At 41.8% G+C, this 57,671-nt stretch carries 45 protein-coding genes, 2 rRNA genes and 1 other annotated feature; of the genes, 14 read left to right on the top strand and 33 right to left on the bottom strand.

Going from position 1 to position 57,671, the window contains the following annotated elements; genetic code table 11:
- Positions 1-48 precede the first annotated feature (48 nt).
- The 17 genes from BUB05_RS10295 to BUB05_RS10215 all read right to left on the bottom strand — a co-directional run bounded on the left by BUB05_RS10295 (position 49) and on the right by BUB05_RS10215 (position 24,315).
- A complete protein-coding gene (locus tag BUB05_RS10295; protein ID WP_073049528.1) occupies positions 49-1,062 on the bottom strand; it encodes an electron transfer flavoprotein subunit alpha/FixB family protein in 1,014 nt (337 codons plus the stop codon).
- Between the two features lie 13 nt (positions 1,063-1,075).
- Complete coding sequence (locus BUB05_RS10290; RefSeq protein ID WP_073049527.1) at positions 1,076-1,861, bottom strand: electron transfer flavoprotein subunit beta/FixA family protein; 786 nt, start codon at positions 1,859-1,861, stop codon at positions 1,076-1,078.
- Positions 1,862-1,872: 11 nt separating this feature from the next.
- The gene (locus BUB05_RS10285; protein ID WP_073049526.1) at positions 1,873-3,009 is read right to left on the bottom strand and encodes an acyl-CoA dehydrogenase; all 1,137 of its coding nucleotides are present in this window, start codon (positions 3,007-3,009) and stop codon (positions 1,873-1,875) included.
- 201 nt (positions 3,010-3,210) lie between these two features.
- On the bottom strand, positions 3,211-4,050 hold the full coding sequence (locus tag BUB05_RS10280) for a 3-hydroxybutyryl-CoA dehydrogenase (RefSeq protein WP_073049525.1): 840 nt from the start codon (positions 4,048-4,050) through the stop codon (positions 3,211-3,213).
- Positions 4,051-4,404: 354 nt separating this feature from the next.
- Positions 4,405-6,495: a sigma-54-dependent Fis family transcriptional regulator gene (locus BUB05_RS10275; protein WP_073049524.1), complete on the bottom strand. Its 2,091-nt coding sequence runs from the start codon at positions 6,493-6,495 to the stop codon at positions 4,405-4,407.
- 170 nt (positions 6,496-6,665) lie between these two features.
- A complete protein-coding gene (locus BUB05_RS10270; RefSeq protein ID WP_073049523.1) occupies positions 6,666-7,844 on the bottom strand; it encodes an acetyl-CoA C-acetyltransferase in 1,179 nt (392 codons plus the stop codon).
- A gap of 35 nt (positions 7,845-7,879) precedes the next feature.
- Positions 7,880-8,746, bottom strand: a complete 867-nt coding sequence (locus BUB05_RS10265) for a 3-hydroxybutyryl-CoA dehydrogenase (RefSeq protein ID WP_073049522.1) — start codon at positions 8,744-8,746, stop codon at positions 7,880-7,882.
- Between the two features lie 389 nt (positions 8,747-9,135).
- Entirely contained in the window at positions 9,136-10,683 is a 1,548-nt protein-coding gene (locus tag BUB05_RS10260; RefSeq protein WP_073049521.1) for an acyl CoA:acetate/3-ketoacid CoA transferase, read from the bottom strand.
- Positions 10,684-10,823: 140 nt separating this feature from the next.
- On the bottom strand, positions 10,824-12,203 hold the full coding sequence (locus BUB05_RS10255; RefSeq protein WP_073049520.1) for a GntP family permease: 1,380 nt from the start codon (positions 12,201-12,203) through the stop codon (positions 10,824-10,826).
- Between the two features lie 202 nt (positions 12,204-12,405).
- Positions 12,406-12,891: a hypothetical protein gene (locus tag BUB05_RS10250; protein WP_073049519.1), complete on the bottom strand. Its 486-nt coding sequence runs from the start codon at positions 12,889-12,891 to the stop codon at positions 12,406-12,408.
- 351 nt (positions 12,892-13,242) lie between these two features.
- Complete coding sequence (locus BUB05_RS10245; RefSeq protein WP_073049518.1) at positions 13,243-14,256, bottom strand: electron transfer flavoprotein subunit alpha/FixB family protein; 1,014 nt, start codon at positions 14,254-14,256, stop codon at positions 13,243-13,245.
- A gap of 16 nt (positions 14,257-14,272) precedes the next feature.
- Positions 14,273-15,058, bottom strand: coding sequence for an electron transfer flavoprotein subunit beta/FixA family protein (locus BUB05_RS10240; RefSeq protein ID WP_073049517.1), 786 nt, complete (start codon positions 15,056-15,058; stop codon positions 14,273-14,275).
- 12 nt (positions 15,059-15,070) lie between these two features.
- Positions 15,071-16,207: an acyl-CoA dehydrogenase gene (locus BUB05_RS10235; RefSeq protein ID WP_073049516.1), complete on the bottom strand. Its 1,137-nt coding sequence runs from the start codon at positions 16,205-16,207 to the stop codon at positions 15,071-15,073.
- A 31-nt stretch (positions 16,208-16,238) separates the two neighbouring features.
- Positions 16,239-16,655 (bottom strand): MaoC family dehydratase, encoded by a 417-nt coding sequence (locus BUB05_RS10230; RefSeq protein ID WP_073049515.1) that lies wholly within the window; start codon positions 16,653-16,655, stop codon positions 16,239-16,241.
- A gap of 233 nt (positions 16,656-16,888) precedes the next feature.
- Positions 16,889-18,997, bottom strand: coding sequence for a sigma-54-dependent Fis family transcriptional regulator (locus tag BUB05_RS10225; RefSeq protein ID WP_073049514.1), 2,109 nt, complete (start codon positions 18,995-18,997; stop codon positions 16,889-16,891).
- 324 nt (positions 18,998-19,321) lie between these two features.
- Positions 19,322-22,423: an isoleucine--tRNA ligase gene (gene ileS, locus BUB05_RS10220; RefSeq protein ID WP_073049513.1), complete on the bottom strand. Its 3,102-nt coding sequence runs from the start codon at positions 22,421-22,423 to the stop codon at positions 19,322-19,324.
- A gap of 347 nt (positions 22,424-22,770) precedes the next feature.
- Positions 22,771-22,978, bottom strand: a binding site (T-box leader).
- 170 nt (positions 22,979-23,148) lie between these two features.
- Positions 23,149-24,315 carry a PucR family transcriptional regulator gene (locus BUB05_RS10215; RefSeq protein ID WP_073049512.1) on the bottom strand — a complete coding sequence of 389 codons (1,167 nt, stop codon included), beginning with the start codon at positions 24,313-24,315 and terminating at the stop codon, positions 23,149-23,151.
- A 195-nt stretch (positions 24,316-24,510) separates the two neighbouring features.
- On the opposite strand from BUB05_RS10215, the gene BUB05_RS10210 reads away from it, so the two are divergent.
- From BUB05_RS10210 to BUB05_RS10160, 11 genes are all read left to right on the top strand, one after another.
- Positions 24,511-25,584, top strand: coding sequence for an S-methyl thiohydantoin desulfurase family protein (locus BUB05_RS10210; RefSeq protein WP_073049511.1), 1,074 nt, complete (start codon positions 24,511-24,513; stop codon positions 25,582-25,584).
- A gap of 177 nt (positions 25,585-25,761) precedes the next feature.
- Positions 25,762-27,348 (top strand): ABC transporter substrate-binding protein, encoded by a 1,587-nt coding sequence (locus BUB05_RS10205; RefSeq protein WP_073049510.1) that lies wholly within the window; start codon positions 25,762-25,764, stop codon positions 27,346-27,348.
- A gap of 173 nt (positions 27,349-27,521) precedes the next feature.
- On the top strand, positions 27,522-28,532 hold the full coding sequence (locus BUB05_RS10200; RefSeq protein WP_073049509.1) for an ABC transporter permease: 1,011 nt from the start codon (positions 27,522-27,524) through the stop codon (positions 28,530-28,532).
- Between the two features lie 11 nt (positions 28,533-28,543).
- On the top strand, positions 28,544-29,452 hold the full coding sequence (gene nikC / locus BUB05_RS10195) for a nickel transporter permease (RefSeq protein WP_245819849.1): 909 nt from the start codon (positions 28,544-28,546) through the stop codon (positions 29,450-29,452).
- A gap of 9 nt (positions 29,453-29,461) precedes the next feature.
- Entirely contained in the window at positions 29,462-30,445 is a 984-nt protein-coding gene (locus tag BUB05_RS10190) for an ABC transporter ATP-binding protein (RefSeq protein ID WP_073049508.1), read from the top strand.
- Complete coding sequence (locus BUB05_RS10185) at positions 30,438-31,451, top strand: ABC transporter ATP-binding protein (protein WP_073049507.1); 1,014 nt, start codon at positions 30,438-30,440, stop codon at positions 31,449-31,451. The genes BUB05_RS10190 and BUB05_RS10185 overlap by 8 nt, the downstream gene beginning before the upstream one ends.
- Positions 31,452-31,484: 33 nt before the next feature.
- Positions 31,485-32,216 (top strand): aspartate/glutamate racemase family protein, encoded by a 732-nt coding sequence (locus tag BUB05_RS10180; protein WP_073049506.1) that lies wholly within the window; start codon positions 31,485-31,487, stop codon positions 32,214-32,216.
- A gap of 23 nt (positions 32,217-32,239) precedes the next feature.
- Positions 32,240-33,283 carry an aminopeptidase gene (locus BUB05_RS10175; RefSeq protein WP_073049505.1) on the top strand — a complete coding sequence of 348 codons (1,044 nt, stop codon included), beginning with the start codon at positions 32,240-32,242 and terminating at the stop codon, positions 33,281-33,283.
- A gap of 7 nt (positions 33,284-33,290) precedes the next feature.
- A complete protein-coding gene (locus tag BUB05_RS10170; protein WP_073049504.1) occupies positions 33,291-34,421 on the top strand; it encodes an S-methyl thiohydantoin desulfurase family protein in 1,131 nt (376 codons plus the stop codon).
- A 72-nt stretch (positions 34,422-34,493) separates the two neighbouring features.
- Positions 34,494-35,327 carry a nitroreductase family protein gene (locus BUB05_RS10165; protein ID WP_073049503.1) on the top strand — a complete coding sequence of 278 codons (834 nt, stop codon included), beginning with the start codon at positions 34,494-34,496 and terminating at the stop codon, positions 35,325-35,327.
- 146 nt (positions 35,328-35,473) lie between these two features.
- Entirely contained in the window at positions 35,474-36,517 is a 1,044-nt protein-coding gene (locus BUB05_RS10160) for a 2,5-dihydroxypyridine 5,6-dioxygenase NicX family protein (RefSeq protein WP_073049502.1), read from the top strand.
- Positions 36,518-36,574: 57 nt separating this feature from the next.
- On the opposite strand, the gene BUB05_RS10155 is transcribed toward BUB05_RS10160, so the two are convergent.
- The 4 genes from BUB05_RS10155 to BUB05_RS10140 all read right to left on the bottom strand — a co-directional run bounded on the left by BUB05_RS10155 (position 36,575) and on the right by BUB05_RS10140 (position 40,827).
- Entirely contained in the window at positions 36,575-38,014 is a 1,440-nt protein-coding gene (locus BUB05_RS10155; protein ID WP_073049501.1) for an aminoacyl-histidine dipeptidase, read from the bottom strand.
- 244 nt (positions 38,015-38,258) lie between these two features.
- Positions 38,259-39,512 carry a coproporphyrinogen-III oxidase family protein gene (locus BUB05_RS10150; RefSeq protein WP_073049500.1) on the bottom strand — a complete coding sequence of 418 codons (1,254 nt, stop codon included), beginning with the start codon at positions 39,510-39,512 and terminating at the stop codon, positions 38,259-38,261.
- A gap of 43 nt (positions 39,513-39,555) precedes the next feature.
- Positions 39,556-39,816, bottom strand: coding sequence for an SHOCT domain-containing protein (locus tag BUB05_RS10145; RefSeq protein ID WP_094762841.1), 261 nt, complete (start codon positions 39,814-39,816; stop codon positions 39,556-39,558).
- 99 nt (positions 39,817-39,915) lie between these two features.
- A complete protein-coding gene (locus tag BUB05_RS10140; protein WP_073049498.1) occupies positions 39,916-40,827 on the bottom strand; it encodes a DMT family transporter in 912 nt (303 codons plus the stop codon).
- A gap of 119 nt (positions 40,828-40,946) precedes the next feature.
- On the opposite strand from BUB05_RS10140, the gene BUB05_RS10135 reads away from it, so the two are divergent.
- The gene (locus BUB05_RS10135; protein ID WP_073049497.1) at positions 40,947-42,110 is read left to right on the top strand and encodes a PucR family transcriptional regulator; all 1,164 of its coding nucleotides are present in this window, start codon (positions 40,947-40,949) and stop codon (positions 42,108-42,110) included.
- 98 nt (positions 42,111-42,208) lie between these two features.
- On the opposite strand, the gene BUB05_RS10130 is transcribed toward BUB05_RS10135, so the two are convergent.
- The 10 genes from BUB05_RS10130 to BUB05_RS10085 form a co-directional block, all read right to left on the bottom strand.
- Positions 42,209-44,353: a type IA DNA topoisomerase gene (locus BUB05_RS10130; protein ID WP_073049496.1), complete on the bottom strand. Its 2,145-nt coding sequence runs from the start codon at positions 44,351-44,353 to the stop codon at positions 42,209-42,211.
- Between the two features lie 10 nt (positions 44,354-44,363).
- Complete coding sequence (locus BUB05_RS10125; RefSeq protein WP_073049495.1) at positions 44,364-44,768, bottom strand: molybdenum cofactor biosynthesis protein MoaE; 405 nt, start codon at positions 44,766-44,768, stop codon at positions 44,364-44,366.
- A gap of 180 nt (positions 44,769-44,948) precedes the next feature.
- A complete protein-coding gene (nrdJ, locus tag BUB05_RS10120; RefSeq protein ID WP_073049494.1) occupies positions 44,949-47,303 on the bottom strand; it encodes a ribonucleoside-triphosphate reductase, adenosylcobalamin-dependent in 2,355 nt (784 codons plus the stop codon).
- Between the two features lie 240 nt (positions 47,304-47,543).
- Positions 47,544-48,254 carry a uracil-DNA glycosylase gene (locus BUB05_RS10115; protein WP_073049493.1) on the bottom strand — a complete coding sequence of 237 codons (711 nt, stop codon included), beginning with the start codon at positions 48,252-48,254 and terminating at the stop codon, positions 47,544-47,546.
- 46 nt (positions 48,255-48,300) lie between these two features.
- Positions 48,301-49,095: a M55 family metallopeptidase gene (locus BUB05_RS10110; RefSeq protein ID WP_073049492.1), complete on the bottom strand. Its 795-nt coding sequence runs from the start codon at positions 49,093-49,095 to the stop codon at positions 48,301-48,303.
- A 47-nt stretch (positions 49,096-49,142) separates the two neighbouring features.
- Complete coding sequence (dapF, locus tag BUB05_RS10105) at positions 49,143-49,991, bottom strand: diaminopimelate epimerase (protein WP_073049491.1); 849 nt, start codon at positions 49,989-49,991, stop codon at positions 49,143-49,145.
- Between the two features lie 100 nt (positions 49,992-50,091).
- A complete protein-coding gene (locus tag BUB05_RS10100) occupies positions 50,092-50,592 on the bottom strand; it encodes a GNAT family N-acetyltransferase (protein WP_073049490.1) in 501 nt (166 codons plus the stop codon).
- Between the two features lie 53 nt (positions 50,593-50,645).
- Positions 50,646-52,064: a Na+/H+ antiporter NhaC gene (gene nhaC, locus BUB05_RS10095; protein WP_073049489.1), complete on the bottom strand. Its 1,419-nt coding sequence runs from the start codon at positions 52,062-52,064 to the stop codon at positions 50,646-50,648.
- A 105-nt stretch (positions 52,065-52,169) separates the two neighbouring features.
- Positions 52,170-53,180 carry a D-cysteine desulfhydrase family protein gene (locus BUB05_RS10090; protein WP_073049488.1) on the bottom strand — a complete coding sequence of 337 codons (1,011 nt, stop codon included), beginning with the start codon at positions 53,178-53,180 and terminating at the stop codon, positions 52,170-52,172.
- 178 nt (positions 53,181-53,358) lie between these two features.
- Entirely contained in the window at positions 53,359-55,233 is a 1,875-nt protein-coding gene (locus BUB05_RS10085) for a sigma 54-interacting transcriptional regulator (RefSeq protein ID WP_073049563.1), read from the bottom strand.
- Positions 55,234-55,378: 145 nt separating this feature from the next.
- On the opposite strand from BUB05_RS10085, the gene lysA reads away from it, so the two are divergent.
- Positions 55,379-56,662 carry a diaminopimelate decarboxylase gene (gene lysA / locus BUB05_RS10080; RefSeq protein WP_094762854.1) on the top strand — a complete coding sequence of 428 codons (1,284 nt, stop codon included), beginning with the start codon at positions 55,379-55,381 and terminating at the stop codon, positions 56,660-56,662.
- A gap of 39 nt (positions 56,663-56,701) precedes the next feature.
- Complete coding sequence (locus tag BUB05_RS10075; RefSeq protein WP_073049486.1) at positions 56,702-57,112, top strand: NUDIX hydrolase; 411 nt, start codon at positions 56,702-56,704, stop codon at positions 57,110-57,112.
- Between the two features lie 230 nt (positions 57,113-57,342).
- Here the strand turns inward: BUB05_RS10075 and rrf are convergent.
- A 5S ribosomal RNA gene (gene rrf / locus BUB05_RS10070) occupies positions 57,343-57,459 on the bottom strand.
- Between the two features lie 49 nt (positions 57,460-57,508).
- Positions 57,509-57,671: ribosomal RNA gene (locus BUB05_RS10065) — 23S ribosomal RNA — on the bottom strand; the annotation flags it as partial.

Raw genomic sequence — 57,671 nt, 5'->3', positions numbered from 1 at the left:
GCAAGATGCCCTACCGCTGCATGTTTTTTATATTTATATATGGCGTCCTTACTCGAACTTGGCCAGCTTTGCAGCCTTAAGCTCTTCAACTACAGCAGGTACGATCTTGTTAAGGTCTCCCACTATGCCAAGGTCTGCAACATCAAATATAGGTGCAGTCTCGTCCTTGTTTACGGCTACTATGAATTCAGACTCCTCCATACCTGCAAGGTGCTGGATGGCTCCGGATATTCCACATGCAAAGTACAGATCAGGCCTTACAGTCTTTCCAGTCTGTCCAACCTGCACTTCCTTAGGCATCACGCCTGAATCAACTGTCGCCCTTGATGAAGATACTATTCCGCCAAGCTCGTCTGCAAGCTTCACAAGCTTGTCGAAGTTTTCAGCGCTTCCTACTCCTCTACCTCCAGATACAAGGATGTTCGCTTCCTGGATGTCCATTTTCTCCGATACTTCGTTTACAACTTCAAGAATCTCATAAGTCTTGTCTGCCGCTGTGATTTCCACTGCAAACTTCTCTATTTCTGCAGTCTTTGTAGTATCAGTCTTTGCTTTTTTCATAACTCCCGGTCTTACAGTAGCCATTTGAGGCCTGTGGTCGGGACATATGATGGTAGCCATGATGTTTCCGCCGAAAGCAGGTCTTGTCATCATGAGGTCATTGTTTTCCTCGTTTATTTCAAGGGATGTACAGTCTGCAGTCAGTCCTGTATGGATTCTTCCCGCCAGTCTTGGAGCTATGTCCCTTCCTATTGCAGTGGCTCCGAAAAGGAATATTTCAGGCTTCTTTGCATTGATCACTTCAGCGAGAACCTTTGTATATGGCTCTGTCATGTAAAGTTCAAGGTCCTCACCCTCGGTATAGATGATATTGTCGGCTCCGCAGTGGGCAAGCTTTTCAACATCCTTCACTTCATTTCCTATCACTACGGCTGTTACTTCCTGCTTAAGCTCTCCAGCAAGTTCCTGAGCTTTTCCAAGAAGCTCCAGGGATACATTTTGTATATCACCGTTTTTCTGCTCTATATAAACAAATACTCCGTTGCATTCTTCTCTCTTCACGATATTACCTCCCTTATATGATGAATTTTTCTTTAAGTTTCTCAACGATTACCTTTGCAGCTTCTTTTTCGTCAAGATCGTCGTACTTGACACCTGCAGCCTTCACACCCTTTGTGAATGACTTCTTAACCTTTGTAGGGGAACCTTTCAGACCGATTTCTTCAGCTTCAATGTCAAGGTCCGCAAATGTCATGGTCTTGATTTCCTTTTCCCTGAAGGCGTCAAATACCATTCCTACGCTCATGTATCTTGGCTTGTTCATTTCAGCAAGGGCCGTAATTAAGCAAGGAGTCTGGATCTTGATCTTGTGGTATCCGTCTTCGAACATCCTCTTAAGGATAAGGCTGTCCCCGTCCTTCTGCATGTCTTCAACATAGCTTACGTGAGGAATCTTAAGGTGCTCTGCCATTTCAGGTCCAACCTGTGCAGTATCTCCGTCGATTGCCTGTCTTCCTGCAACTATCAGGTCATAGTCCATTTTCTCGATAGCCTTTGCAAGAGTAAGTGATGTAGCCCAAGTATCGGCGCCGGCAAAAGCCCTGTCTGTAAGAAGTACGGCTTCGTCCGCTCCCATTGCAAGGGCTTCTCTCAAAGCTCCGTCAGCCTGTGGAGGTCCCATTGTCAGGACAGTTACATGCGCTCCGTGCTGGTCCTTCAGTGCAAGGGCAGCCTCAAGACCGCTTTTATCGTCTGGATTGATTATACTAGGCACTCCGTCCCTGATTAGAGTTCCGGTTTCAGGATTTAGTCTTACTTCGTTTGTGTCAGGAACCTGTTTTATACATACAATTATTTTCATTATTTTTCCTCCTATAGCATGTTTGCAGCAATTACCATTTTCTGCACTTCTGATGTACCTTCATATATCTCGGTTATCTTTGCGTCTCTCATCATTCTTTCAACCGGATACTCCCTAGTGTATCCGTATCCGCCGTGAAGCTGTACAGCCTTTGTAGTCACCCACATTGCAGTCTCTGCAGCGTAAAGCTTGGCCATTGCAGCTTCCTTGCTGTAAGGCATTTTGCTATCCTTAAGGCATGCCGCCCTGTAAACTAGCATTCTTGCTGCATCTGTTCTTGTCTGCATTTCAGCAAGCTCGAACTGGATGTTCTGGAACTTGGAAAGTGACCTTCCGAACTGCTTTCTTTCCTTTACATATTGCACTGATTCGTCAATTGCTCCCTGTGCAAGTCCAAGCGCCTGAGCGGCAATACCTATTCTTCCACCGTCTAGAGTCTTCATTGCTATTCCGAAGCCTTTTCCTTCCTTGCCAAGAAGATTTTCCTTTGGCACCTTTACGTTCTCAAATATAAGCTCGCAAGTAGCGGAACCTCTGATTCCCATTTTAAGCTCTTTCTTTCCTATTGAGAATCCTTCAAATTCCTTCTCAACTATGAATGCACTGATGCCTCTTGTTCCCTTTGACTTGTCGGTCATTGCAAATACTATGAACACCTCTGCCGTAGATGCATTGGTTATGAATATCTTTGATCCGTTGAGGATGTAGTGGTCTCCTTCGAGAACAGCCTTTGTCTGCTGTCCTGCTGCATCAGTACCTGCATTAGGCTCTGTAAGGCCGAATGCTCCCAGCTTTTCACCCTTTGCCAGCGGCACCAGGTACTTTTCCTTCTGCGCCTGAGTTCCGAATTCGTATATAGGAGCACAGCAAAGCGAATTGTGCGCTGAAAGTACAACCCCTGTAGTTCCGCAAGCCTTGGAAAGCTCTTCAACCAGCATTATGTATGCAAGGTTGTCTCCACCCTGTCCTCCGAGTTCCTTGGGGAAAGGGATGCCAAGCATTCCGTATTTCTTCATCTTCTCCACTGTCTCAGCAGGGAATCTTTCCTCTTCATCAACTTCAGCAGCCAAAGGCTTTACTTCATTTTCAGTAAATTCTTTATAAAGCTGCGCAAGCAATTCATGCTCTTTTTTCATGTTAAAATCCATTTCAAACCTCCATAATTTTAGATAATTTATTAACAAATATCCGCCAACAAATAGCCTCCATCAAGCAGAGGCCAGCTGTTTACCGATTTGTACCGACATTTTTAGTGAAATAATTAACACATAATGGTCCTTTTTTGTCCGGTCCACAACAGGCCTTGATCAAAGCCATATCGCAAACCGGACATTTTATTACAAACTATTTTAATACTTGAAGAAACCTTCACCGCTTTTTCTTCCAAGTTTGTTGCCTCTAACCATTTTTCTTAAAAGAGGGTGCGGTCTGTATTTAGGGTCTCCAAATTCATCATGAAGAACCTCCATGATGAAAAGACAAACATCAAGTCCTATCAAGTCTCCAAGAGCCAATGGCCCTATTGGATGGTTGGCGCCAAGCTTCATTGCGTTGTCAATGTCTTCTGCGCCTGCAACGCCATCAGCCAATATTCCTACAGCTTCATTGATCATAGGCACCAGTATCCTGTTTACAACAAATCCTGGAGCTTCTTCAACTTCTACACCTTCCTTGCCCAATGACTCAGTCAGTTCCTTGATTGTTTCAAAGGTTTCATCAGAAGTGGAAAGCCCTCTTATTATTTCAACAAGCTTCATTACAGGTGCAGGATTGAAGAAATGCATTCCTATTACCTTTTCAGGTCTCTTTGTGGCAACTGCAATTTCAGTGATGGAAAGCGACGAAGTGTTGGATGCAAGGATAGTCTTCGCATCGCATACTTGATCAAGTTCAGCGAAAATCTCCTTCTTTATCTTCATGTTCTCAACAGCCGCCTCAACAACCAGGTCACAGTCCGCAGCGTTTTTCAAGTCAACAGTAGCTTTTATATTTCCAAGGATTTCGTCCTTTTTCTCTTCAGTGATTTTTTCCTTTTTCACCATTCTTGCAAGGTTCTTTTCAATAAAGCTATAACCCTTTTCAACAAATTCCTCTTTGATATCTCTCAATACAACTTCATGTCCATTCTGTGCGAATACCTGGGCAATTCCTGCTCCCATGGTTCCGGCACCTAAAATACATACCTTCATTCAAATCCTCCATCTTCATTATGTGTTATTTATTATGCATAAACCATGCCAGTTTTTTCATTTGTGCATTTTTTAACTATCCAAAATTGCCAACCCATCATATTAACCAGCGCATACCCTCCTTGCACAAAACGTCATAATCCCCTAAATATCAACATTTTTAACATTTAAACACTTTTGATTTCCTTGAATTTAGCAAAACCTGCAATTTAAATAATTGCAGGTTTAAACGATATCGCACGCACAAACCTCAAGGTTTTTTGTTAGTATTTTAACAATTTTTAGCGCTGTTTTGTCTGGTTTTCAAGACAATCGCAAAATAACCTGTATCGTTTACCAGACATATCTTCAATTTTAATCGCCAATATGTATGGTTTTGTTGACAACTTTGATTTTGTACTTGTCCAGCTTCTCATAAAATGCAGCCCTGCTGACCCCAAGAAGCCTCGCAGCTCTGGATTTATTAAAACTCACAACCTCAAGACACTGTACAATGGTCCTTATTTCGGTTTCGTTGAGCACATCCTTTAGGGGCTTGACATCCTCGATGTCAAAGACTCCAGACACATCCGAAGGCAGATGCTTTGGCTTGATTACAGTCTCCGTGTCAAGAATGTTTATTGCTCTCTCTACAATATTCTCAAGTTCCCTGACATTGCCCGGCCATGGATACTTTTTCAATTTTGCAATTGCAGACTCGCTTATGGAATCAACCTTCTTGTAGTATCTGACCCTGTATTTCTCGAGAAAATCCCTGCATAAAAGGTCTATATCATCTATCCTTTCCCTAAGGGACGGGATTTCTATGGTTACGACATTTAGTCTGTAATAAAGGTCCATCCTGAACCTCTTTTCCTCTATAAGCCTCTCGATATTTCTGTTTGTGGCCGCTATTATCCTCACATCTATCTTAATGGTCTTGTTGGAACCTATCCTTTCGACTTCCCTTTCCTGGATAACCCTCAAAAGCTTTGCCTGCATATGCATTGGCATGTCTCCAATCTCGTCAAGGAAAATGGTTCCCTGGTCGGCCACTTCAAACTTGCCTATCCTCCCGCCTTTTTTTGCCCCTGTAAAAGCTCCCTGCTCATATCCGAAAAGCTCCGATTCCATAAGGTCATCAGGAATCGCGGCACAATTGACCTTTATGAAGGGCTTGTTTCTTCTTGCACTTGAATTGTGGATGGAATGTGCAAAAAGCTCCTTTCCCGTTCCGCTTTCTCCAAGTATCAGTACATTGGAGTTGGTATAAGCCGCCTTTTTAGCAAGATTCACCGCACGTTTCATTTCGTTGCTTCTTCCCACTATGTCCCCGAAGTTGTACTTTGCCTTGTTTATCTTGGAAAGTTCATCCTTGTAGTTTTCAAGCTGCTGCTCAATCTTGCCTATCTTCTTGTACAGCTTTTCAAATTCATCGATGTTCCTGAACATGATCTTGCCTACAACACTTGCAACCTTGCCATTCTTGAAAACAGGTATCCTGGATGCAACTATGTAGTCGCCTTTGATTTTTTGAAGGTCTGCAACTTCAGGCACCCCTGTTTCCGCCACCTTGTGAAGCCTTGTATTTTCTATTATCTCCGTAACATGCCTTCCCACTACATTTTCATTCTCAACCCCCAGAAAGCTCTTGTATGCGTCGGATATCATGGTAATATAACCCTTTGCATCGACTACAATAAGTCCGTCATAAGCAGTATTGAAGACCGACTTCAGCACTTCCTTTTCAGTCTTCTCCAATGCCAGCTCATCGGTTATTTCATTGTACCTTGTAATATCCCGCAGGGAACATATTGCTCCAATGGCCTTACCGTCGCTCCTGGCTACATACCTGCTGAGAACCAGCCTTCTGCCGTTGAAATCGAAATTCCTGTTGAATTCATCAACTCCAGAGTCTATACCTTCCATAATGTCAACATCGGGTATCAATTCGCCGATGACCATTCCCTCAATTTTGTCCCCGTTTATTCCCAGAAGCTCCCTGGCGAAATTGTTTATGAAAACTATCCTGCCAAGCCTGTTGACGGAAAAAACAGCCGTATCTACACATTCAATAACTCCCCTTAGGTTGGACTCAGTGTATTCCAGCCTTTCAAAATACATTTTCATCACATGTCTTTTCCTCAATATGCTCTTGAACCGTCCCTTTTCATCTACGACAAAAAACATTTCCCCTGCTCTGTTGAAAATTGTATAGGCTTCCTCAAACTCTCTGATGACCTCTTCATCACTGACCCTTCTCATGATATCCTTTACCGTCACATCGGAATCGCCGGATTCCATTTCAAGATATTTCCTCTTCAATATTCCAACAGGCATCTCATCCCTGTCCAGAACGGGAAATCTGGCGAAATTATAGTTCTGCATCCTCTCGGCCACCTGGGTGACGATTTCATCTTCATATATCTTTATGGGATTCTTTAGCATCAATTTACCGACCAGCATACTCTACCTCTTCAACAACATATTGTGTATGGTAAACCATACACTTTAAAAATATTATATAACCTCTTCTATTATATTTCAACAAGAAAAAGAACCCTGCGAAGAGTCCCTTTTCAATGTTTTGCAACTTAAACTGATATTGTATATAACCGCTTGAATTCAAGCAGAGGCTATCTTTTTACAATGAGCGAAGTTCCCATTCCTCCGCCTATGCAAAGGGTGGCAAGTCCCGTCTTTGCTTCCCTTTTAATCATTTCATAGATGAGGGTAATGAGTATCCTTGCACCGGATGCCCCTACTGGATGGCCGAGAGCTATTGCCCCACCGTTTACATTCACCTTTTCCGGGTCTATGCCGAGGTCTCTCACTACGGCTATGGATTGTGCCGCAAAGGCTTCATTTGCTTCTATCAAATCTATGTCGTCAATCGTCATGTTAGCCTTTTCAAGAGCAATCCTTGATGCCGGTACAGGACCGTATCCCATTATGGATGGGTCAACACCGGCGGAACCGTGGGATACTATTGTACACAAGGGTTCAATACCTATTTCATCGGCTTTTTCCCTGCTCATTACTACAAGCATTGCCGCGCCGTCATTTATTCCCGAAGCGTTTCCTGCAGTTACAGTTCCATCCTTCTTGAAAGCAGCTCTGGCCTTTCCAAGCATTTCCATTGTCATTCCATGCTTTGGATGCTCGTCTTCGGTCACGATTACAGGGGCCTTTTTCCTTTGAGGAACTTCAACAGGCACTATCTCATCCTTGAATCTTCCGCTCAACTGAGCCGCTTCCGCCCTGTTTTGAGAAACAAGGGCAAACTCATCTTGTTCATTTCTTCTGATATTCCACCTCTCCGCAATATTTTCCGCCGTTATTCCCATGTGGTAATCATAAAAAACATCAGACAATGCATCCTTTATCAAGGTATCCACAATTTGGCCATCTCCCATCCTCTGTCCCCACCTGTTGCCGGGCAATACATATGGAGAATTACTCATGCTTTCGGTTCCTCCCGCCAGTATGATGTCTGCATCTCCCAGCATGATGAACTGGGCCGCCATGCTTACTGCTCTAAGGCCTGAACCGCACAGCTTGTTAAGTGTCATTGCCGGTCTTTCCACAGGCACTCCTGCTCCAATGGAGATCTGTCTTGCTACATTCTGACCGAGACCGGCCTGCAGAATACAGCCCGCTATTGTATCATCAACATCCTCAGGCTTTATCCCAGCCCTTTTCATCGCTTCCTTCGCCGCTGCAACTCCCAGGTCTACAGCAGACATTTTTGACAATGTACCTCCAAAGGATCCAACTGGCGTTCTTGCCGCACCTGCTATTACTACTTCTCTCATTCCTTATCTCCTCTATTTGTATTATCTGTTAGTTTCTACTTTGCTCCAACAAGGACCTTCTCCCTGTAGTTGAAGAACCCTTCTCCAGTCTTTCTGCCGAGCTTGTTTCCTCTCACCATTTTCCTGAGCAGCGGATGAGGCCTGTACTTCGGATCGCCATATTCGTTGTTCAGAATTTCCATTATGAACAAGCAAACATCAAGTCCTATTAGATCTCCAAGGGCAAGGGGGCCTATCGGATGATTGGCGCCAAGCTTCATTGCATTGTCAATGTCCTCTGCGCTGGCTATTCCGTCTGCAAGTATTCCAACCGCTTCATTTATCATAGGTACCAGTATCCTGTTTACCACAAATCCGGGCGCTTCTTCTACAGCCACGCCTTCCTTGCCCAAGGAACCAGTCAGTTCTTTGACAGCCGCAAATGTTTCATCAGAAGTGGAAAGGCCTTTTATTATCTCCACAAGCTTCATGACAGGTGCAGGATTGAAGAAGTGCATTCCTATAACCTTGTCTGGCCTGTTTGTGGAAACAGCTATGTCGGTGATGGACAGGGATGATGTATTTGTTGCCAGGATGGTTTTTTCACCGCATATCTTGTCAAGCTCGGAAAATATTTCCTTCTTTATCTTCATGTTCTCAACTGCAGCCTCCACTACAAGATCACAGTCGGCAGCTTCCTGTAGTACCGTCGTGGGCTTGATCATATTGAGAATTTCCGCTTTTTCATTTTCAGTGATTTTTTCTTTCTTGACCATTCTTGCCAGGTTCTTCTCAATAAAGGAATAACCCTTCTCTACAAACTCTTCCTTTATGTCCCTCAGTACAACCTCATGACCGTTTTGTGCAAACACCTGGGCTATTCCGGAACCCATGGTTCCCGCTCCTAAAATACAAATCTTCATAAACATCCTCCATATTATTTATTAGTCCCATTCTCCCTTATCCGAGCTTTATCTATATACCTATATAAAGCAATTACCGTGCCAATTTTTTCATACCATTTCATTCTCGTTGATATTTCAACGATTATTGCAAAATTTATATTTTCCCGCGGTTTTTGTTAAGATATTTATACACATTTTACGGGTTTTCGAAGGCAAACGATATCCCTTCTGTAAATGATACATGACACTTCTCCCTCACCAATCATAAATTGTATGGTTTACTATACAACTCGAATATATAAAATAAAATACTGTAATGTTTACCTTACAGCACAACACCCCGAATGATATTCGGGGTGCAGGGTGCATAAGATTATTGAATTTTGGGCATTTTGTCATTCCCTACGCTAGATAGTCAGTCCCATTTTTTCTTCTCTGAAAATTCTTTCATCCATAAGCTTCAGGTTTTCTGAAATTATGGGCTTGAAGGCCATGTTGGCAAGTATGTCTTTTTCGAGGTCAACTCCAGGAGCGATTTCTGTCAATACGATACCTTCCTTGCTCAGTTCAAATACAGCCCTTTCAGTTATATAAAGTACAGGCTGTCCTGTCTCCGCTGCATAGTCTCCACTGAAGGTTACCTGTTCAACAGATTCTACGAATTTCTTCGCCTTTCCTTCATTGTCTATGGACAGTTTTCCATCATCGACCGATATCCTCAGTCCTCCGGCAGTGAATGTTCCCATGTATACAGCTTTCTTTGCATTCTGGGAAATGTTTATGAATCCTCCGCATCCCGGTATTTTAGGACCAAACTTACTTACGTTAACATTACCCATTGCATCCGTCTGCGCAAGGCCAAGGAAAGTAACGTCAAGTCCGCCGCCGTCATAGAAGTCAAACTGATATGGCTGGTCAAGTATGCAGTCGGGGTTTATTGCAGCTCCAAAGCTGTTTCCACCGGCAGGGACTCCGCCTACAGGTCCCGCCTCTATCGTTAGAATCATTTCCTTGCCTATGCCTTCCTCTGCAGCAACCATCGATACCCCTTCAGGCATTCCTATTCCAAGGTTTGTAACAGCCTTTGGCACCAGTTCCATGGCAGCCCTTCTTGCGATTATCTTTCTCTCATTCAACTCAAGTGGTTTTATCGATTCAACAGGCACCCTCACTTCACCGCTGTAGCTCGGATTGTACTGTTCTGCGAAAGTCTGCATGTGGTTTTCCGGTTTTGCAACTACGATTGCATCCACGTATATTCCTGGTATCTTTACCATTCTTGCATCCATGGAACCATTCTCCACGATTCCCTCAACTTGAAGTATAACCTTTCCACCCGAATTCTTGGCAGCCTGGCACATTGACAGAACCTCAAGAGAGTTGCATTCTCTTTCGAATGTTGCGTTTCCGTTCCTGTCAGCATAAGTTGCCCTTACTACTGCAAAGTCAACCGGCTGAGACTCATAGAAAAGATATTCCTTGTCACCGATGCCTATGACCTTCACTATGTCTTCCTTTGTTACATCATTGATTTTTCCACCTTCAACCCTTGGATCTACAAATGTTTTCAATCCTACATGGGTAAGAGTTCCGGGCTTTCCTGCCGCAGTATCCCTGAACATGTGCGAAATGACTCCCTGGGGAAGGTTGTATGCCTGAATCTTGTTTTCAAGTGCAAGCTTTCCAAGCTTTGGAGCCAGCCCCCAGTGTCCGCCTATCACCTTTGATACCAATCCTTCATGTCCAAGATGGTTAAGACCCTTGTCCTTGCCGTCTCCCTGTCCCGCCGCATAAATCAGGGTCAGGTCTTTCGGCTCTCCATGGGCAAGAAATTTTTTCTCTATTTCAATTGATATCTCTTCAGCATGCATGTTTCCTACAAATCCACCCATGCCGACGCTAGATCCGTTTCCTATAAGATCCACGGCTTGAGCCGCTGTCATAATTTTGTTCATTTATAAATCTCCTTTCATATTTTTGACCATTAAGATGAAATCCCATAAATTCAAGGGATTATGCACTTTTGACTTCCAAATACCATTAAAGGCTGCTGCTTTCACAACAGCCCATATTACGGTTTGAATAAGTAAATATATTATACTATTCCTGTAATCAGGTAGAACACTATACAAGCGAGTGTCGCTACAAGAGGTGTCAATACCGTACAGAATCCAAGATCCATGTACGATTCCTTATGGTTCAGGTGGCAAACAGAAAGCAATGTTATTACGGCACCATTGTGCGGCAGTGAATCAAGTCCGCCTGCAGCCATAACCATGATTCTGTGAATAGCTTCAGGGTTGATTCCCATATGCATGAATTCGTCTCCAAGAACCTCAAGGGCAATACCGAGACCACCTGATGCAGAACCTGCAACACCGGCAAGCACTGTAGATGAAATGGCAACCTTCAATATTGCAGGCATTGCAATGCCGATCAAACCAATCTTAAGTGTTGTAAATGCAGCCAGCGACTTGATAACTCCACCGTATCCAACCTCTGATGCAGTATTGAATACAGGAAGCAAAGATCCAACAGCTCCATCAAATACAGTCTTGTTTTTCTGTGCAATAAATTCTCTGAAAGTGAAGAGGCAAAGCACTATGGCCACAGACAAAGCTATTACAACAGACCATGTTCCGTTTACTCCTCCATACTCAGCATATTTCGCCATTACAGCCTCGCTTTTGAAGTAGAAGTTTGTAAGTACAAAGTTGATTATGAAAACCAGGATGATTGGTGCAAAAGATATTCCAAATCCAGGAAGCTTAGCTTCAACAAATTCTTCTGCAGTATCTGTTATGGCAGTTTCAAACCCTTCATCAGGGTGGTCTCCATAGCCTTCACCGGCAGCCATGGCTTTTTTAGCCCTTACATTAATCCATGTAGTTCCCATGAAGAACATAATCAATGATCCCAGGATACCAAGGACAGTACCTGCATAGATGTCTGTTCCGAAATATACAGTAGGCATTGTGTTTATATACTGCGGTGATCCCGGCAGTGCAGTCATGGTGAACGTAAATGCACCAAGGGCTATACATGCAGGAAGGAATCTCTTTGGCATGTCCGCTTCCCTAAGAAGTGTGGCTCCTATTGGATACATCGCAAATACTACGACAAACAGCGAAACTCCACCGTAAGTCAACAACGACGTCGCTATTACTATTGCGTAGATTGCCTTGTCTTTTCCTATTTTTTCAGCTATAAAGTGGGCAATGGTTTTGGCAGCTCCAGACACTCCCATAAGCTTGCCGAATATAGCTCCTGTAAGGAATACAGGGAAATATTTCTGCAGATAACCTGCCGCAGCCGGCATGAACATTCCTGTCCAGGCATAGAGAGCAGGGAACTCTCCCGCCAGAATAGTTGCCAGCATTGCCAGTAACGGTGCAAGTACCAGTACAGTAACCCCTCTGTACGCAAAGTACATGAGCATTACCAAAGTAAGAATAATTGAAATAACTCCTAACATAAATGAAACCTCCTAATAATTTTTCAGATTCCTCTGAATATTTTTCAGCTCAGGAAAGTCAAAATATGCATAGACCCTTGAAGCATTGGTTCTATGCTATTAAGGTTACTTTCCTTCGCGTTTTGAATAATCGCTCTCGCGATTAACGCAGCATAGCTGCTTTCTTATATTAATGCATGCGCATAATATACCAATGATGTTTCTAAACCAAGCAAATAAGATCAAACAGCATGTAAGCAAAAGCGAAAATCATTATGACAATAATCATCATTCCGTAGATTCTCATGAACATTCCGCCGCTTTTGAAAAGCTTTACATTCCTGTCGTTTATGTACTTTTCACCTTCCCTTCCCATGGAAAAGACCTTTACCGTATTGTACACGAACCTTCCGATGAAATACATCGATCCCGCCATGAAGATATAGTACAAAATCCTGAAGTCTAATTCTGTAAATCCGTCTGCAGCTGCAGTTAGGGTGCTGCAACCCAGCAGGAATAAGATCCTGTACTCATTGACATAATCCCTGTAATCGAAATTGTACATGTCAGCATTGATAAGTGTCAGAAACACAAGGGGCAGATGAAAATATTTGTACTCAGCAGGTACATATAGCTGCTGGGCTATGGCGGTGGCAAGAACAAAATAATATGCACCTTTTATCCTTTTTGCCTTTAAAGCGACATTCATAAAATTTCCTCCAGAAAACATTTTCTTTAACCTTTCCAAACTCGGACAAAGCAACCAGGTTGCATCATCACAGTTGTATATAAAGCAATTATTGTGCCAGTTTTCACTCTTGAACTTACATGTGTTGAAATCCTAACGTTTTTTCGTGAAAACAATTTCCTAATTGTACTTTTGTAAATAATTTTGTACAAATTCAGCATTGTTTCAAGTCTGCTGATCAGCAATTTTGTAAACCATTCACTACACTTTTTCCATTTCGACAATTCGGTGTAAATCATTACTAACATTTTCATTTTTCGAACCATCACAGTGTCAGGTTTACTTGACAAAATGGGCAACAGCCCCAGTTGTCTATTGGAACTTCTCTACTTTAGCCATCTTCAGCTCTTCCACCAAAGCAGGCAGAACCTTGTTGACATCTCCTACTATACCAAGGTCTGCAACGTCAAATATCGGCGCAGTCTCATCCTTGTTGATGGCAACTATGAACTCAGACTCTTCCATTCCCGCCAAATGCTGGATTGCTCCCGATATTCCGCATGCGACATAGAGGTCAGGCCTTACAGTCTTTCCGGTCTGCCCAACCTGAACTTCCTTAGGCATGACACCCGAATCAACAGTCGCCCTTGACGACGATACTATTCCACCGAGCTCGTCTGCAAGTCTGGCAAGCTTTTCAAAGTTTTCAGCAGTTCCTACTCCCCTACCACCGGATACAAGTATCTTGGCTTCCTGAATGTCCATTTTTTCCGAAACTTCATTCACCACTTCAAGTATTTCATAAGTCTTGTCCTCAGCCTTGATTTCAACTGCAAAATCCTCAATCTCAACAACCTTGTCCATGTCAGGCACAGCCTTTTTCATAACACCAGGTCTTACAGTAGCCATTTGAGGCCTATGGTCCGGGCATACGATTGTAGCCATGATGTTTCCGCCAAATGCAGGTCTTGTCATCATGAGGTCCTTGTTCTCTTCATTGATTTCCAGCGATGTACAGTCAGCAGTTAGTCCCGTATGAATCCTTCCTGCAAGTCTTGGAGCCAAGTCTCTTCCTATTGCAGTTGCGCCGAAAAGGAATATTTCAGGCTTCTTGTCTTCTATTACCTTTGCAAGTACCTTTGTATAAGGTTCCGTCATGTAAAGTTTAAGGTCGTCATTGTTTGTGTATATGATATTGTCCGCTCCATAATGGGCAAGCTTGTCGACTCCAGCCACGTCACTTCCGACAACAACGGCAGTCACTTCCTGATTCAAGTTTCCAGCAAGCTCCTGAGCCTTGCCGAGGAGTTCCAAAGATACATTCTGAATATTGCCGTTTTTCTGTTCAATATAAACAAATACTCCGTTGCATTCTTCTCTATTCACGATATTTCCTCCAGTCCTATATAATAAATTTCTCTTTTAGCTTTTCAACTATTACTTTTGCAGCTTCCTTTTCATCAAGGTCGTCATATTTTACACCTGCAGCCTTTACGCCTTTCGTGAATGACTTCTTAACCTTTGTAGGTGAACCTTTAAGTCCCAGTTCTTCAGCTTCAACATCAAGGTCTGCAAAAGTCATTGTCTTGATTTCCTTCTCCCTGAAAGCATCGAATACCTTTCCAACGCTCATGTATCTTGGGTCGTTCATTTCAGCAAGAGCGGTTATAAGACAAGGAGTCTGTATCTTGATCCTGTGGTATCCGTCTTCAAACATTCTCTTCAATATGAGGCTGTCTCCGTCCTTCTGCATGTCTTCAACATAGCTTACATGAGGGATATTGAGGTGCTCAGCCATCTCTGGTCCTACCTGGGCGGTATCTCCGTCTATCGCCTGTCTTCCCGCAACAATAAGGTCATAGTCCATTTTTTCCAGTGCTTTTGCCAAAGTCAGTGAAGTGGCCCATGTATCGGCTCCCGCAAATGCTCTGTCCGTAAGAAGCACAGCCTCGTCAGCTCCCATGGCAAGGGCTTCCCTCAATGCGCCCTCAGCCTGGGGAGGTCCCATTGTCAACACTGTAACTTTTGCATCATACTTGTCCTTAAATACCAGAGCAGCCTCAAGACCACTCTTGTCGTCGGGATTGATTATGCTTGGCACACCGTCTCTGATCAAAGTTCCTGTTTTGGGGTCAAGCTTGACTTCGTTGGTATCAGGAACCTGTTTTATACATACAATTATATTCATTTCCGTTTCCTCCTATAGCATGTTGGCAGCAACTACCATTTTCTGCACTTCTGAAGTACCTTCGTATATTTCAGTTATCTTTGCATCTCTCATCATTCTTTCAACAGGATATTCTCTGGTATATCCATATCCGCCGTGAAGCTGTACCGCCTTTGTAGTTACATACATTGCAGTTTCGGCAGCAAAAAGTTTGGCCATGGCAGCCTCGTTGCTGTAAGGAAGTTTGTTGTCCTTGTTGCATGCAGCTCTGTAAACAAGCATTCTTGCAGCATCTGTTCTTGTCTGCATTTCAGCAAGCTCAAACTGAGTATTCTGGAACTTCGCTATTGCTTTTCCGAACTGTTTTCTTTCCTTGACATATTTAACTGTTTCGTCAATTGCTCCCTGCGCAATTCCAAGAGCCTGAGCGGCAATACCTATTCTTCCACCGTCAAGAGTCTTCATTGCTATACCGAAGCCTTTTCCTTCCTTGCCAAGAAGATTTTCCTTTGGCACCTTTACGTTTTCAAATATTAGTTCACATGTTGCAGAACCTCTGATTCCCATCTTAAGCTCTTTCTTTCCTATTGAGAATCCTTCGAATTCCTTCTCAACTATAAATGCGCTTATTCCTCTTGTTCCCTTTGACTTGTCAGTCATTGCAAATATTATGAATACATCGGCATAGGAAGCATTAGTAATGAATATCTTTGATCCATTAAGAATATAGTGGTCACCGTCAAGCACGGCCTTTGTCTGCTGTCCTGCAGCATCAGTTCCCGCATTTGGTTCAGTGAGACCGAAGGCTCCTAGCTTTTCTCCCTTTGCCAGTGGAACCAGATACTTTTCCTTCTGAGCATCAGTACCGAATTCATATATAGGCGCACAGCACAGCGAAGTATGGGCAGACAATACGACACTGGTAGTTGCACAGGCTTTGGCAAGCTCTTCGACAAGCATTATATAAGAAAGGTTGTCTCCACCTTCTCCTCCGTGTTCCTTAGGGATAGGGATTCCCACCATTCCGTACCTCTGCATCTTTTCCACAGTTTCAATGGGGAATCTTTCCTCTTCATCGACTTCAGCAGCCAAAGGCTTCACTTCATTTTCTGTAAAATCTTTATACAGCTGTTGAAGCATCTTCTGTTCCTTTGTGAAATTAAAATCCATTCTTGACCTCCATATTTTTGAGTGTTTTATATTATTTAGGTGGCATTACAGTAGCTTTGCCCTTAAGGACAACGTCACCATTTTGATTTGTACATATTGTCTCAAGTACGACCCTGTTCTTTTCTTTAGTTACTTCCAGAACTTTCGCTTCAGCCTTTATTGTATCCTGGAATCTTACAGGTGCTGTAAATTTAAGATCCTGAGATAGATAAATGGTACCCGGTCCGGGAAGCTGCATCCCCAAAACAGCTGAAACAAAACCTGCAGTCAACATTCCATGGGCTATTCTTCCCTTGAACATCGTATCCTTCGATACTTCCTGATTGACATGGGCAGGATTGATGTCTCCCGTAATTCCTGCATAAAGATAAACGTCGGTTTCTGTTACAGTTTTTTGAAAAAAGGCTACATCTCCTACCTTTATTTCATTGATGGTTTTACCTTTCATAAATACACCTCACTATACGTTAATATTTTCACATTTATATTATGCATATATCGTGCCAACTTCCAATTTGTTTAAAATTTATATGAAAAAAACAGGTGAAAACCTTTGCATCACCTGTTTTTGATGTATTTTTATTTTTCCGGTCGAACCATTTTAGTTAAATTTTTAACAGCTCATGTCTGTATTTTGTTAGCTTTAATTTACACTTGTCTATTTTTTGTGTAACCATTACTTTACATAGCCCTTGTTTCCTCATTTTCTTGTAAGGATTTGTTTACAATCTTCAAGTCATACTTGTCAAGTTTTTCGTATAGTGCTGTTCTGCTTATTCCCAATAATTTCGATGCTCTTGACTTATTGAAGTTTACAGCCTCGAGACATTTGATTATGGTTTTTCGTTCGTAGTCATCCATGGATTCCTTGAGAGGTTTGACGTCTTCGACATCATATCTACCCGATATGTCCACAGGAAGATGTTTAGCCTTTATAACGGTTCCTCCGTCCATAATGTTTATTGCTCTTTCAATGATGTTTTCAAGTTCTCTTATATTGCCCGGCCATCCGTACTTCTTAAGCTTCGCTATGGAACTGTCGTTGATTGCATCCACCCTTTTCAGATATCTTATTCTGAATTTTTCAATGAAAGTTTTGCACAAGGCATCAATATCTTCAGTACGTTCCCTCAGGGGAGGAATATTAAGCGTTACTACATTAAGCCTGTAATAAAGGTCTAACCTGAATTTCTTTTCCTCTATCATCTGCTCTATGTTCCTGTTCGTGGCTGCAATTATCCTTACATCTATTCTCTTCGGATTGTTTGAACCTATTTTTTCTATTTCTCTTTCCTGTATTACCCTGAGAAGCTTTGCCTGCATGTGCATGGGCATGTCTCCTATTTCATCAAGAAAGATCGTTCCCTGGTCTGCCACTTCGAACTTCCCTATCTTGCCGCCCTTTTTTGCTCCCGTAAAGGCTCCCTGTTCATATCCGAAAAGTTCCGATTCAAGTAGTTCATCCGGTATGGCTGCACAGTTGACCTTGACAAAAGCCTTGCTCCTTCTTGCACTTGAATTGTGTATGGAATGGGCAAAAAGTTCCTTACCGGTACCGCTTTCCCCAAGGATCAATACGTTGGAGTTTGTATACGCCGCCTTCTTTGCGATGTTCACCACCTGTTTCATCTCACTGCTTCTCCCTATTATGTCAGAAAAGGTGTACTTGGCCTTGTTGATTTGGGAAAGCTCACGCTTGTAGTTTTCAAGCTGCTCCTCCATCTTGCCTATCTTGCTGTACAGATCGTCAAGCTCGTCAATGTTTCTGAACACAACCTTTCCCACGACACTGGTCAGCACTCCATCCTTGAACACGGGAATCCTCGAGACAATAGTATGGTTGTTGTTGATTTTCTGAAGTTCGGCAATCTCCGCAACCCCTGTTTCGGCAACCTTGTGCATCCTTGTATTTTCAATGATTTCTGTGACATGCATGCCGATGACGTCCCTGTCCTCAACTCCGAGGAATTTCTTGTATGCATTGGAAATCATGGTTATATATCCTTCAGGATCGATGACTATGAGTCCGTCGTAGGCTATTTCAAATATGGTTTCAAGAACCTCCTTCTCGTGCTTCTCAACAACCAATTCGTCCTGAATTTCATTGTATTCCGTAACATCCCTAAAGGAACAAATGGCTCCAATGATTCCATGTTCATTCTCAATGGGATGCCTGTTGACTAAAAGCTTCTTCTCCTTGTATTCAAAACTTCTTTTATACTCGACTTCACCCAGTTCCAGCGTTTCAAGCATCCTTGTATTGGGAATGACACTCTCGATCTTCATCCCGATTACATCATCATCCCCTATCCCAAGAATTATTCCGGCATTTTCATTCATCATGACTATCTGCCCGAGCTTGTTAATGGCAAAAACGGCGGAATCCACACATTTCATTATCCCTACCGCTCTGGCTTCGCAGTAGTTGTACTTTTCGTAATAGGTTTTCATTACATGCCTCTTTCTGAGGATGCCAACAAATCTCCCCTGATCGTCCAACACAAAGAAGAACTCCCTGGGCTTTGCAAATATGGAGTATGCCTCTTCAAATTCCTTGACTATGCTGACATCGTCAGCAACCCTCATTATATCGCCTACTGTTATATTCTTGAAGTTTTCGCCGTTTATATTCATTACATTGCTCATGAATATACCAACAGGCTCCTCATTACTGTTCAACACAGGAAAACTCAGCAGATTGAAATTTCTCAATCTTTCTACAGCCTCTGTCACAAGTTCGTTTTCATAAACCTTTACCGGATTCTTAATCATCACATCTCTTATCAACATAGGATCACCTCAATTATTTACATTGCAATTAATTACATTGCAATTTCCTTGCCAAAACATTTGACCGCCTAAACTTCAAGAAAACAACTGACCGCATCAGCAGTCATCAACGTTGTAATGAAATACTTACACTTTAGAAACATTATATTGTTTTTGCTGATTTATTTCAATTATTCGGCCAAGATTTAATATTTTTGTTAAGTTTTCCTTACACTTTTTTCAAAAAGGCAACTTTTCCGTGTTAAACAAATCAAATAAAAACAGGTCTCACATCCTGAGACATGAAACCTGTTCCTTGTAATTAATATTCTCTTCTAAACTCGTTTAAATTCTTTTAAGCTCTATGCATGCATCATGTCCGTTAAGGTTTTGCACCTCGCAGTCAAGACCATCCTTTGCTTCTATCTTGAGAGCCAGAGTTTCCTTCATTATATAGTCCTTGTGAAGCTCAACCGCCTTGTCGATTTCAGCCGGTCCGTTATAGGAAATCTCTATATTGTCCATCATCTCATATCCGTTGTTCTTTCTCATCTGCTGAACCTTTGATATGAACTCTCTTGCATAACCTTCGTTTACAAGGTCATCGTTAAGGTTCGTATCAAGGATTACAAACAGGTTGTTTTCCATGGATACGTTGAATCCTTCCTTGGAAGTGATTCTTATATCGAGCATGTCTTCAGTTACATTGACAGTGTCTCCGTTGACTTCAACATCGACGCTTCCACCACCCTGAACAGCATTTATTATCTCAAGTGCATCGGACTTTGCAAGTATTCCGGCAAAAGCCTTTACATTCTTTCCAAGCTTCGGTCCTGCAGTCCTGAAGTTTGGCTTTAAGCTGAAGTTCATGAATTCCTGAAGGTTCTTCTCGAATACAACCTCCTTGATGTTGAGCTCTTCCATTATGAGTGGAGCAAGGTCAGCCATAAGCTCTTCGTATTTTCCGTCTATATGTATCTTTTGAAGAGGCTGTCTTACCTTGATTCTTTCAGTCTCCCTTGCAGCCCTTCCAAGAGCAACAAGATTTCTTACAAGGTCCATTCTCTCCTCAGTGTTTTCATCTATCTTGTCTTCTTCAACCTCAGGAAGATAGCTCAAGTGTACCGATTTTCCGTCTGTCAGATTCCTGTAGATTTCCTCTGCAAGGTACGGAGAGAAAGGTGCTACAAGCTTTGATATTCCAATGAGGATTTCCAGTGTAGTGTTGTATACGGATTTCTTGTCTTCTGTAAGCTCTGTAACCCAGAATCTTCTTCTTGACCTTCTTATGTACCAGTTTGACAGGTCTTCGTTTACGAATTCCTGGATAGCCCTTACAGCCTTTGTCTGGTCATACTGGTTCATGCTTTCCCTTACATACTTGTCAAGATTGTTGAATTTCGACAGTATCCACCTGTCAAGCTCAGGTCTGTCCTTGTATTCAACATGGAAATCATTTGGGTTGATTCCATCGGTGTTGGCATAAAGTACAAAGAAGTTGTAGACATTCTTCACGGTACCGAAGAACTTGCTCATCACTTCCTTGAGACCTTCCTCGTCAAACTTGGTCGGAGTCCATGCAGGAGATACATGCAGAAGATACCATCTCAGTGCGTCTGCACCGTACTGGTCAAACATTTCAAACGGATTGACAGTATTTCCCTTTGACTTCGACATCTTCTTTCCATGCTTGTCAAGAATCAGGTCGTTTACAAGAACTCTCTTGTAAGGAGACTTGCCCATTACAAAGGTTGATATTGCAATAAGCGAGTAGAACCATCCTCTCGTCTGGTCAATACCTTCGCATATGAAGTCCGCAGGGAACATTTCCTCGAAGTTTTCCTTGTTCTCAAATGGATAGTGCTGCTGAGCATAAGGCATTGCCCCGCTGTCAAACCAGCAGTCGATTACATCCTTGACCCTCTCCATTGTTCCGCCGCAGTGCGGACATTTGAAATGGATGTCGTCAACATAAGGTCTGTGAAGCTCTATTGTTTCATCTATATCTTCTATTGCCCTTTCGACAAGTTCTTTTCTTGATCCAACACTTTCAATATGACCGCATTCGCATGTCCAGAGAGGAAGTGGCGTTCCCCAGTACCTGCTTCTTGAAATTGCCCAGTCGTTTAGGTTTTCAAGCCAGTTACCGAATCTCTTCTCTCCAACGAAAGGAGGATACCATTCAACGGAATTGTTGTTTTCAATAAGCTGATCCTTGAGTTTGGTCATTGCAATATACCAGCTTGGCTTTGCATAGTAAAGAAGAGGTGTCTTGCATCTCCAGCAGTGAGGATAGTTGTGGTCCATTGTCACTTTCTTGTAAAGCTTTCCTTCTTCCCTGAGCCACTTGATGATTTCAGGATCCGCGTCCATAACGAACATGTCCTTCCAAGGTGTCTCAGTATATTTACCTGATTCATCAACAGGCTGAAGTACAGGAAGGTCGTATCTCAAACCTGTCTGGTAGTCGTCTTCACCGAAGGCGGGAGCTGTATGTACAATACCAGTACCGTCTTCAGTAGTTACATAGTCTGCGCATGTAACGAAGAAAGCCTTCTTGTCCGCCTTGACAAAAGGCATGAGCTGCTCATATTCAACATGCTCAAGGTCTTTTCCCTTCATTTCCTCAAGCACTTCATACTCTTCCTTAAGTACAGATCCGGCAAGGTTCTTTTCTATTATATATACTTCACCCTCTGATTTCACCTTGACATAGGTTTCCTCAGGATGAACTGTAAGACATACGTTTGATGCAAGCGTCCATGGAGTAGTTGTCCATACGAGGAAGTACTCGTCCGCATCCTTTCTCTTGAACTTCACATATACGGTGCTTGTCTTTATTTCTTCATAGCCCTGGGCAACCTCATGGGAGGCAAGTCCCGTTCCGCACCTTGCGCAGTATGGAAGAATCTTGTGACCCTCGTATATGTATCCTTCCTTGTTGAACTTGTCAAGAATCCACCATACGGATTCCACATAGTCATTCTCAAGAGTTATATATGGATTGTCGAGGTCTATGAGGTATGCCATCCTTTCGGTCATTTCCCTCCACTTGTTTTCGTAAGTGAAGACCGAGTTCCTGCACTGGTCGTTGAACTTGTCTATCCCGTAGTTTTCAATATCCTGCTTGTTGTTGAGACCAAGCTGCTTTTCAACTTCGATTTCAACCGGAAGTCCGTGGGTATCCCATCCTGCCTTTCTCTTTACCTGGTATCCTTCCATTGTCTTGAATCTGCATACTGAATCCTTGAGGGTCCTTGCAATGACGTGATGGATTCCAGGGTTTCCGTTTGCAGTTGGAGGTCCCTCGTAGAAGATGAAGCTTTCCTTGTCAGCACGAGTTTCCACACTTTCGTGCAATAGATCTATCTTTTCCCAATACTCCCTTATGTCCTTTTCATATTCGCTGTACGGTGCAGTCGAAATGTTATTAAATATTTTTTTCATGATTCCTCCTAAATTTATCTATACACTTGTTGACAAATTTTCGGCAAAATCCAATCCAGTTATCGGACTCTCCAGAAAATTTGTCATTATTCTTAAATTATTTACTTGGATTTTTGTACCTTAGATTCAACTGCAATACGCTGATTTATTTAATCTTGCAGATGTACTATATTGACTTATGCCTAAAGAAATAATTATATATTACAGTGAGGTCTCGACTTCGAGGACCTTGAATCAACATTATTAATACAGATTCATGGGACGAGGGAGTAGGGAACTATAATATAGAATTATTTCACCCAGCTGAAGCAGTCTCCAGACATAAATAAATCCCTCGTATATAAAATACAAGGGACGAAAATTCTCCGCGGTACCACCCAGGTTGCAGACTTGCTCTGCCGCTCTTAACAATTAACGCTTGCAACGTGATTCCCTACTCTATTCAAGAATCAAACTCATGGATGATCTTCACATTGTATCCCTTCATAATCTTCCAGCCATGGATTATGTCTCTGAAAATTTCAACAAGGCTACTCTTCCAGTCAAAGTCAATAAAAACGCTTTATTTTTTGTACGCCAAGGGTGCACAATTCGATGTGTTACTGCAATATAATACATTAAATAGGTTTACTTGTCAATATGTTTAGACATTCAAGTTTCCTTTGTACAGTATTTTCAAACTCCTGTCCAGTTTTGTTTCACACCTTGAATAACCACTTACGTGGCTAACTCGACAAAATCGATTTCTTGTCCATATTCATGATTTTATCCATCTTCAGGGCTAGAGATACCTGCTCTATAAATTTCAAATGGTCATTTTCCAGGTTCAAAAGCTTCTTCGCCTTCAGAATCCTGTATCTTACAGTATTTTCATGCTGATGGAGCATTTGTGCAGTCTTCTTATATTCTCCATTGTTTTCAAGATAAACCTCTACTGTATTTACAATATCCGAATTATAGTATTCATCATATTCCTTGAGGGGCATGAATATCTCCCTGTAGAACTCAGCAAGATGTCTGCTGTTTCTCATGGGATACAACACCTTGTAAACGTTCAAATCCTTGTAGTGAACAACCCTGTCCTCTGTTACAAAGGACAGCTCGTAAGATGAAAGAGATTGTTTAACGCAGTGGTTGAATTCATCCTTGCTGGTGAATGAATTACTGACTCCTATTATATAATCCTCTGTATATTTCTTTACCAGATTTTCCACATAATCAATATGGGTCTTCAGCATAACCTGCTTGTTGAAGTTTAAGATCATCAGTATGTTGTTCCTGTATTTCAATGCCTCAAAATCATAGTTGGAGTTAAGTTCCTTCCTTAAATAATTGAACCTGTCTGCTTGAATACTTTCTACATTAATGTACAGGCAGTTATAAAACTTCTTGAAACTTCCATTTATCCTGGTTGCAATTGCAGCAACCTCCTGACTGTTTATGTCCCCATCAAGAAGCCTGTCTATCCTCATCTCGGAAATAGTATCCGCCTGCTCCAGAAGTATCATTTCTGTAATTGTAATAACTATCTCGGCATATGGAACCATAGTATCAATGAATATCACCGGAAAGGATTTTTCATCACAGAACCTTTTTATATCATCAGGAATATCATCAAGGAACTCATCTATTATACATACTCCAGCACTGCTGGAATTTATGTACAGATCAAAGATCTTCCTCATTTCTTCCTTGTCATCCTTGGCTATATATAAACTATTAACATAAAAATCGCCTGCCATGACAAGTTCCATATCCACTACGTCATCAAGCACTGGACAGTCGGAAAAATTAATTCTCTTTATTTCATTTTCAAGACCGTTCTTTCCTGCCACCAGCCTTGCCGATTCAAATAGCTTAAGGTCAAACAAATCCTTAACCTTTACAGACATAAATTAACCTTCCCTCATCCAGAATCATTCAATCTTCAGAAAATTATACAACAATATTGTATATTTTACAACGCCAACACCTCGTTTTGAATGGTTGATAGTAAAATCACAAAATTATTGTTAATAAATTGTAAAATCTACAAAATAATTAAAATGAATCGGTAATATAATATTTATCAGGAGGTGCTTATATTTATGAAAAAACTAGCTTATCAAGAAACAGTAGATATCCTTGTAGGATGTACCATCCTTGGAACAGGTGGAGGAGGTTCACTTGCCGAAGGATTGGATGCAGTAAAGAAAGCCTTCGGGGAAGGCTGCGAATTCAACATGATCGATTTCGATGAGATAAAGGATGATGCATACTATGTCAACCCTTATTTTTGCGGTTCAATCTCTCCCGATGAAGAGGAAGAAGAAGAGCACAAGGAGCTTGAATATGCAATCAGGTCTCTAGAAGAATATATGGACGTGGAATTCGATGGTGTTGTATCCATTGAATATGGAGGAGGCAATACAGGCCAGGCAATGGCTGCAGGTGCCAGGGCTGGCAAGTTCATAGTCGATGCAGACGCTGCCGGGCGTGCAGTTCCGGAACTGCAATTTTCAACTTATTTTGTAACCGGCAGGCCTATTTATCCATTTTCTGTGGCTACAAAACACAAAGATACTGTAATTTTCACAAAGGTAGCTTCAGATGCAAGAGCCGAGGTGCTTTCAAGGATGATGGCTGTAGCGACAGACAATACAGTTGGAATGGCCGATCATCCAATAATTGGAAAAGATCTTAAAACATCTGTAATCCCAAACGCATTGAGCTATGCCGGCAAGGTTGGAAGAATACAAAGAGAAGCATTGGAAAAGGGACTGAATCCAATTGCTGAACTGACAGACAAATGTGAAGGAACACTTTTATTCGAAGGAATAGTCACCGAGAAAGATACGGAATGGAATATTCAGGACGGCTTTACTGTAGGATCCATAGGCATAAAAGGCTGCGAATCCTTTGAAAATTCAGCCTTCAAGGTGTGGTACAAAAATGAGAACATGGTTGCCTGGAGAGACGGCGAGGTTGCACTTACCTGTCCTGACCTTATATGTGTAGTGAATGGTGAAACGGGATATCCCATCACAAATCCAAACTGCAACCCAGGGAATAAAGTTGCAGTTCTGGGATTCAAGGCACATGATTTCTGGAAGACAGAAAAGGGTCTGTCTATATTGAATCCAAGATTTTTCGGCTTCGATATTGATGTAAAATATCTATAAAAATTCATTTCATTATAATTGTTACTAAATTTTAATAATCGTTTTTGTGATTTTTACAAATACTTATTGCGGCGACAACTGTATAATTACAATATACAAAATCGATGTTAAAAAAATGTGTACAACATCGGAATGCAGGTAGTAAAATATTGCATGCATAAATCAAGGGAGGAACTTATGAGAAAAAGATTATCATTATTTTTGGCAGTCATCATGATGCTCAGCGTACTTGCAGGATGCGGTGGTGGAGGCCAGCAAACTGGAGATGAAATTCCGGTAAGCGAAATCGATATAGCTTACTACGCTTACAATTCTGAACCGATTCTAAACTGGGATCCAAGCGCAATGTTTTCAAATGGTATCATCGTTCTGAACAACGTATATGAAACACTGTTGAAATTCGATCCTACTACGTCCGAATTTGAAAATGTACTGGCTGAAAGCTATGAAGTATCGGAAGACGGTATGACATGGACATTCAAGCTGAGACAGGGAATCAAGTTCCATGACGGCACGGACTTCACCGCAGAGGATGTAAAATTCTCAATAGAAAGGACACTTGAACTGGGTCAGGGCGCTTCTTACATATGGGATGCAGTAAGTGAAATCAATATAATAGACAATTACACTGTTGAATTCAAGACTTCATATCCAGCACCTATAGATCTTGTTGCAAGTTCGCCTTATGCTTCATTTATCATGTCAAAAGATGCTGTTGAAGGAAACTCAGATACATGGTTCGAGGAAGGAAATGAAGCAGGTACAGGACCATATGCACTTGAAGGATACACCATGGGAGACGAGGTAATCCTTTCACAATTTGCAGACTACTGGAAGGGCTGGGATGGAGAGCACTTCGAGAAGATCCTCATAAAGAAGGTAGCGGAAACTTCATCGAGAAGACAGATGATAGAAAAAGGCGATGCAACAATCACAATGGAACTTCCTTCGGAAGATGTCGACATACTTAAGGACAGCGACGGAGTACAGGTATTTATAGAATCATCATTCACAAACATGATAGGTTTCTTTAACACTCAAAAAGCTCCTTTCGACAATGAAAATATCAGAAAGGCACTTTCATATGCATTCCCCTATGAAGATGTTGTAAAATATGCAGCCGGAGGTTATGCCGAGCAGTCTACAGGACCTGTTCCAAACAACCACTGGGGACACAGCGACGACTTGTTCCAGTACTCATATGACCTTGACATGGCGAAACAGCTTCTTGAGGCAGAAGGTATAAAGGAAGGAGACCTGAACATTCTTCTTACCTACATGAGCGGAGACGAAGCAGAGAAAAAAGCATCCGAACTCTACAAGGCCGAACTGTCAAAAATAGGCGTAAATCTTGAAATAAGGGCAATGCCTTGGGAAACTCAATGGGAAATGGCGATGAGCGAAAATCCGGAAGACAGGCAGGACATATTCATCATGTACTGGTGGCCTGATATCTCAAACCCATACTCATGGCTGTATCCACTTTACAGATCTGAAGAAAGCCCGCTCTTCAACCTTGCATACTACTCGAATCCTGAATTCGACAACATGATAGACTCGGCATACGAAAAGAGCTCAACAGACATAAACCAAGCTACAGAAGAGTTTATATCAGCTCAGGAAGTGCTTATAGATGATGCTCCATCATTCTATATCTATGACAAGCAGGTTGCATGGATTACAGACAAGAACCTGAGAGGATTTGAAAGCAATCCTTCATATCCCTGGGTTGTATTCTTCTATGATATTTACCTGGAGAAATAAACGGCAGTAAAATTGTCATAAGAACGAAACAAAATCAATTGGCACTAGACATACCAGTATAAAAGAGGAATGGGACTTTTGTCCCCTCCTCTTTTTAAAAAAAGATTTTAGTTAATAATCAAGAAGGCAGCTATGCTGCGTCTGAATCAAAATCAACCACGGAGGTGTGGAATTTGAAAAACTATATCATAAAAAGACTTCTCCTTGGAGTAATGGTCCTTCTGGGAGTCATAGTCGTAACATTCTTCCTGGCCAGGGTTATCCCTTCCAATCCTGCAGCACAATGGGTGGGTCCAAGAGCCACTCAGGAACAAATAGATGCAGCAACTATAGAACTAGGGCTTGACAAGCCCCTTGTAGTGCAATTTGGGAAATACCTGCAGGGCGTTTCACAAGGAGACCTGGGAAAATCACTTAGAACCAAGCTGCCTGTAGCAAAGGAACTGGCATCGTACCTTCCCCCTACAGTAGAACTCATTATATTTTCAACCTTTCTCGCAATCATAATAGGAATTCCACTGGGTCTTAACTCAGCCAAAAAGAAGGACCAGGCACTGGACCATTTCTGTAGATTCTTCTCAGTGGGAGCCGTATCACTTCCTACCTTCTGGGTTGCCCTGTTCCTTCAGCTCATATTCTACAGATGGCTGGGATGGCTTCCCCTTGGAGGTCAGATGGAAACAAAACTCAAGTTACTGTACTCAATACCTTCAAGGACAGGATTCCTTCTTCTTGACAGTATAATAAGCGGCAACTGGGTCGTTGCACAGGATGTATTCAAGCATATGATACTTCCATCAGTTACAATAGCCCTCTATCCCATTGGCTTGGTTGCAAGGATGACAAGGTCTGCCCTCCTTGAGATACTAAGCGAGGACTATATAAAGGCTGCAAGGTCATACGGCATCAAGGAAAGGATAGTCCTCTGGAATTATGCACTTAAAAACTCTCTAGGAACCACAATGACTGTTCTTGCACTTTCAATAGGATACACACTTGTAAACACATTCCTGGTCGAGGCAATATTCAGCTGGCCTGGTCTTGGATCATATACTGCAGCTGCAGTCGTAGCACTGGACTATCCGGCAATAATTGGTGTAACTCTAGTGTCTGCATTTTCATATATAATGCTTAACCTTACTGCAGACATAATAATAGCTCTCGATCCGAGAGTAAGGGTATAGGTGGTGAAATCATGAGTACAAATACAATGAATAGAAAAGACAGGATGATAAAGGTATTGACCCCAAGGATAAAATCAACAAAGGAATCCTTCTTCCTTCTGAAGAAAAACTGGCTTACAAACCTGGCTATGTACGGAGTACTCCTTCTGATACTCATAGCAATAATAGTGCCTATAGTTCTCCCTGCTGATATACATGTGGCTCAGGATACCCATCCTGAATTCAAGTTGCAGCCTCCTTCAGCCAGCCATCCTTTCGGAACAGATTATTTAGGCAGAGATATATTCAAAAGAGTTCTCCTGGGTACGCGCATATCGTTGACAACTGCACTTCTTGCCGTTGGACTTGCACTCCTCATAGGTATTCCCCTTGGAGCAGTTGCAGGATTCTACGGAGGTAGAATAGATGAACTGATAATGAGAATAACAGATATTTTTCTTGGATTTCCTCCCCTTTTGCTGGCAATCGCTATAGCGGCATTTCTGGGGCCAAACCTCAGAAATGCCATGATTGCCATAGCAGCAGCATGGTGGCCATGGTATACAAGGGTTGTAAGAGGACAGGCAATATCAATGAAGGAAAGACAGTTCGTTAAGGCTGCCAAAGCCATAGGGACTCCTTCAAGAAAGATTATCTTCAAGCATATACTGCCAAACTGCATATCACCAATCATTGTACAGGCTTCAATGGACATAGGAGGAGTAATCCTTACCATTGCATCCCTGAGTTTCCTGGGCCTGGGAGCTCAGTCCCCGACTCCCGAATGGGGTCTCATGGTTAGTACAAGCAGAAACTATTTCCTGAATGCGTGGTGGTACAGCATATTCCCGGGACTTGCAATCTTCTTTACAGTACTGGTCTTCAACCTTCTTGGAGACGGACTAAGAGAGGTTCTTGATCCGAAAACAAGAAAGAATTAGGAGGCAGCCATGGAAAGACCATATCTTCATATAAAAGATTTAAAGATAAACTTCCATACTTTCGAGGGTGTAAAAACCGTATTGAATGTGGATGAAATAAAGATCAAAAAAGGCGAAGCCTTCGGAATCATAGGAGAAAGCGGTACAGGAAAGACAGTACTTGCTCTTTCAATAATGAAACTGCTGGAAATGCCTCCGGGAGAAATAGAATCGGGTGAAATACTTCTTGACGGTGACGACCTTCTTAAAAAATCCATCAAGGAAATGGAACGGGAAATACGAGGCAAGAAAGTCTCCATGATCTTCCAGGATCCAATGTCCACCCTTAACCCAGTATACACAATAGGACAGCAGCTCATAAATGTAATAAGAGAATCAAAGAAATGTGATAAGAACACTGCTTATACCGAAGCCGTGGACATGCTGAATACCGTAAAGCTTCCGGATGCCGAAAGGGCTATGGACAAATACCCCCATGAGCTAAGCGGCGGACAGAGACAGAGGGTCATCATAGCACTGGCTCTCAGTTGCGGTGCAGAATTCCTCATAGCAGACGAACCAACCAGGAATCTTGACGTTACAATACAAGCAGGGATATTGAAGCTCATAAAGGAACTTCAGACGAACCTTAAGGTAACAGTATTGTTCATAGCAAACAATCCCGGACTCATATCCGCGACATGCAACGATGCAGCCGTACTGTACAAGGGGGAAATCGTAGAAATGGGAACAACGAAAGAGGTTCTTAGGAATCCACAGCATCCTTACACCTTCACTCTGCTCAATGCCGTGCCTAAGGACAAGGATACAAGGATTGATCTGAGTCAGGTAATCCCTCCCGATGATACAAACATAATCCGGGGAAGCTGCGTATACTACAACAGATGTACAAACAAGATTGCAAAATGTGAAAAAAACCAGAAGCTCATAAGGCTGGAAGGAACACACTACGTGAAATGCGGCATCTGCAACGGAGGTGGAATGAATGAGTAACATACTGGAAATAAAAAACCTTAAAAAGTACTTTCCTCTCAAGAGCGGATTCTTCCAGAAGGTTACCGCCCATGTAAAGGCTGTTGACGATGTGTCCATGGAAATCGAAAAAGGTGAAATTCTGGGACTGGTTGGAGAGTCGGGTTGCGGAAAAACAACTCTTGTAAACACAGTTCTCAATCTTATAGAGCCTACTGCCGGAGAGGTTGTTTTCGACGGCAAGAGCATGTACAAGCTGAGCAAAAATGAACTGAGAGACATGAGAAAATATATACAGATAGTTTTCCAGGATCCGTTCTGGTCTCTTAACCCAAGGATGCTCGTAAAAGACATCATCGGCGAACCCTTGAATGTACAGGCTGGAATGAACAGTGTCGATATGCTTCCAAAAGTGGAAGAACTGCTGGAAATGGTTGGACTTCCAAAGGAAGGAGCCTTCAAGTATCCCCATGAGTTTTCAGGCGGGCAAAGACAGAGGATTGCAATAGCAAGGGCTCTTGCCCTAATGCCAAAGCTTATTGTACTTGATGAGCCCACATCGTCCATAGACGTTGTATCACAGGCACAGATACTTGACCTTCTCAACAACTTGAAGGAAAAATTCGACCTTACATATATAGTCATATCCCACGACCTGAGCGTTGTAAACTATATGGCTGACAAGATAGCAGTAATGTATCTGGGCAAACTTGTGGAATACGGAGATTCAAGAACAATATTCAAGAACCCGAGACATCCTTACACAAAAGCACTTTTCGATGCAATACCGGATGTATATACAGAAAACATTGAGGACATCGCAACTCTTGAAGGCAACGTGCCTAGTGCAATAAATCCTCCAAAGGGATGCCGCTTCCATACAAGATGTCCAAAGTCAATGGATATTTGCAAGACTCACGAACCTGAGCTAATAAAACAAGGTGACGATGTGAAGGTTGCGTGCCACCTCGTAAACGACATAAGGGGCATCAAGGAAGAGGAAGCAAGAAACAAACACGCAGGTTGATCATGGAAACTTACAATCATTATGGAGATAAGTATGAGAATAAAAGTAATCGTACCTGTAATTAAAACCCAAAACACGGACCTCATGGATGGAGAATACGAGTATATAGAGAGTTCTCTGCCACCGGGAACAGAATTCGATATTAAATATCTGGATTTCGGCTCGGAATCTGTGGAAAGCGTAACTGAACAAAGCTTTGCAGTACCTGAAATACTAAGGATTGCAAAAAAATCTGAAGAGGAAGGCTTCGACGGTATTTTCATAGATTGCTTTGCAGACCCTGGAGTCTTCCCCTCCAGGGAAATTGTCAGAATTCCAGTTGTAGGAGGCTTCATCCCTTCAATGGCCTTGGCTTCCACCCTGGGAGAAAGAATCGCAATACTCGCAACCAGCAACAACTTCAGGAAGAATCTTGAAAAGACAGTCAGGTCTTCGGCTTTCGAGGATAGCATAGTTTCTTTGAACAACCTGGACCTTACAGTTCTTGAACTTCTTGACAGGGACAAGGCCCTTTCAAGACTAGCCGATTCATGTAAAGACATAGTCAAAAGAGACAATGCCGATGTCATAGTCCTGGGTTGCACTGTAATGTACTACCTCATAGACGATTTGAAAGACAGGCTCAGATATGAAGGATGTAGAGTCCAGATCATAGAGCCGAAAAGGTCTGGACTTAAAATGCTGACACTCATGGCCGAGTTGAATCTGACAAATTCAATGAACCACATAGTTTCAGCCAATTACGACAAAATTAAAAAACACTAAAGATATTAGATGGAGGTATAAGGATGCAACAATATGAATTCGAACTACAAAAGGCAGCCGATAGGCTTATAAACGAAATAATGCAGGTCAAGGTTGGTGAAACAGTAACAATAACTGCAGATACATGCTCAAATACACAGGTAGTCAATGCAACTGCAGCAAGTGTATACGCGGCAGGTGGAAAACCATTGGTAATATGGATGTCTACTCCCGGAGGAGTTGGAAAAGCGGCAGATGAGTATCTCCCTGTAGAAACACTGGGAGCTGCACTTGCAAAAACCGATGTATGGATAGAATACAATCAGCAGTGGCTCCTCTACTCCACTCCTTTTGAGATTGCATTCAACACCAATGAGAATCTGAGGTACATATGCCTTGTTGAAATGAATCCGGATCTCATGATCAGGAATATTGGAAATGTGGATATGGTACTTCTGTCGGAATTCATGCACAAGTTTGCAGATATGAACAAGGCTGCAAAAAAAATGAGGGTTACCACTCCCACTGGTACGGACCTTGAATTTGAAACAAATACAAGGCACCTGGTGTCTTGCGATGCAGGAGATGCAGGAAAGCCGGGGATATTCATGATGCCCGGACAAATAAATGTGGTTCCCAAATTCGATACCGTGCAGGGAACACTAGTTTTCGACGGTTCCCTTGTTCCTCCATGCGGCGTGCTTGAACAGCCTCTGAAACTGACAATTGAACACAGCAAAATAGTAAAAGTCGAAGGTGGAAGGCAGGCTGAAGAATTCGAGACATGGCTTAAGAGCTTTGATGATCCCAATATGTTCAAGCTTGCTCATATAGCCTACGGCCTCAATCCTGGAGCAAAGCTGACAGGCGACATAGTTGAAGATGAAAGGGTTTGGGGTGCAACCGAGTGGGGAATCGGATATGTGAGTCCAATTGACGCTCCCCCTGTTGGTCAAGACGCCAAATCACACTGCGATGGAATCTGCCTAAACTCAAGCATATGGCTTGACGGAGTAAAAGTTCTCGAAGATGGAAAATTCATAGACAAGGAACTGAAAGAATTCGAAGATAAAATATTTAACAGGTAGGTAGAATATGAAAAAACTAACAAAACAGGATTTACACGATATACTTCTGGGAGCTGCAATCGTAGGAACAGGCGGCGGCGGATCACTGGAATATGGAATAGAAATAATTGACAAGGCATTGGAAGACGGCTGTAAATTCACACTGGCAGACCTTGATGAAATCCCCGATGATGCACTTGTAGGCACTCCCTACGGCTGCGGTTCAATAGGATCCCTATCAGCGGAACAGCAAAGAGAATATAATTCACTGGCGAAAATTGACACAACTCCTGAGGTAGCAGCTGTAAAAGCCATTGAAGACTACTTCGGCAAGGAACTATATGGAGTTATCGCCACTGAACTCGGCGGCGCCAATACGGCCGTTGCATTGGAAGCCGGCGCAAGGCTGAATAAGCCGATTATTGATGCCGACCCTGCAGGAAGAAGCGTACCCTGCCTTCAGCATTCCACATACTATCTGAATGATGTACCAATCTATCCCATGGCGGTTGCCAACGAATTCGGAGATTCCATGCTCCTTACAAAAACGGCAAGCGACGAAAGGGCCGAAGCTCTTACAAGATCCGCCGCTGTTGCAAGCTTCAACCATGTGGGTGTAGTTGACCATCCTGGAGAATGGAAAGCAATGAAAAACGCCCTTCTGAAGAACACCATATCAATGTGCCTTAAAATCGGTAAAGTTGCAAGAAAAGCACAGGAAGAAGGCAGAAACTATGCCTATGACATTGTAGAACAGTTCGACGGCAGGATTATTTTTGAAGGTGTAGTAAAATCAAGCACCTGGGAGGACAAGGAAGGTTTTACATACTCCGACCTTGTAGTTGAAGGGACAAAGGATTATGAAGGTGACGAATTCAAGCTGTGGATACAAAACGAAAACATAATAAGCTGGAAGAACGGCGAATACTATGTTACAGTTCCCGATTCCATAAACATAGTAAGAGACAAGGAAAACATGCCTCTTCTAAATCCCAATGCAAAGCCGGGAATGGAAGTCACCATATTTGCTCTGACTGCCTTCGATGAATGGCGTACCGAGAAAGGACTTGAAATACTGGGACCTAAATTCTTCGGTCATGACATAGAATACAGGAAGCTCGAAGACATAGTGCCGTCACCTGTAGTGAAGCAAGACTGATATACATAAGGGCATTCCCCAAGGAATGTCCCTTTGTGGTATTATTCTATGCTTAACCATATTGGAGGAATTATGAATGAAGTACTAAAAATGATTGATGAAAGGGCAAGCTGCAGAAGCTTCCTTGAAAAGGAAATACCTGAAGATATTTTAAACCAGGTTCTTGATGCAGCTTGTTCCACTCCCTCGGGAGGAAACTTCCAGGCCTATTCCATAATCAAGGTTAAGGACAAGGAAAAGAAGCTCAAGCTTCAAAAGTACAGTAGAGACCAGAAATTCATAAGCCGGGCTCCCGTAAACCTTGTTTTCTGCATAGACTACAGAAGAATAAAAAGGATAATAGAAGTTGAACCCTCCCCTTTCAATTTTACGGAGCAGTTCAAGGACCTGTGGATGACAATAATCGATGCATCCATAAGCGCCCATACAGCCTGTCTCGCCGCAGAATCGTTGAGCCTGAAATCAATTTATATTGGAAATATCCTGAATGAAGCAGGCAAGATATCACAACTCCTTAATCTGCCGGATTACGTATTTCCAGTGATAATGGTAACCCTGGGCTACCCTAAAAGCCCAATCAAACCACCCAGGAAATACGGAAGAAACGTCCTGGTCCATGACGAAGAATACAAGGACATGGACATAAATGATCTGTTCAAGGAATACAAGAAAAAGAACAGCAACTGGAAGATGAAAGCCACCGACAAGTTTGTAGACCGGCTGTACAAAACGGCCCTTGAGTATCACGGCAGGGACTATGCCGATAAGTGCCGGGACTATGTACTTGAAAAAGGAGCCATAAGTCCCTACCAGTACTGGTTCGGATGCTACTATCTTGATGATGGCTTTCTTGACAACGAAGCATTCTTTGAAGAGATGAGGAAAAAACTGTTTACCTGGGTATAACAAGAAAGCAGCTACGCTGCGTAAAATGCGTAAGCATTTTTTAAGAGGTCGTAGAAAGTTTCCTTAACCACGTAATACCAACGCTTCAAGGTATTACGCATTTTTAACTTTCTTAGACTATAATTAAATCCAAGGAGAATGGAATCATGGAAAATATATTTCAATATGAACTTAACAAAGCAGCACATATACTAGTAACTGAACTGGCGCTTGTTAAGCCGGGAGAAACCGTAGCGATAACAGCAGACACAATGAGCAGCGACACAATTATTGACGCTGTGGCAGGAGCAGTATTCACTGCCGGTGCAAAACCCATGGTTGTAAAGGTATCAACACCACTGGGAGTAGGCAAGGCAGCAGACAAAGACCTTCCCGTTGAGGCGCTGGGAGCTGCCATAGGTGCCAGCGACGTCTGGATAGAGCTTAACCATCAATGGGTACTCTATTCGACTGCCCACGAAATAGCCGTAGAAAAGAACAAGAATTTAAGACATCTTAACCTGGTTGAGATGAATTCGGACATGATGGTAAGACTCATAGGAAGGGTGCCTGTACAGATTCTTGTAAATTTCCAGACCAAGGTGTTTGAAATGACAAAGGCCGCAACCCATATGAGAATAACAACAGAATCAGGAACGGACCTGGAGTTTGACAATGACCACAAGTGTCCATTCTACAACGAACTTGGCGTAGCAGACCATCCTGGAAGCGTCTACCTTGCTGGACAGATCTGCTGGTTCCCTGTCAACGAAAGCATCAATGGTACCCTGGTCTTCGATGGTTCCATAACACCTCCCTGCGGAGTGCTCAGCCAACCAGTCAAGATGAAGGTTGAAAAGGGATATGTAACCGAAATAACGGGCGGTCCCCAGGCAGAAGAGTTCAGCAACTGGCTTACAAGCTTCAACGATCCGCTGATGTACAGGATGGCCCACGTATGTTTCGGTCTGCACCCAAATGCAAAACTCGGCGGCAATGTAATTGAGGATGAACGTATTTGGGGAGCTACGGAATGGGGAATGGGATATCTTCCTGCAGCTGATGCTCCGCCAAATGGTGTTGATGCTGCATCCCACACAGATGGAATATCTCTGAACTCATCAGTCTGGCTTGACGGGGTACAAATTCTCGACAAGGGAAAGTTTGTACATCCCGACCTCATTGAAATGTCCAAAATAATCACAGGTTAAACCCAAACACCACAAGGTATTTAATATATCTTGTGGTGTAATTTTTCACGGTAATTCTTATTTGATATCTTTCAGTATGGCTTTTACAAGATTAAAGGTTCTTTCTGTTGAAGATATGCTAAGATGCTCTTCCGGTGTATGTATATCATACATGTCAGGCCCAATGGAAATTGCGTCCATGTCCGGAATCTTCTTCAGGAAGAATCCACATTCAAGTCCCGCATGTATTGCCATGACCTGAGGATTCTTTCCATATTCTTTCCTGAATACCTTAGTGGAAACATCCCTAATATATGATTCCTTTGCATATTCCCATCCCGGATAGAATGCTTTGGTTTCCACCACAAAGTCTGTCAGGCTTCCAAGCTGAACCATCTTGTCAACAAAATCATCTGTAAGCGATTCGATTGAACTCCTTGCTGCACATTTAATTGTCATTTTGTCATCTTCAATCTTGATTACACCTGGATTGTTGGATTGGATTACAAGATCTATTTCCTTGTTGATTTTAAGTGGTCCGTATGGAACAAGGTTTATCAACGACAGATAGCTTTCAAGAAATCTGTCCGTGAATACATTTCCAGGTTTATCTGCAAGCTCCTTTATTTCAACCTGTACACCTGGATCGGAAAAGACATATTCGTTCTCGAATATATTCTCGCTCTCCTGAATAGCAGCATGCAACCTCTCCGCATCATCTGTTGCAACTGCTGCAAAGGCTTCTCTAGGTATTGCATTGTCTGCTGTGCCGCCATTAATGCTTTCCACATCAACTATATCCTTTATCCTGTTAATGACTCTTCCCATTAGCTTGTTGGCATTTATTCTATCCAGATGAATATCAGCTCCCGAATGACCACCCTTCAGGCCCTTTATTACAATTTGGTACTTCTTGGAATATCTGCTTTTTCTTCTTTCAACATTACCATGAAAGTTTACAGTTACTCCTCCGGCACAACCAGTTGTAAAGACACCTTCTCCTTCACTGTCAAGGTTTAAAAGAATTCTCCCGTCTATGACTGAAGGGTCAAGATTCATGGCTCCTGTCATGCCTGTCTCTTCATCAGAAGTAAGCAAAACCTCAATTGGAGGATGGTGGATATCCTCCGATTCAAGAATAGCCATGGTCATGGCTATTGCAACTCCATTATCTCCTCCCAGGGTTGTACCATCTGCGTAAATGAAATCATCCCTGACTTCCAGTTTTATAGGATCAGTCATGAAGTCATGTGCGGAATCTTCATTTTTCTCACAAACCATATCCAAATGACCCTGGAGAACAACTGTTGGAGCATTTTCATATCCCTTGGTGCCCTCTTTGTATACAACTACATTATGCACATCGTCCTGGTAACTTTTAAAACCCCTTTCTTCCGCCCAATTTACAATGTAATCACTAATAGCTTTTTCATTAGTCGATCCTCTTGGTATTTTTGAAATCTCCTCAAAATTATAAAAAACTCTTTCAGGCTTTAATCCTTCCAATACTCTACTCATATTGACCTCCCATCAATTTCAATTTTCATGGTGTTTTCTATCTTTTATTTTATCATTTGTTCGAAATAATTTATTTGTAAATCACACAATATATCCCATCTAATTTATGTAATTTATACATCTATGCATTCTTGCATAAAATTTCAAAAGAGATTAGGTTAACTCAATAACCTAATCTCTTTTTGCTGCGTTTCAACAAATATTGAATTCTGGAATTCCGTTCGATTTGTTGAATTCCATAATGCTATTTTAGTACTATTCTATCAGGAAATGCCACCTTCCTTGAAATATTCCACATCTTGTCAATGTATGAAGTTGTATAAACCTGCTCGATATAATGGTAAATATACGCAGCCTTGTCTGTTATTTCATACCTGTTCCCTTTTCTTCGGCAAAACCCTGCCTTCTCCGCCAGGAAGAATTCCAAGCCGAACATCTTGTTAAGCGGGGTTCCTATTATCTTTTCGAATTTATCCAGATGGATCTTCATTGAATATGCACCCCAGAACAGATAGTAGACAGCTCTCTGTCTTTTTGTGAAGCTTGTTGTCAGCGACGTAGGCAAGAGCCCTGCATCGACTCTCTTTATATAATCATCTATTGAAAATGTGTTTATCTTAAAACTGTCCTTCAGAAGGCTTGTTGCCGATACTCCAAATCCAAGAAAGGTATCTCTAGTAACCGATGAATATTTCTTCGTATTCCTTTTGGCAAAAGTCCACACGGAGGTCCTTTCCATATCCATCTCCGCACTGGATCTTACAAGGTCACTGAGCATTCTCTTCTTCACTTTTTCAGGCATGGGCTTGTATTCATTATCGGCAAATGTAAAGTCGATGAAGGGATATGTTGACACCTGAGTAGCTCCATTGTCAAAGGCAGTCTTGATGTCTTTTGCCAGTATTTCCGAAGTCTGTCCAGGGATTGCAAAGATAAGGTCAACATCCACTGCATCGAAGTCGTAATTGTTGACCATCCCTAGTTTCTCCTTGAAATTGTCATTGCTTCTCCCAAGCTTCCTGAGACAGTCATCATCAAAGGATTGAATGCCAAGGCTTACCATGTTAACTCCTGCCGATTTTAGCTTTTTCAAATTCATATCTGAAATATCTGAAGGATGAAGCTCAACTCCTATTCCTTCCGATATGACAAAATACCGCTTCAATTTCCCAATGATTTCTTCTAGACCATCTATCATTAAGGCAGGCGTTCCCCCTCCGAAATATAGGCTGGTTGCCTTTTTAGGTCCCGTCATATGTCTGCATGCAATATCTATTTCTTTCAACAAGGCTGTTTTATAATCCGCCGCCCTCTTTTCGTCATACTCTTCCTTGCAGTAGGGACAAAAATCGCATATGGACCTGCAAAATGGAATATGCACATAAAGACCTAGGTCATCAAGGTCTTCAAATTCCAGATTGTTATCAAAATTGCCTTCAAAAATAAAAGGTTTAAACGAACGGGTCAGCAATACCCTCAACATCGATGTAAGAAACATTTGTCACCTCCCGGATGTATTTGGAATCAGAGAATCCGTACTATCATTCTTCCAGAACCGCCTTCCTGCTTCTAAACTCTTCCTCGTCAATTTCTCCCCTTGCATATCTTTCCCTGAGAACGGTCATGGCAGTATCTTCTCTGCTACCTTGCTGGTTCCACATCGTATAGTACTTTTTGAAAAGTCTGAGCACAATAAAAATTACAACAGCCCAGAAAAGAAGATAAAGAACCATGGAAATCAGTCCAAGCCACCAGGTTCCTCCGTTTAACAATTCACCGTTTGGTCCGTAAAAAGGATGCATGATATTACCTCCAGATTTAGGATTTCAATTGCGAATATCAATTATGCTATACTCTATTATACCCGTCACTGAAAATATTAGCAAAAATAAAAGAAGCAATTACTTTGTTTTATTCATATCTCCTGCTATTTCTGATAATCCATCTGCTTCTCCACTGCCCTTTAATTCAATGACCAGTATGGATCCAAAGATTATTACACAACCGCCAATCATCCTTGGTGTAAATATCTCATGCATGAAGATTACCGACAATATGCTGCCGAATACCGCTTCCAGGCTCATTATTATTGCTGCATGGGTTGATTTGGTATACTTCTGCCCCAGTGTCTGCAGGAAGTAAGCTATTCCTGAACAGAAAACACCCAGGTAAAGAATCATTGCAATGACTCCAATGGAGGGCGCAACTTCAATCTTTTCAAACATCAAGGACATGGCCGAAGCCATAATTGCAACAGTTCCAAACTGTGTTACGGATATTTTCACAGGAGAACTGTCCTTGACAAAATGCTCCGTAGTCAGGATATGCCCTGCAAAAAATACCGAGCTGAGCATGGTCAGAGAATCCCCATATCCCATGGAAAAACCTTCCTTCAATGTAAGAAGTCCAATTCCTATAAAGCATGCAAATGCCCCTATGAACGATTTATTGTCAGGTTTTTTCCTTGTTAACGCCCATACACAGAAAGGTACGAAAATAACATAGGTCGCCGCCAGAAAAGCCTGTTTTCCAGGTTCAGTATACTTAAGTGCCACCAGCTGAGTTGCAAAAGCAATAAAAAGCATAGTCCCGACACATAAGCCTCCCTTAATGTCTTTCCTGTCTATTGTTTTAAGATCCTTTCTGAATATTGTTCCCATCAGCAAAGTTGCCAATATGAATCTAAAAGAAATGATGCTGAACGGCGGCAAAGACTCCAATGACACCTTTGATGTTACGAATGTGGTTCCCCACAGAAGGGCAACCACAAACAGAATTAAATCCGCTTGTAAACTGCTGATATTCTTCTTCATAAATTATAAATCCTCCTAAATATTAATTTAAGTCTAACATAAATATTCATTTCAATCATTGTGTGTTGTATAATAATATTAGTTAATATATGTGAAACGAACAATGGCTGGAGGTTTATATGTCTATAAAAATAAAAGACGCCCTGTCTCTTGAATATCTGGAGGAATTCAAGCTTATAGCAGGTAAGGATGGCTTGAACAATACTGTAACAACTGTAGGAATACTTGATCATGAGATAATTGAAGATCTTATGCACATATTTGTTGAAGGCGAGTTTCTTTTGTCCACATTAAGTGTAGCCAGAGACGATGTGAATCTTGTATTTGATGCAATCAAATCACTCATTGAACGAAAAGCTGCAGGTCTTGCTTTCAAGACTGTATACTACGATACTTTGCCTGATTATATACTTGATTACGCAAATGAGAACAACTTCCCCGTCTTCACCTTCGATCCGTCCATCTTCATAGAGAATATAATAAACACCTTATTCAGCAGCATCAAATCCAGAGGAATCCACGACCTTCTGGAGGCCAAACTTGAGACACTGTTCCAAGGTGTAGTAACGGACTATACAGTAGAAAAGATAGCACTTGAACTCAATGATGATTTTCAACATTTTCACCAGGTCATATATTGCCAGGAAAAACGTTATGTATCGCAGGACAACTCAATTAGAATTGTTGAAAAGTTTTCAAGGATGAAAAACATATCTCCACACCACAGTATATTCAAGTTCAGAAGCGGAACCGTCATGATACTAACCGCCAGCAAACTAAACGAAAGATCAATGAAACTGGAATCCCAATATATAATGGACCTTTTGAGCATCACAGAAAGCGACTACACTATAGGCAGAAGCAGCCTTAAGAAAAATCTCATGAATATGGACCAGTCGCTTAAGGAAAGCTACTACGCCTTTGAAGCTGCTGTCATAAAACAGGTTAGTTCAGCAAATTATGAAGATATCGGACTCTACCAGTTCTTGATACCGTTACTGAAGGATCCCTGGGCCAAACGATTCTCCGACAGACTCATCGAACCAATTATTGATTACGACTTGAAATACAATGCCCACCTGATGGAAACCATCAGCCTCTATTTCGACAACGGCTGCAACACCCAGAAGGTGTCAGAACTTGTCTTCCAGCACAAGAATACTGTACTATACAGGATAAGGAAAGTAAAGGAGCTTCTCGGTCCCTTTTCCAGCGACCAGGATTTCAACGAACAAATGTCCATGGCATTGAAGATTCACAAGATCAACCAGTTGAATATATAACAGGGTTATAGATGATTCCCATAGGCTGCTTTAACATCACAAAAAAAGCTTATACAAGTAACAATGTACTTCCATAAGCTTTTATCAAATCTGCACAATTATAGTATTAGCTGAATTTCTTTTTCTTCATTTAACACTATATTAATATTCTCGAGCTTGGTTCCCGATCTGGAAACCAGGCCTTCAACATTCTCAAGCCTTCCATCCTTAAGGAGCTTTTCAACCTGGTCTTCCTCCAGGAGTTTGCCACATAAGGGAGATATCTTGAAACTGCATCCCTTTCTATAGCCTGAGCAACTGTAAAATTCACCATATTTGCTTTTCACCTTGAATACGTTGGAATTACACAGGGGACACTTGAGTTTCGACTCTCTGTCATCCACATAATCACTCTTGCCGATTTTCCTGTTCGTACCTTCGATATCTTTGCATGACTTCTTATACAGGTTGATGATTCCACCCATGAATTTCCTGGGCTCCATTTCTCCCTTCTCAACCTTGTGAAGGGCCAGCTGCATTCTTCCTGTAAACTCTGCATTCTTGAGTTCATCTACTGGAAAAACTTCAATTAGTTCCTTGCCCTTCTCTGTAGGAACAAGGTTCTTCTTGTCGAGCTTTATATATTTTGTCGTTATTAGCTTCTTGATTATTCCTGCCCTTGTTGCTGCAGTTCCTATTCCCTTGTTGGACATGATTTCCTTTATGTCGTCATCGGTTACCTTTCTGCCGCAGGTTCTCATGAAGCCAAGTATCGTTGCCTCCGTATATCTCTTTGGCGGACTGGTCTTGACCTCCTTGGGCTCGCATTCCACCCTCCTGAGAACATCACCCACTTCAAGCTTGGGAAGTACGACGTCTTTGTGTTCAAGTCCGTACACAGCCTTCCATCCGGGAGACTTTTCAACATTACCATTCACCTTGAAGATAAGATCTCCACAGCTTAGCTGGACTTCCGTCACCTCGTTTTCAGCCGGAGGATGGAGCACTGAAGCCACCCTGTTGACAACGGATTCATATACAAGCCTGTCCCTTTCACTGAGTTTTGAAACATCAGGCATTTCAGTAGTCGGAGTAATAGCTGTATGGGATTCAACCTTTTCATCACACACGACCCTCTTGTTTTCCTTGAATGGATGCTTGACAAGAAGAGGATACTGACCGGCCAATGCACTTAGCATCTTCTTGAAATCAGGAACATCGGATTTTGTTATATACCTTGATGATGTCCTTGGGTATGTCAGGTGTCCCTTTTCATAAAGCTTCTGACATATTGCCAAAGTTTCATCGGGACTTATGCTGTGGTTCTTGCTCATGTCCATCTGCAGTGCAGTCTGGTCGTACAACGGCTCCGAATATTTCTTCTTCTTTTTCACATCACATGAAACAATTTTTCCTTCATCAGGCAATTTGCTAATGATGCTTTCAACCAGCCCAAGGTCATCATAGTTCTCATCCTTTGCCGTCATTTCAACCTTTTCATTGTCTTTGCTGAAAACACCCTTTATATGGTAATATTTCATTGACTTAAAATTCACTATTTGATTCTCTATTTTAACGATTTCACTGAGTACTGCAGTTTGAACCCTTCCCACAGACAAGATTTCCTTGTTGTAGTTGTTCAGAGATATTGTGGTCTTTGCCGTCAGTGCTGCTCCCAATAACCAGTCTGAATACATCCTGCACTTTCCGGCCATTTCCTGATTCTCGTACTTCTTGTTGTCTTCCATGTTCTTCAGGGCTTTCAGCAGTTGACTTTCCGCATGGGAATCTACCCAGAGCCGCTTTATTGGCTTGTCGTGCTTTATCTTCTCTTCAATATTTTTGAATATGTTGCTTCCTTCAAGATCGGCATCACATCCGTTGACGACCAGTGACACGTCTTCCCTTGTCATTTCAGACTGGATGGTATCAAATAGATCCTTGCTTCCAGGCATCACCTTGGTCTTGAAGGGCTTGGGAACATATGGAAAGGGTATGTTCCTCCAGTTCCTGTAGGACGGGTTGTAGTCCATTGCACTGAAAAGGGTGACCAGATGACCTGAAGCAAAACAAATGATATACTTGTCGTTTTCAAGCTTTTTCATTCTGCCAAGTATGGAGTGGTATTTCTGCTCATTCTTTGAATAACCTGCTTCATCTATAAGTACCCCCGTATTCAATTTGAAGTCTCCAAGAAACTTCCTTCCTGTAGCGGCAATCTTGCATGCTACAGACTTTTTCTCTACTACGATCAATGTTTTCATAAATTAAAAACTATTTCTTCTCGATTTCCATTACACATTCATTCTTGATCTTTCCTACAAGGAACTGAAGTGCATCAATAACATGGGGTCTGATATCCCCGCCTATGAGTACATACATGATATCATCACCCACATCAAGGGTTCCTTCGTTAAGCCACGTTCTGACATGGAATATTCCATCCATTTTATATGTTTCCGCGACGGCAGCATCCACTTTTTCAGCATCATAGCCAAATTCCATTCCAGTCACCACTGACCCGTCATCTATACCCTCTCTCACCTGTACCTTAGGGGTTACCCTTACGGTTCCGTTGTGCACCAGAAACATTCCCGACTTAATGGCATTGGGGTCCGCCTTTGCTTCCTTCAGCCACTTGTCTATTGATGGAGATTCTTTCTTTTTATTATCATTCATGACTTTCACCTCTTATTATAATTTGTCTTTTATATTCGTTCATAGTCATATGCTATTGCAATTATCACATATTAAATTATTTTATCATAAATTACAGTTTGAAAACAAATAAAACCCTGCACTGTAAAAAATCCGAGAAACAAATCCCGGATTTTTTGATATTTGTATTTTGACAGTCTCCTATCTTATAGGGCAGATTCCATTCTCGCACCCTTCAGTTCCTATGTCTAGGTCTGTTTCGTACGTCTCATATTTGCTAAGCAACGATGGAATGAAAGGCTTCATATCGCCTATTCTTCTGTTGTACTCCTCTTCATCTATGGCCTCGTATGGAAGAAGCTCGTAGAAGCTGTCGTCCAACGGCAGGAATGAAAGCGCAACTATGTCATCCCAGTTTTCCCATACCCAGTCTTCAACAAGTTCCCACTCGTGGTCTCTTACGTGAACTGTGATTGAGCAGTTGTGGTTTACATAGTTCTCCATGAAAAGCTTGTAGTTTTCAAGCTGCTCAAGGGCCGTTACATCATACTTTGTTCTTCCGTCAGGCGATTTTACCGGGAATTCTATTACCTTTGTAGTGCAAGTTGCCTCGTCCTGTCCAACTTCAGGGAATATCGGATATTCCAGCTCCTCACATACCTTTACAAGTGGATCGTGAGCATTTATTCTTACCCTTCTTACATAGTATGGAGAGTGTGAATAGTGAACTCCGCTTGATACTGTAGGAAGCTGTGACAGTGTTCCTTCAGGTTTTACTGTTGTTACAAGGATAGGCTCTCCTTCACCAATCTGGCTTGCATATTTTGCAGCTTCGTCGTTTGCAGTTTTCTTAAGCTGTCTAAGAATCTCAGCCTGCTCCTTTACATCAAGGCCAAGAGCATTTACCATATCCTGCCATCCAGTCATTGAACATCCTGTAAGCTTGTCTCTTTGTTGAACAGCATCCCATGCAGGTATTTCAAGCTCTACGCATGTCATTCTATAGGCAGCTCTTACTGAAAGCTTCTGCGCCTCAAGAAGGCCATCCAGGTCAAGGTTGTTATTTTCATCAACAAAGGCGAATACATTTATTGTAGTAAGATTGCATAGACCGTTTGAATCAAGGAGTATCTCGCCGCATGGGTTTACTCCGTTCATGTTCTCTCTTCTCTTGCTACCTGCTTCCGCATTTACCCATCCAGGCTCTCCCGAATATCTCATCTGCTGGATCTGCCAATGAAGTGTTTCCCTCTTTGGCTTTTCATTGTAGTAAATTGAATTGTTTGACATCTGTCTGTGGATTATGTCCTTGTCAACTATCCACTGTCCGTCTATCTGCTTGTAAAGCTTGCTCTTGGCTTCAATGCATTCCCTGTCATCTGAATCTATAAGAACAATCTCTGCAGTTCTTCTAACTCCACCTACAACTACATTTTCACCTATTATGTTTGATATATCCAAGCAGTCTATGGATTTAAGCTTCACTCTTACCTTGTCTTCGATTGTTCCTCTCTTCTTGAGGATCTTGTCTATCTTAAGGAACATGTTCTTGAGGCTCGTATGTCCACTTGCCGTTCCTCCAAAGGTTCTAAGCTGCTCTCCCTTTGGTCTTACATTGTCAAAGTTGATTATGATTGTTTTTATGTTTCTATATTCATTGCTGTGAATTATGTCGAAAAAGTATCCAAGGGACTGTACCCAGCCTTCCTTGCTGTCTCCGACTATTATCTTTACAGTATTGTTGTAGAGGAACTCAAGACTTGTGTTGTCTTCTCTCTTGTCTATTTCAATTGGCGTAAAGTCTTCATGCACTATCTCAAAATCGGTTCTCACCTTTGGAAGCTTGGCTACGTCATTCTTAAGGACCCTCACTCCAACTCCTGAACCTATCATCAGCAAATAGAAAAGGTCCCTGAAGGATCTGAAGCTGTCTATTACCTGGAAGGCACAGTTGAAGTTGGCCATTGGATAATGCTTGGCTACCGGTGTTCCTCCAACCCAGAATGTTCTTCCAGAGAGGAACTGCCTGAGATTGAATATATTGTCATAAAGCTTTTCCGCTTCGTTCTTTGTAGTGGCAACAAGGCTGCAGTTGTATTCTACTGCTCTTCTTACAGTCTCCCACCAGTATTCCCTTCTTCTCTCTTCCCTTAGCCATCTTGAATAAGTCCTGTAGTAGACGAAATTTCCAAGCTGGTGCATTGGCGACTGCCTGTGCTTGTACCTGCTTATGAATTCTTCACTTAGCAGTCTTCCGTCCCTTCTCTTTCTCGCATCTCTTGACTTGTCTCTTTCATACCGGTACAGGATATATCTTTTGGCAACATCCTTTCGGACACTTTCCATCAATCTATCTTCTACCATATCCTGTATTCTTTCAACAGGGGTAGGTTGATCCTTGGCTGATATTTCTTCCTGAATTTTGTCTGCTATGGACTGGGCAAGCTCCACATCTGCTCCATCCTTTGTTTCATTCATCGCCTTGATTATTGCATTTACTATCTTTTCACTTCTAAACTCTACTTCTTCGCCGGTTCTTTTAAAAATACGAGCCATCGTTGCCCTCCCAATATATTGTGTTGGCGTAAAAAAAACAATCCTTCAAATACTATATATTGTACCATTAGGATTATTTTCAGTCAAATCAACTCATAGGATTTTGCCATTTCTCCAAAGCCTTATAATCACTTATTTATACGACATTTGCATATTTATGAAAAATTTTGCACTTGGTAAAAGCCTTGTTTTTCAACATTTTCCTGGAATTGATTTTTTTTATTGTTTTTTTGATTTTTTTTATATCCATTTTATTATGTCCCATGTATCCCTGAAGCATCTGCTCTTTAGGAAGTCGTCGTCATACTTTGACGAACACATCATGGGGTGTCTGCTTTCACAGAAATTGCCGTATTTGATATATTTCTTCCTTCCCTGGGCCTGCTTGCCCCAGAGGAACCATGTTATGTCTCTGTTTTCCTTTGATATATACTGTAAAAGTTCATTGCTGAAGTTTTCCCATATCTTTGTATGGCTTCCGGGAACACCCGACTCTACCGTAAAATAGGTGTTCAACAAAAGCACTCCCTGCTTTTCCCAGGACTTGAATATCTCAGTAGGAGGCAGAATGCTAAACTCTTCATTCCTTATTTCCTTCTGAATTTCTGAAAACTTTTTAATGTCTTCGTAGCTGTCGGCTTTTCTGCTGTCCTTGTGCAGCAGCCTCACTATATTCTTGAGGGACACCTGTCTGAACTTATCGTTCCAGCTGATGAGATCTCCCACTTCGAAGCATCTACCCGTTGCCCTACCCTTTTCGGGGTAAGGATCCTGTCCAAGTATTACAACCTTCACCCCTGAAAGATCGTTCTCCATAAACCTTAAGACATTTTCAGGCTCAGGATTAATATTATGCCCTATTTTTTCTGTAATTTCAAGTATTTCATTGTTGATTTTTTCATCAAGAAACCCGTTCCAGCTTTCATGATGATTTTCCGGATATATATTCATATTTTCTCCTATTGCTTATTTGAATATGCAAATTGTATAGTTGATTCTATAGAACGAACATATTGGTCGTCAGCATTTCCCTGATGGTGGAAGCCGTGTACCGTACCTTCCTTGACGACTCCTGCTTTACTCCAGGGTAAAATGAAGCACGATAAGCATCCTCATGTTTCTTGTATTCGATTTTCACTTCAAACTTCTCTGGTATGTTTATCTTGCATTTATCAATGTTCCTGAGAGCTTCCACAGTTTTTTTCTTTAAGAGGTCAAGGGCATCTGCCTGGGAAAGGCTTATTACGCCCCCTCCTATACCTTCTTTTAGAGGTGCTATTGAAATCTTACTGTTAAACCATTCAGCCCATTCGCATATCATGCGGTCTCCGCTGAGCATTATTACCGGCACTCCAAGGTCTGCAGCAGCATAGACATGGAGAAGGTATTCAGAACACACCATGCCGTTTATAGTGATTTTACCGATATCAGGATTCATGGTATGTGAAAGTGGACTTCCATCCATAGATGCTGCCGAATGATATCCTATGAATATTGCTCCGTCATATGTTTCATCAAGTCCCTGCACCATTGAAAGAGGACCGCCTGTCCAGCTTCTTACTATCTTCACTCCCTTTGGAAGTTCGTCATAAAAGATGTTTTTTCCGGAATCATGGGCATCCTTGACTGTCACCTCGCTTACGCCGTTTTCAAATAAGGTTTCACATACCATCTTCACCTCACGAGTCATCTCTCTCGCAGCCCTTTCATGCTCATGGCTGTCAAGCTCCGTCTCTGGCCATGACACTATTCCCGCACATCCTTCCATATCAGCACTGATAAATATCTTCATAACACACCTCGGTTTTTATTGTAGCTTGGTAATCTTTTCTGCATGAATTACAGTACCAGATCCTCGTCCTCCACTGTACCTTCTGCAACTATGTTGGTATCTCCTATGAGCATGAGCCTTGTTATCTCATTTTCCTCATTTGTCCCTATCTCTATGAAAAGTTCTCCTCCCGGAACACATATCTTTATCTTGTTGCTCTTTACAAGCTCCTTAAGATACAAGACTACACCTACAGATGCAGAGCCTGTACCGCATGCAAGGGTGAAATCCTCTACTCCTCTTTCATAAGTTCTGACAACTGCTGCTGAATCTCCGGTTATGTCATAGAAGTTGATATTTGCTCCCTTTGGGAATATTTCATGGTATCTGAGATACTTGCCCAGGTTGAATATATCTTCTCTTGAAATGTCTTCAAGTCCCTTGTACTCTATTACTCCATGAGGTACTCCCGGATTTCCAAGCTCCACATAGGATATTGTGTAGTCAACTCCGTCAATTGTTGCTATCTTGTCAAACTCTACTATCTCGGGATTGTTGAGGGCAACAGCCACAAGCCTTCCTTCCTCAATCTCTCCCTCTACATTGCCCGCTGTAGTTTCAAATGTCATTTTCTTTCCTGCTATTCCGTTGGTATAGGCAAATCTTGTCATGCACCTTGCACCATTTCCGCACATTTCTCCAATGCTTCCATCAGCATTGATGAATACCATTCTGAAATCCGCATCTCCGTCCGCCTTGTTTACAGCCATGAGTCCGTCTGCACCGATGGAAAGCTTTCTTGTGCACAGTCTCTTTGCCATTTCCTGCAGTTTTTCAACGGAAAATCCGTATTCCCTGTTGTCCATTACTATGAAATCATTTCCCAGTCCCTGCATTTTCGTATATTTTATCTTCATAATCTGGTCTCCCTTCAGTTGTTATCGTATCAGTAATCTCTACCTTATATTTAACCAAATAAAGGAGCTTAATTCAAGCTCCTTTATAAATATTTCATTTCTATTTATTTTTTAGTGTCAGCACCATGTCGTACCATTTGGCTCCGCCATGGACTGAATCTGAAACACCCAAACTTTTGTATCCAAAACTTTCATAATATCCTATAAGGTGGTCCTTGCATGTCAATATTACAGATTCCTTGTTTTCCTGTTTTCCAAATTCAATGAAATGGTTCATGAGTCTTCTAGCATATCCCTTGTGCTGGTAGTCAGGATGTACATCAAGACCGAAAATCACAAGATTTTTCCCGTCATCGCTGTGAAGATCCATGGTTTCAAAGAACTCATCCTTGATTTCCGTGTCGTCTGTAGATCCTCCATTTACAAATCCAATTACCTTTCCTTCGATTTCTCCTACAAAAAATCCCTTTGTATATACTGAAAGCCTTTCTTCCAGGGCTTCCCTTGTTGCCGCTTCTGCTGCAGGGAAGCAGGTAGCTTCTATGTCCTTCACACTGTCAAGGTCCTTCATTGTTGCCGTTCTTATTTTAAACTCTGCCATCTTTCACCTCTTGTATGAATCATGTCTCAACATGTAAATTTTTACTATTTTGCCTAGACAATCTCTTTCTCTTCAGAATCGTCCAGCTTCTTCATTGTAATACCTGTAGCGGCATAAATCAATGAAAACAATGGAGAAATCCATGACAGAAGACAGAATGGTACAAATGCAGCTACTGAAGCTCCAAGCATTGTGGCACCGAATATTGCATTTGCATTCCAGGGAATGAGCCATGCTCCAAGGGTACCGCTGTCCTCGAGAAGTCTTGAAAGGTTCTCAGGTGCAAGCTTGTTTCTTTTGAATATGGGCTTCATGATCGTTCCGGGAACTATTTCCGCAAGAAGCATTGACGATCCTATCATATTTGTCGTGTATCCAATTATTAGAGTATAGAGGACGGTCTTGAATCTTGATCCTTCACAGTTGTTTGCCATAGGCTTCACAAGGGCGCCAAGTATCCCAGATTCGCTTAGCATTCCAGTGATTGCAGCTGCTGCGAAAACTATTAGGAATGAACTTATCATACTCATGATTCCACCTCTGTTTAGGAGCTTGTCAATATATGTAAGTCCGCTGTCTATGGAATATCCGTCATAGAGGTATCCCAAAAGTGCATTTATGCTTTCTCCCTGTCTGAAAAATGCTACTAGAAGTCCCATGAACGTTCCTGAAAGGAGTGCTATTATAGGAGGTGCCTTTCTAACGAGAAGCACAATTACTATCGCTAGGGGAATAAGCTCAATAACGGAGAATTTGAATATTCCACTCAAGGCTTCTATTGTGTTGTTTACTATTGTTGGATCGTAAGCTGTTGCGTCGAACTTCATTCCCATGAATCCAAAGATGATTGCACATATTACGTATGCAGGCATGGTAGTAAGCGTCATGTGCTTCACATGTGTCATGAGTGGCGTTCCCGTAACTGCCGCAGCCAGGTTTGTTGTGTCCGACAGAGGTGACATCTTGTCTCCGAAGGCCGCTCCCGATATAACTGCTCCTGCAGTCATTCCAACAGGTACTCCAAGGGCGTTTCCTATACCCACCATTGCTAGACCTGCTGTACCGATTGTTCCCCATGATGTTCCTGTTGCCAAGGATGTGAATGAACAAACCAATAGAGTAGTCAACAAAAATGCCTTAGGTGATATTACCTTCAGTCCAAGTACGATTATAAGCGGTACGGTTCCACTTGCTATAAGTGCCGCTATCATGGTTCCAACTATAAGTATAATGAAATTGGCTTCAAGTGATTCCATTACAACCTTCCATCCAAATTCCTGGGTTTCCTTGTATGTGTACCCCGTCTTCATGACAAGTGGCACAGTAAAGAGCCAAGCCAATACAAACATCGTTTCGATTGCCGCTCCGAATACAATTGCTCCACCAAGTACAAATAAGAATACCAAACCTACTACCAGTGCTGCATAACCGAATGAAATGTTCTTCCCTCTTTCCAAAATTGATTCAGACATAAATTCCTCCTAAATTTAATAATTAATATATTATAAGTGCTTTGCCATCAACACTTACTATCGTTTAGCTGAAATAATTCTTAAACATTCATTGATATTTGACTGTTAAATGGTTGCCTTCTCTCCGATTTCAAAATTAAACTGCTCCATTTTAGGAAACAATCCGTACAGTCCGCCTGTATGTATGAATAGTATGTTTTCATACCTGTCAAAGGTTCCCTTCTTTATTTCGTTGTAGAGTCCGTACATCGCCTTTCCTGTATATACAGGATCAAGAATTATTCCTTCCTCTTTTGAAAATTCCAGTATGAAATCAAGCTCTTCTGCCCTGCTTAAAGCATAGCCTTCTCCCACATATCCGTCTATTATTTTAATATCATCTTTTGAATAGTCTACAGGTTCATCTGTGTATTGGAAGGATTCCTTAAGAATCTTGTCCACTGCATTCTTGAAATACTCGTCATCATCGCATACATTGAAACCAAAAACATCTGCATCATTTCCAGCAATCCTGTTGGCGTAAAACAGTCCTGCATATGTTCCACCAGAACCTACTGCCGTCACTACTGCATCAAACTTGATTTCCATTTCCTTTTCCTGTTCAAGAATTTCATTCATAGCATTGAAGTATCCGAAGGTTCCTATTCCATTTGATGCCCCCTCGGGAATGATATATGCCTTGTGGCCCTTCTCATCCAGTTTCTTCTTAATTTCAGCCATTATCTCCATCCTGCTGCTTGAATATTCCTCTGCAGTTATGAACTTGATTTCCGCTCCAAGCATTCTGTCAAGGAAACAGTTTCCTTCGAGATGCTTTTCTCCCTTGTCTCTCAGAACCAGATATGACTTAAGGCCCAGCCTTGCAGCTACTGCGGCAGTCGCCCTGGCGTGATTGGACTGTATACCTCCACAGGTTATGAGATAGTCAGCTCCCGATTCAAGTGCCTCCATGACAGTATATTCAAGCTTTCTCACCTTGTTTCCAGAATATTCCATCCCTGTCTGGTCGTCTCTTTTGATGTAGATATTGTATCCTTCAAATTTCTGTGAAAACCTTTCAAGCTTCTCAATCCTTGTTGGAAGGTTTGCAATCAATTTTCTTGATGGTAGATTCATAATGATGTCCTCCTGATCTTGTTAACAAATTTCTTTTTCAAGTTTTTACTTTCACCTGCAAATAAATAGTGCAATTCTCATGCCAACTATCAGGTCTTGAAAACTGCACTTATTTTCATGCTTTTCCATTTTTTTGGAAAACAAATATTTATTTAATGCCCACAGCCTTTAATTTCAGCTATTCCATATTTTTGGAACAATTTCCATTTTTTTGGACAATATTGATGTCATATTCCTTTATTTTATTGTAAAGGGAGGATTTTTTGATATTCAAGTCCTTCATTACGCTTTTCAGATCATAATCATAGAAAATCAAGGCTTCAATGATGACCCTTTTCTCCGCTTCCTTAGCATAGTATTTTAGATCCCTGAACACGTTTCTGGTTTCAACGCTTTCATTCTCAAATATGAGGCTGTCTGAAGTTATTATCTCTTCGTGCGTGAGGTTAACCGCCCTCTCCAAAATGTTTTCAAGCTCCCTTATGTTTCCCGGGAAGGAATATGCCTTGAGCCTGGACAGAGCACTGTGAGACACATTTTTCAAATCGACACCGGCCTTTATGCAGGCCTTAGGAAGAAGTTTCTCCACCAGCAATTCAATATCGTCCTTCATTTCCCTCAGTGAAGGCATATTGATTGACAGAACATTGAGCCTGTAGTACAAATCCTTCCTGAAACGTCCCTCCTTGACCGCATTTTCAAGGCTTATGTTGGTAGCAGCTATAACTCTTACATCAACCTCTATTTCCCTGTCTCCACCCAGTCTGAAGAATCTCTTTTCCTGGATGATCTTCAGAAGCTTAGCCTGAAGGTAGATATTCATGTCACCTATTTCGTCAAGGAAGATTGTACCCTCATGGGCAAGCTCAAACATTCCCTTCTTCCCCTTCCTGCTGGCTCCTGTGAATGCTCCCTGTTCATAGCCGAATAATTCGCTTTCAAGAAGGTTTTCGGGTATGGAAGAACAATTGATGCTGATGAAGGGAAAATCCCCTCTGGGGCTGTTCTCATGAATCTCCCTGGCAAGTAGAGACTTGCCCGTGCCGCTTTCTCCCAGTATCAAGAGGTTGGAATTGGAACCGGAGGCTTTTCCCGCCATTTCCTTCACCTGCCTGATTTTTCCGCTTCGTCCTATTATGGCCGGGAATTTATCAACAAAGCCGCTGCCTGAACCTATGCTTTTTTGAAGCTTGTTCAGCTGTGTCAGAACATAATCCTTTTCCTTCATAGCCCTTTCAATATTTGACAGGTTTTCCACAATCAGAATGGCTCCCTTGATCTTTCCGCCATCTATTGGTTTTATGCTGCAAAGAGTCGGCATGTTGTTGAACTTGTCAAATTTCTTGACATAATCAACAGCCTCTCCTCCAGCCACCTTTCCCAGTGCCTCCATGGTGCTGTTTGGCTGGAAAACTTCGCTTATTTTCCTGCCTATAAGTTCTCTAAGCCTGTAATATCTGCCTTTGCCTCTGAATGGATTTCCCTCCAAAAGCTCTCTGGGTGTCTCCTTTCTTGAAGTATATCCAAGGGATTGTACAAACTTGAGTTTTCCCGTTTTTCCATCTACAACTATCATGTTTGAAATTGCATAGAAATAGTCAAGTCGGTAGGATTCCTCTCCATATCCTATCTCTATATACTTGTCAATATCGTCTATGACTACGTTGAAAAAAATGTTTTCAAACTCTATTGAGTAATCCTGGATGTCAGAATACACATGTTCGTGAATACAGTATGGATCCATATCTTCAAACAAGTACTTTCCTGCAATCACAAAGGAATGACCGTATTCTATTTTTCCTCTAAATCCAAGTTTTCTCAATACTTCAGCATTCAGATACCCATCATCGGCACCAAGGCTGTTTGTAGCAATGCAGACAATATCCCCTTCCTCCAGTTTTCCTTCAGGATGGTCTATTGTTCCAGTATCCATGAAGCCAAATATTTCCCTGGCCGCATTGTTTATGAGCTGAATCCTTTCTTCACTGTCAATGAGGACAATACCCTCCGACAATGCATCATAGATTGTTTTGCTTACCCTGTTTAACATCATATCTCCCGCAATGTTTAATATTTTGACCTTTATTATATCATTATAAAAAAATATTTTAAATAATTTGTTTTTGGCACGGTTTTCGCATATGAAATATGGTAAAATCATGAGGAGATATATTATGTTAGAAATAAAAAGGAGACCAATTATGTTTGAAATCAAAAACAATGAGTTGTTCATAGACCAATGTTCAACTATAGAACTGGCAAAAAAATATGATACACCGCTATACGTTTATTCTGAAAACAAGATTGTTGAAAACCTGAAAGAAATCAAGGATGCTTTCATAAACAAGTATCCAAACACCCATGCAGCATATGCATGCAAGGCGTTCTGTACCCTCTACATGTGCAAGCTTATGGAACAGGAGGGCTTCTGGCTTGATGTTGTAAGCGGAGGAGAGCTGTATACCGCCATAAAGGCAGGATTCCCCATGGAGCATATAGAATTCAACGGAAACAACAAGACGAGAGCAGAGCTCGAGCTTGCTCTTGACAACAATATCGGAAGAATCGTAGTTGACAATGTATCCGAGCTTTACTTCCTTGAAAAGCTTTGTGTGGAAAAGAATACTACAACAAAGATACTTTTCAGGATTACTCCAAACGTATCCGCTGATACCCACGAATATATCACGACGGGAAAGAAGGATTCCAAATTCGGAATACCGCTTGATGATGAAATTGTATACCCGGCTATAAAGTATGCCATCGATTCCGAAGTTTTTGATTTTCTTGGATTCCATTTCCATGTCGGCTCTCAACTTCACGACAACAGCACACATGTTGCTGCTCTTGAAGTTATACTTAACCTGTTGAAGGATACAAAGGAAAAATTCGGCTACGATGTTAAGGATTTCAACATGGGTGGGGGATTCGGAATCAAGTATACAGATGCCGACAAACCTATTCCAATTTCAGAATTTGTGGATCCTGTAATGGAAAAACTCATATCATTCTGCGAAGAGAACAATCTTAAGATGCCTGCAGTATCAATGGAGCCTGGAAGGTTCATAGTAGGCGAAGCTGGAATTCAGCTTTATACAATAGGTAATATAAAGGAAATCCCGGGTATCAGAACCTATGCAGCAGTGGATGGTGGAATGACTGATAATGTAAGACCTGGTCTCTACGGTGCCAAGTATGAGGGTCTCATAGCAAACAAGGCTGAAGAGGAAAAGGATGCAACCGTATATATCAGCGGAAAGTGCTGCGAATCAACAGATATTATAATTAAGGACTTCAAGTGTCCACAACCTGAATTCGGAGATATACTGGCTGTATTTTCCACAGGAGCCTACGGCTACTCAATGGCCAACAACTACAACAAAAATCCTATCCCTGCGGTAGTGGTTGTAAAGGACGGAGAATCAAAACTCATCGTGAAAAGACAATCTTATGATGACATGATCATGAATGAAGTGTTATAATTAGTGTAAGCTAAAATAAAACACTTGAGAGGTGATGACATGTTTAGAGTGATTGTAAAAGCTATAATTATTAACAACAAAAGGATTCTCACTGTAAAGAGAGCCTCCGCTGAAGAGTTTGCACCGGACAGGTGGGAGTTTCCAGGAGGAAGACTTGAAAAAGGCGAAGGAATCAAAGAAGGCCTTTTGAGAGAAATCAAAGAAGAAACAGGACTTGATTGTGAAATAATTAGAATTCTTTATGCTTCTGATTTTACCAGCGAACATACTGGAGACAGCAAAATTCTTGCCTATCTGTGTTCTACTGATGATTATGAAGTTGTACTTTCACATGAACATGACGATTACAAATGGGCAGATAAGCATGAAATGAGACAAATCATCTTCAGTGAAATACTTGATGACCTTGAAACCCACCATATTCTTGAACTTGAAGAACTGAACAACTAAAATCAATATAATGAATTAAATAACAAGGGTCTGTTGCACTAACTTCCATTAGTGCAACAGACCCTTTTATTCTAATTGCTGTCTTATGCAAATAATCACTCTTTATTATGTAAATATTTTATTATATAACTGTTTCCCTTGCAATAAAGTAAAAATATCTAGCTTGCTTTACATTTAGGTTGAAATTCTTACATAAAAAAAGAAACATCATTTAGATGTTTCTTTTTCAGAACCGGCGACGTCCTACTTTCCCAGGCAGTCACCCACCAAGTATCATCAGCGCTGAAGAGCTTAACTTCTGTGTTCGGTATGGGAACAGGTGTGACCTCTTCGCTATTGTCACCAGATCATATAAAGGTATAGAACCTTCAAAACTACACAAGAAAGAAGATATTTCTGGCCAAGACCTCGACCTATTAGTATCGCTCAGCTGAACACATTACTGCGCTTACACCTGCGACCTATCAACCAGGTGGTCTTCCTGGGGTCTTACTCCATAAAGGATGGGAAATCTTATCTTAAGGGATGCTTCGCGCTTAGATGCCTTCAGCGCTTATCA

Origin of the sequence: Dethiosulfatibacter aminovorans DSM 17477 (assembly GCF_900142005.1) — a bacterium.
Taxonomy (GTDB): Bacteria; Bacillota; Clostridia; order Tissierellales; family Dethiosulfatibacteraceae; genus Dethiosulfatibacter; species Dethiosulfatibacter aminovorans.
Note: the sequence above shows the minus strand (reverse complement) of the source record. Positions and strands in the feature narration are given on the sequence as shown.

Excerpts from the sequence above, each read along its gene's own strand:
- BUB05_RS10170 (WP_073049504.1), top strand. The coding sequence starts at position 33,291 with ATGAAAAAACTAACAAAACAGGATTTACACGATATACTTCTGGGAGCT.
- BUB05_RS10160 (WP_073049502.1), top strand. The coding sequence starts at position 35,474 with ATGGAAAATATATTTCAATATGAACTTAACAAAGCAGCACATATACTA.
- BUB05_RS10225 (WP_073049514.1), bottom strand. The coding sequence starts at position 18,997 with ATGTTGATAAGAGATGTGATGATTAAGAATCCGGTAAAGGTTTATGAA.
- BUB05_RS10140 (WP_073049498.1), bottom strand. The coding sequence starts at position 40,827 with ATGAAGAAGAATATCAGCAGTTTACAAGCGGATTTAATTCTGTTTGTG.
- BUB05_RS10090 (WP_073049488.1), bottom strand. The coding sequence starts at position 53,180 with ATGAATCTACCATCAAGAAAATTGATTGCAAACCTTCCAACAAGGATT.
- BUB05_RS10180 (WP_073049506.1), top strand. The coding sequence starts at position 31,485 with ATGAGAATAAAAGTAATCGTACCTGTAATTAAAACCCAAAACACGGAC.
- nhaC (WP_073049489.1), bottom strand. The coding sequence starts at position 52,064 with ATGTCTGAATCAATTTTGGAAAGAGGGAAGAACATTTCATTCGGTTAT.
- BUB05_RS10115 (WP_073049493.1), bottom strand. The coding sequence starts at position 48,254 with ATGAATATATATCCGGAAAATCATCATGAAAGCTGGAACGGGTTTCTT.
- BUB05_RS10270 (WP_073049523.1), bottom strand. The coding sequence starts at position 7,844 with ATGAGAGAAGTAGTAATAGCAGGTGCGGCAAGAACGCCAGTTGGATCC.
- BUB05_RS10290 (WP_073049527.1), bottom strand. The coding sequence starts at position 1,861 with ATGAAAATAATTGTATGTATAAAACAGGTTCCTGACACAAACGAAGTA.
- BUB05_RS10260 (WP_073049521.1), bottom strand. The coding sequence starts at position 10,683 with ATGAACAAAATTATGACAGCGGCTCAAGCCGTGGATCTTATAGGAAAC.
- BUB05_RS10100 (WP_073049490.1), bottom strand. The coding sequence starts at position 50,592 with ATGGCAGAGTTTAAAATAAGAACGGCAACAATGAAGGACCTTGACAGT.
- BUB05_RS10265 (WP_073049522.1), bottom strand. The coding sequence starts at position 8,746 with ATGAAGATTTGTATTTTAGGAGCGGGAACCATGGGTTCCGGAATAGCC.
- BUB05_RS10110 (WP_073049492.1), bottom strand. The coding sequence starts at position 49,095 with ATGAAGATATTTATCAGTGCTGATATGGAAGGATGTGCGGGAATAGTG.
- BUB05_RS10250 (WP_073049519.1), bottom strand. The coding sequence starts at position 12,891 with ATGAATGTCGCTTTAAAGGCAAAAAGGATAAAAGGTGCATATTATTTT.
- BUB05_RS10210 (WP_073049511.1), top strand. The coding sequence starts at position 24,511 with ATGAAAAAACTAGCTTATCAAGAAACAGTAGATATCCTTGTAGGATGT.
- ileS (WP_073049513.1), bottom strand. The coding sequence starts at position 22,423 with ATGAAAAAAATATTTAATAACATTTCGACTGCACCGTACAGCGAATAT.
- BUB05_RS10255 (WP_073049520.1), bottom strand. The coding sequence starts at position 12,203 with ATGTTAGGAGTTATTTCAATTATTCTTACTTTGGTAATGCTCATGTAC.
- BUB05_RS10190 (WP_073049508.1), top strand. The coding sequence starts at position 29,462 with ATGGAAAGACCATATCTTCATATAAAAGATTTAAAGATAAACTTCCAT.
- BUB05_RS10145 (WP_094762841.1), bottom strand. The coding sequence starts at position 39,816 with ATGCATCCTTTTTACGGACCAAACGGTGAATTGTTAAACGGAGGAACC.
- BUB05_RS10085 (WP_073049563.1), bottom strand. The coding sequence starts at position 55,233 with ATGATGTTAAACAGGGTAAGCAAAACAATCTATGATGCATTGTCGGAG.
- BUB05_RS10205 (WP_073049510.1), top strand. The coding sequence starts at position 25,762 with ATGAGAAAAAGATTATCATTATTTTTGGCAGTCATCATGATGCTCAGC.
- BUB05_RS10235 (WP_073049516.1), bottom strand. The coding sequence starts at position 16,207 with ATGGATTTTAATTTCACAAAGGAACAGAAGATGCTTCAACAGCTGTAT.
- BUB05_RS10240 (WP_073049517.1), bottom strand. The coding sequence starts at position 15,058 with ATGAATATAATTGTATGTATAAAACAGGTTCCTGATACCAACGAAGTC.
- BUB05_RS10135 (WP_073049497.1), top strand. The coding sequence starts at position 40,947 with ATGTCTATAAAAATAAAAGACGCCCTGTCTCTTGAATATCTGGAGGAA.
- BUB05_RS10275 (WP_073049524.1), bottom strand. The coding sequence starts at position 6,495 with ATGCTGGTCGGTAAATTGATGCTAAAGAATCCCATAAAGATATATGAA.
- nikC (WP_245819849.1), top strand. The coding sequence starts at position 28,544 with ATGAGTACAAATACAATGAATAGAAAAGACAGGATGATAAAGGTATTG.
- BUB05_RS10185 (WP_073049507.1), top strand. The coding sequence starts at position 30,438 with ATGAGTAACATACTGGAAATAAAAAACCTTAAAAAGTACTTTCCTCTC.
- BUB05_RS10175 (WP_073049505.1), top strand. The coding sequence starts at position 32,240 with ATGCAACAATATGAATTCGAACTACAAAAGGCAGCCGATAGGCTTATA.
- BUB05_RS10150 (WP_073049500.1), bottom strand. The coding sequence starts at position 39,512 with ATGTTTCTTACATCGATGTTGAGGGTATTGCTGACCCGTTCGTTTAAA.
- BUB05_RS10280 (WP_073049525.1), bottom strand. The coding sequence starts at position 4,050 with ATGAAGGTATGTATTTTAGGTGCCGGAACCATGGGAGCAGGAATTGCC.
- BUB05_RS10075 (WP_073049486.1), top strand. The coding sequence starts at position 56,702 with ATGTTTAGAGTGATTGTAAAAGCTATAATTATTAACAACAAAAGGATT.
- BUB05_RS10125 (WP_073049495.1), bottom strand. The coding sequence starts at position 44,768 with ATGAATGATAATAAAAAGAAAGAATCTCCATCAATAGACAAGTGGCTG.
- BUB05_RS10130 (WP_073049496.1), bottom strand. The coding sequence starts at position 44,353 with ATGAAAACATTGATCGTAGTAGAGAAAAAGTCTGTAGCATGCAAGATT.
- dapF (WP_073049491.1), bottom strand. The coding sequence starts at position 49,991 with ATGAAGATAAAATATACGAAAATGCAGGGACTGGGAAATGATTTCATA.
- BUB05_RS10215 (WP_073049512.1), bottom strand. The coding sequence starts at position 24,315 with ATGTCTGTAAAGGTTAAGGATTTGTTTGACCTTAAGCTATTTGAATCG.
- BUB05_RS10155 (WP_073049501.1), bottom strand. The coding sequence starts at position 38,014 with ATGAGTAGAGTATTGGAAGGATTAAAGCCTGAAAGAGTTTTTTATAAT.
- BUB05_RS10230 (WP_073049515.1), bottom strand. The coding sequence starts at position 16,655 with ATGAAAGGTAAAACCATCAATGAAATAAAGGTAGGAGATGTAGCCTTT.
- BUB05_RS10165 (WP_073049503.1), top strand. The coding sequence starts at position 34,494 with ATGAATGAAGTACTAAAAATGATTGATGAAAGGGCAAGCTGCAGAAGC.
- BUB05_RS10285 (WP_073049526.1), bottom strand. The coding sequence starts at position 3,009 with ATGGATTTTAACATGAAAAAAGAGCATGAATTGCTTGCGCAGCTTTAT.
- nrdJ (WP_073049494.1), bottom strand. The coding sequence starts at position 47,303 with ATGGCTCGTATTTTTAAAAGAACCGGCGAAGAAGTAGAGTTTAGAAGT.